A 57,671-nucleotide genomic window follows, 5' to 3' on the forward strand; every position below is an offset into this window, starting at 1 on the left:
CAAACTCGCTTTGCGCCGCCAGAAGCTCAAGCCGGGCGCCGTTCCAGAGCGCTGCCGTGGCCGCAAGGTCGAGGCCGAGCAAGGTTTGATCTACCGCGCCGGCGATCGGCAAGGCGATCTCCTGCGGTTCATCCTCCGCCTGCCACCATGCCATGCCCCGATCGTCGAGCAGGATAGCGCCGGGCGGCAGCATGAGGGGACAATCGGCGATCCAGGGCGCGGCGTCCTGATGGGAAGCATGCGTGGCGAGCGGATCCTTCGCGGTGCCAAAAGCAAAATCGGGCCACGCGCCGGGCGCAACTTCCCCCATGCGCTCCGCCACCAGGGCGCGGAGCGGCATGCGTGATGGATAAAACACCAGTCGGGCATTGAAACGGTCGCCTGGTGCAAAAGCGTTGGACCGGCGCCCGGCCGAAGCCGGGAAAAAGTCGAGCAGCACGGCAAATTGCGGGGTGGCGCTCTTCAAATCGAGCAGCCAGGTCGAATGGCTGACCAGACCATCGCGGCGGCTCTCGATCTTCTCGCCGAGAACTTCCCAGAGGCTTTCAACCTGTCTTGCATCCGGACTGCTGAGAACCTGTTCGCGGGGTTCAGACGTCGATACGAGGCGCTTCAGCTCGGGGTCGTCGGGCGCCGCCCGCCACGCCTTTGCCAGCAGCACGAGCTTGCCGAGCTCGCGGATTGCCGCATCAGACCGTTCCTCGCTGCGCAGCCCCATCAGCCGCGACGGAATCTCGTCGATACGGCCGGCGAGCGCGGCTGCCTTCATATCGACCAGCCGCGCAGCAATCCGCCGGCAACGGTCGCTGCTGGCGTCGACAAACCCGGACAGACCGAGCCGTAACTGGTCGGCAATCCACTGGTCAAGCTCATCGAGCCCAGCCGACACTGCTTCTCGTGTGCTTTCCGCCCGCTTGCGCTGCGCCGCCTCGCGACGCTCCAGCGCCGCGATATCTTCAACGGCGGTGCTCTCGTCTGCTTGTGCGGCTTCGCCGATGCGCTTGGCTTCCGCGCCGGGTACCGGTTGCGCCGGCTGTGGCGTTGTCTTCCTGCGTCGGCCAAGCCAGTCATTCACCCATTCCGGCGTGGTATTGGCAGCGGCAAAACTGGCTGGCGCGGTGGCAGCAATCCACATCAGGGCCAGCGTGTGCTTGCATGGGAATTTGCGCGAGGGACAGGTGCATTTGTAGCCGTGATCGCCCGTGTCGACCACCACTCGATAAGGATTGGAGCCGGAGCCCTGGCATTCGCCCCAGATGAGCGCCTGCTGCTCATGCTTTTCGAGCCGCGGCCAGTTCGTTCGTTTGGTGAGCTTGGAGGCGGCGCTCAGCGACGCCTGATCGGGAGCAAGCGCCTCAATGGTTTTCAGATCGAATTCCAAGCCGCGTTTCTCCCCGCCCCGACGCAGTATAGATAGCGGTTTGTGAAGAATTATTATAGCTCTGGCATGGTGAAGATCGGCATGCCTTGGCCCTGTTTTGACGGGCCAGGACATGCCTCAGACGCAAATGGTGTCGACTGTTATTCGGCAGACAGAACGGGCTTTGATAGCCGGCGGCCTAGGCGGAAGCGTTCAGGCTCTGCCCTTCAGGAACTCGATCACCATTGCCGCGGTCCAGGTGAAGCGGCTGCCGCCGAGCGGCTCGCCGCTAAGGGGATCGTAATATTCGGCAAAACCGCTCTCGGCGATCAGCTCGAGACTGGATTGCGTGATCCGTTGTGCGATTTGGCTGTGGCCGGCGGCAGCAAGGCCGTCGGCGATCATGTAGTTGACCACCAGCCAGACCGGGCCGCGCCAATAGCGCTTGGCATCGAAGCGGGGATCATCGAGCTCATGCGAGGGGACGATGTAACGCGCTTTGCCAGCGATGCGCTCGATCGTTGCAGCGATGGCCGCTGCCCGGCTTTCCGGAATGGCCGAAAACACCGGCAGAATGCCGCCGACCGATGCGCTGTCAACGTGCTTTCCGGCCACTCGGTCGAAACAAATGTACTGGCCATGCGCGTCGCTCCACAGCCGTTCTATTGCTGAAAGCCCCTTTTCGGCACGGGCGCGGTTGGCCTTGGCGATTTCGGTTTCGCCAAGTGCCTCGGCGAGATCGGCAAGATCGGCGGCGGAACGGATCAGGATGGCGTTGAAGCCGGGATCGACGACCTGGAATGGCGAGGCGTCGTGCAGCCGGGCGTTGTCCCAACCAAGCCCGCGGAAATGCTGCAGCAGCCAGATATAGCGGTCATACTGTGCCTCGGTTGGACGATGCGCCGGATCGGCGTGCAGGATGTCGCGGCGGGTGTAGGGCTCGACGCCTTCGGTCGGCACGCGCTCCAACGCCTCGTCCCAGTCGATCGAGTTGTCGCGGCCGGACTCCCATGGGTGGATTATGGCGACCAGCCCTTCGCCATTCGGGTCGCGATGTTCGTAGAACCAGCGGTGCCAGGCATCGATTTTCGGCAACAGCGCACGGGCGCGCTCGGCCGCCAGGGTCTTGTCCTTGGCCCGGTCGAACAGACGGCGCACGGCAAAGCCGGCGACCGCCGGCTGGGTGATGCCCGACGTGGCGGTCGGGCGGTCCGTTCGCCAGACCTCCGGCCCGGGGAAATAGCCATCGCTCCAGACATGGAAGACGATGTGCGGTACCATGCCGTCCGGCCACTGGTGGGCGAACAGCGTGTCGATCTCGGTCCAGGCCCGAGCCTCATCGTAGTGGGCAAGACCGAGCGCGGTCAGGCAGGAATCCCAGTTCCATTGGAACGGGTAGAGGCCCTTGGTCGGTATGGTGTAGGTGCCTTGGTCGTTTTCCCTGAGCACCTCGACGGCGCGGGCGATGGTTTCGTCGACAGCAAGAGATATCATCGGGGCGTTCGTACTTTCAGGATCGAAGGTGGATCAAAGGGCGTTGGTGGTTTCGGGATCGAACCAGCGGATGCGGTCGGGTTTGGGCAAGAGCCGCAGGTGATCGCCGACAGCGACCGTGACATTCGATTCGAGGATGGCGCGGAACAGGCCGCCCTCGACATCGCAGGTGACCAGCGTGTGCGGTCCGAGCGGCTCGACAACGCGCACGGTGGCGTGCAGCCCTTCGGTGCCGGCGTCGACATCCTCGGGGCGAATGGCGAATTCTATCGTCGGCTTGTCGGATTTGGGGCCAGGCAGCGCCAGCCCGGCGACGGTCCAACTGCCGTCTGCCGCCTTGGTCGCCGGGATGAAATTCATCGGCGGGTTGCCGATGAAGGAGCCGACGAAGCGGGCCGCTGGATTGCGGTAGACCTCTACCGGCGAGGCGGCCTGGACGATACGGCCCTGGTGCATGACGGCGATGCGATCGGCGAGGCTCATCGCCTCGACCTGGTCATGGGTAACGTAGATGGTGGTGGTCTTGGACGCAGCGAGCACGCCCTTGAGTTCGGCGCGCATTTCGAGCCGCAGCAGCGCGTCGAGGTTCGACAGCGGCTCGTCCATCAGGATCACGTCAGGTTCCATCGCGAGCGCCCGAGCGACTGCCACGCGCTGGCGCTGGCCGCCGGAAAGCTGGCCCGAATAGCGCTTCAAAAGCTGCTCGATGTGCATGAGCTCCGCGGTGCGGTTGACGCGCCCCTCGACCTCCTGCTGCGGCAGCTTCTTCATCCGCAGGCCGAAGGCGATGTTCTCGAACACGGTCAGGTGCGGAAACACGGCGTAATTCTGGAACACCATGGCGATGCCGCGCTCGCGCGGCGGCAGATGGTCGACGCGACGGCCGCCGATCCAGACCTCGCCCTGGCTTGGCGTTTCCAGCCCGGCGACGATCCTCAGCAGCGTGGTCTTGCCGCAGCCCGAGGCGCCAAGCAGCACCATGAATTCCTGGTCGGCGATGGTCAGGTCGATCGAATGCAGCGCGGTGAAGCCACCGAAACGTTTTGCGACCTGCTTGATGGCGATCTCAGCCATCGGCGTTCTCTTTTGTGCGCGTCATCGGTTGGCGATCCCCCACATGGCGAACAGATATTTGCGAACGGCGAAGATGAAGATCAGCGCCGGGATGACCAGTGCCGCGCCACCGGCGAATTTGAGGTAGAGCGGCGATTCGCCGAGGCTCTGAAGCAGGAAGGCGGTCAGCGTCCGGTTCTCGATGGTGAGCACGGCGGCGGCAAACACCTCGTTCCAGGAGATGGTGAAGGCAAATACCGCCGACGCCGCGATGCCCGGCAGCGCCAGCGGTAGAATGATTTTTCGGAATGCCTGCAATCTCGTGCAGCCGAGCGTCCAGGCCGCTTCCTCCAGCTCAACTGGAATGCCGGAGAAGAGCGAGAAAGTGATCAGCACCGCGAATGGCAGCGCCAGCGTGGTGTGGACCAGCGCCAGCCCGATCGCGGTATCGTCGAGGCCGGTGCGGATGAACATCACCGCCAGCGGTAGCGCCAGCAGCGGCAGCGGGAAGGCGCGGGTCATCAGCACAAGGAAACGGAACGTTTCCTTGCCTGGGAATTCGAACCGCGACAGCGCGTAGCCGGCGGGTGCGCCGAAGCCGATCGAGAGGAGCATCGTCAGCGTGGCGACGAGGACGGAGTTCCACAGCGCCTTGGCGACACCGGCGAAATTGATGAAGAAAGAAAGGCTGCCGAAATCGAATGACGGGAAGAAGCGCTTGGGAAAGGCGGTCACCTCTTCCGGCGACGACAGCGTGTTGACGATCAACAGATAGATCGGCAGCAGCACCCAGACGCAAAGCAGGATGACGGTTGCGACCAGCAACCAGTTGCCCGCTTTGCGGGCCTCAGGCGCGGCGATCGAGAGCTCCGCGACGGTGCTCATATGCGAGCCTCCTTCGGCACACGCAGCACCCGCAGGAAGAACAGCGTGAAGCCGATCGAGATGGCGAGGATGAACAGCGCCATGGCGGCGGCGACATTGTGGTCCTGCAGCGTGAACTGCCAATTGTAGGTCTCGCCCATCAGCACCGGCAGATTGGTGCCGCCGAGTGCTGCAACCACGGCAAAGACCTCAAAGGCAAGGATGACGCGCAGGATGATCGCCGTCTGCAGGCTTGGGCGCAACAGAGGCAGCGTGATCTTGATGAAGCGCTTCCACGGGCTAGCGCCGAAGACCTCGGCTGCCTCGTAATATTCCCGGGGGATCAGCCCCATGCCGGCGACCAGAATGACCATCATGATGGCGGTCGCGCGCCAGATCTCGGCCAGCGCCACGGCAATGAAGATCGTCAGCTTGCTCTGGTAGCCGAGGAACATGACCGGCCTGTCGACGACGCCGAGATTGGAGAGCAAGGTGTTGAGGAAGCCGGACTGGTCGAAGATGGCGAGCCAGATCAGCCCGGCGGCGAGATCGGAGATGCCGAGCGGAATAGCGAAGATGTAAAGCGCGGCGCTGCGCCCGGTTTCAAGCCGCGACACCACCGTTGCCATCAGCAGCGCCATGACCAGCTGGATGGGCACGACGACGGCGCTCAACAGCAGCGTGTTGCGGACCGTGACCGGGAATTTCCAGCTGCCCGCCATGGTGCGGAAATTGTCGAGCGTAAAGCTGCCGTCGCGGGTGAACGCCTCGAAGGCGACCAACACGAACGGGTAGAGGAAAAAGACGCAGAGGAACAGCGTCGCCGGCATCAGCAGCAGATAGGGCAGGGCCTTGCCGTGCATGGAGCGTTCTCTGTTCGGCGTTTGAAAGGGTGGGCGCCCGGCGCGCTAGGTCCGGACGCCCGGGGAGGATTCTTAATCGACCGGGCAGGCGCCTAGCGAGGGTTTGTCGGGCGCCCAGCACGGCGCTTTCGCCTGGTCGATGATCGCCTTCAGCGCCGTCGCCTGTTCGTCGAGCACGCCGTGCACATCCTCGCCGCCGAGCACGATGCGCTCGAAGCTGTCGGTGTAGATCTGATTGAACTTGCCGCCGAGGCCGCCAAGTCCCATTGGCAGCAGCGCCGGCAGCGCATCCGGGGCACCGGTCATGGTGGCGATCACTGGGCTGAAGGCCTTTACCGAGGCCGGCATGTCGTCGGGCAGCTTGACGTCGACGATGGGGAAGAAGTTTGTCGCCTTCAGCGTCGCGATCTGGGTTTCCGGTTTCAGCATATAGGCGACCAGCGCCTTGGCCTCGTCCATGTCAGGCGAGGTCTTCGGGATAGCGACGCCGGCCACCACCGGCATGTAGCCGCGGCCTGCCGGGCCAGCCGGCGCCGGGAAGGCGACGAAGTCATCGGGTTTCTGGTTGAAGGCGTCGGCGAGGCGCGCGACGTGATCGAATGCCACCCAGACTTCGCCGGTTAGCAGCGGCTCCTGCATGAAGGCATAGTTGGTCGAATTCGGGTTGGTGTATTGCCACAATTCCTTGAACTTGTTCCACGCCGTCTCGGCCTCCGCCGAGCGGAACTTGGTCACCATCGAGCCGGTATACGATGGAAGGAGAAAACCCTCGAAGAAACGGTGCTTCAGCCCTTTCGGGCCGGCCGGAAAGCCGAATTTGGGTGAGCCGGTCTTCTCTGCGATGTTTTTCGCCCACTCGATGAGCTGGTCATAGGTGATGGTGTTGAGATCGGCGCCGGCCGGCAGGTATTGCAGCGCCTGCTTGTTGGCCGCCATCAGAAAGGTGGCCTGCATCCATGGCAGGTACTTCTGCTCTCCGGTGCCGAGCATGCCGAGCTTCTTGTAGGTCTCGTTGACCTTGACGCCACCGAGATCGACGCCAGAGAGATCGACAAGGTTCGCGCCGACGGTGGAGAAGTCTCCGTGCAGGCCGCCGAGCACGCCTATGGTGCCGGAGCCGGCCTGCAGTTCGGCCTGAAGGCGGGTGAGCCAGGGCCCGTCCTCGGCGACCTGATAGTCAACCTGGCCGTCAAACCCCTTCAGCACCTCACCGCGCATTTTTTGCGTCTCTTCCACAGGTCGCGCCTGTGTCGACCAGAACAACACCTGCTGGGCTTGTGCTGCGCCGGCAGCGAGCGACAGCGCCAGCACGGCGCCTGCCAATATCCTCAAAGCATTCATCGTCATCTTCCTCCCTGGGTTGCGCCGCGAAGCGGACATCAGTTCTGTCCTGTGGGTACCGAGCCATGGCTTGCTCGCGAGACAAGTGTCGGCCGGACCAGCCGGGTCAGTGGCGCGTCCGGCTTGTTGCGGATGACGGTCAGCAGCATCTCGCCGATCTCGCGCGCGCACTGCCGGATCGAAGCGTCGAAAGTGGTCAACCCCGGCGGGGCATAGGCTGAGGCGGCTATGTTGTCGAAGCCGATCACCGAAAGGTCGCGAGGAACGGCAAGTCCGGCGCGCCCCGCCTCTTCCATCACCGTCAGCGCCAGCTCGTCGAACAGCGCGATAATCGCCGTCGGCCGCTCGGTGGCGTGCAGAAGCCGGTTGATTGCCTGGATGCGGGCACCGCGATCGAAACGCGGCGCCGTCGCCACATAGAGCCTGACGGACGGATCGCCCCGGCGCGCAATCGCGGCAGCGAGCCCGTCCTGTCTGAGATGGCGAAACGTCATCGGCTCGGAAATCGTCACCAGGCCGAAATGGCGGTGTCCGAGATCGTAGAGCATGTCGAAGGCCTCGCCGAAAGCATGTGCGCCATCAGTATCGAGCCAATGGTAGGCAAAGTCGCCGTCGAGCAGCCGGCCATGCGCGACGAACGGGAAATTGCGTCGGCGCAGATAAGCAAGCCGCTCGTCGACCTCGGCGATGCGGGTGACGACGACCCCATCGGCGCGTCCGGATTCGACGACATGGCGAAGCACGGAAAGTTCCGACTGGCCCTGCGCCGCTGCGGCCAGAATCAGGTCGGACCCGTGCGAAACCAACCCTTCGCCGAGCCCGGTGACGAATTCGCCGAGGAAGGAATCGACCAGATTGGGGCCGCGGATCGGCAGCACCATGCCGACAAAACCGCTGCGGCCGGAGACCAGCGTGCGGGCTGCCGTGTTCGGCACATAGCCGGCCTGGCGCGCGGCCTCGGCGACACGTTGGCGCGTTCTCAAGGCGATCTGCTCGTGGCCGGCAAGCGCGCGCGAAACGGTGGTAATCGACAGGTCGAGCTGCGCAGCAAGTTCCTTGAGGGTGGTAACGCGGGTCGGCATCGTTTCCTCCCGAACGAAGTTTGAAACGTTTGTAATCAGTCCAGGTCAAATTGCAAACGTTTTAAATGCGCGCAAGCGGTATTTGATTCTTGCCCGTTGATCCGCTTGGCCCTTGTTCGACCAAGCCAGCAAGCTCCCGGATGGAGATTTAAACGCAGCGGTTGCTTGACTCGGGCGACGCCTTGTGAAAAATTTTGCAACAACTGATAAAAATATCAAAGGGCGGAAATGGTTGGTTTTGGCAACGGCCTGCTGCGCGATGATGAGACCGGGATGGCAGCCCGTGCCGCCTGGCTTCATTATGCTGGCGGCCTGACCCAGTCCGAGGTCGCCAAGCGGCTCGGCCTGACCAGCCTCAAGGCGCATCGCCTCATCACCAAGGCCAATCAGGAAGGCCTGGTCAAAGTCTACATCGACGGCGAAGTCTCCGAATGCGTGGAGCTCGAGGACGAATTGTCCGGCCGGTACGGCCTCGACTATTGCGAGGTGGTTCCGGACTTCGATGCCGAAGACCTGCCGCTCAAGGCGCTCGGCATCGCCGGCGCGCAGTTTCTCAAGCGCGAGATCGAACGCGGCGAAGAGGCGCTGATCGGCGTCGGCCACGGCCGCACGCTTGCCGCCTGCGTGGAATATCTGCCGCGCATATCGGCCGGCAGGATCCGTTTCGTCTCGCTGCTTGGCGGCCTGACGCGCAAGTTCTCGGCCAATCCGCATGACGTCATCCACCGCGTCGCCGAGCGGACTGGTGCGGAGGCCTATGTGATGCCCGTACCGATGTTCGCCAACACGGTCGAGGATCGAACCGTGTTGCTCGGGCAGAAAGGCGTCAGCGATGTCTTCGACCTCGCCAAGTCCGCCGACTTGCTCATCGCCGGCATCGGAACTGCCGAGCGTGAGGCCTCGCTTGTCGCAACCGGCATGATCGAGAAGGGCGAAATGGAGGAAATCCGCAGCAATGGCGGCGTCGGCGAACTGCTCGGCCATTTCTTCGACGATGCCGGAAAGGCTGTTGCGACGACGCTTTCCGACCGGGCGCTGGCACTGGCGCGCGAAGACATCAGCAACCGCAGGATTGTCGCCGTTGCCGGCGGCAAGGTGAAGGTTCGCGCCATCAAGTCAGTGCTGGAGGGCCGCTATCTCAAAGGCCTGATAACCGACGAGCGGACGGCGCGATCGCTCGTGGAACAGACGCCGGTCGGGTAGCCGGCAACCATTTCGTTGAAACTACCCTGTGGAGGAGAAGAGAAATGCATGAGAAAGAGAAAGACCTCATCGACGCGTTCCTGCGTGGACAAGTCGACCGCCGTGGGCTGATCAAGGGCCTCGGTGCAATGGGCCTTGCCGCCAGCACCGCCGGCACCCTGCTCAACCTCGGGCAGACCCGCGCCCTGGCGGCTGATTTCGACTGGCAGGCCCATAAGGGCAAGACCATCAAGCTGCTGCTCAACAAGCATCCCTACGCCGATGCGATGATTGCCGACCTCGACAACTTCAAGCAGCTGACCGGCATGGAAGTCGTCTACGACGTATTTCCGGAAGACGTCTATTTCGACAAGGTCACCGCGGCACTGTCGGCCAGCTCACCCGAATACGATGCCTTCATGACCGGCGCCTACATGACCTGGACCTACGGTCCGGCCGGCTGGATCACCGACCTCAACGAATGGATCAAGGATCCGGCTAAGACCAACCCGAAATATGCCTGGGACGACTTCCTGCCTGGCGTCAGGAGTTCTTGCGCCTGGAACGGGCAGCCCGGCGGCGTGCTCGGGTCGGAAGACGCCAAGCAATGGTGCATTCCGTGGGGCTTCGAGCAGAACAACATCACCTACAACAAGGGCATGTTCGACAAAGTCGGCGTCAGCGTTCCCGGCAATATGGATGAGATGGTAGCTACGGCAGCGAAGCTCACCAAGGACGTCGGTGGCGGTGTCTACGGCATCGGCGTGCGCGGCTCGCGCTCCTGGGCGACGATCCACCCAGGCTTCCTGTCGGCTTACGCCAATTTCGACCAGAAGGACCTGAACGTCTCGGCCGACGGCAAATTGTCGGCCGCGATGAGCACCGCCGAATCCAAGGCTTTCCACAAACAGTGGGTCCAGATGATCCAGGAGAGCGGCCCCAAGGACTGGTCGACCTACACCTGGTACCAAGTCGGTACCGATCTCGGTGCCGGCGCCTCGGCGATGATTTTCGACGCCGATATCCTCGGCTACTTCATGAATGGCGGCGACAACAAAATGGCCGGCAAGCTCGCCTTTTCCGCTTTCAAGGCCAATCCCGCCGCCAAGGCACCGACGCCCAACATCTGGATCTGGTCGCTGTCGATGTCCAATTTCTCGAAGGACAAGGACGCCACCTGGTACTTCATGCAATGGGCATCCGGACCCGAGCACGGTCTGTTCGGTGCGACCAAGATGGACTTCGTCAATCCGGTCCGTCAGTCGGTCTGGAAGGACGAGATGTTCCGCGACAAACTGAACAAGAGCTATCCGGGCTATGTCGAGATGTTCGACGTCTCGGCACCGGGCGCCAGCATCAAGTTCACTCCGCAGCCGCTGTTCTTCGATCTCACCACCGAATGGGCGGCGACGCTGCAGAAGATGGTGGCCAAGGAAGTGCCGGTCGACGAGGGCCTCGACAAGTTGGCCGAGAGCATCAACGGCCAGCTCAAGGAAGCCGGGCTCGGCTAAGCCGCGGCCAGGGCTGGCCCGTCCCGCGGGCCAGCCTTTAGGATGTGACACGTTTGCGAAGCGGTGCCGAGCGGTACCGCCTGCTCGCCCGACCGGCCGCCTTGCTCCCTTGGGCGGCCGGGACGGCGAAGCAACAGGATGACGGAGCAGCAGATGACTGCGGCGACAACACAAAGAAACAGGCCGTCGGGCTTCAGGATCAGCAAGCGGGTGCTGCCCTATCTCCTCAGCTTGCCGGCCCTGCTGGTCTGCATCGGCATCCTGATCCCGTTCTTCACATCGGTGGTCTATTCTTTCCAGCGCTACCGATTGAGCCAGCCTTGGGCGCGGCAGTTCAACTGGGGCGACAACTACATCTCGTTCTTCACTGACCCGAAGTTCTGGAACACGCTGCAGGTGTCGCTGCTCTACGCCGGCATCACCGTCGTGCTCGAGCTGCTTCTCGGTCTCGGCATCGCCATGCTGCTACAAAAGCGCTCGACGCTGAACAACTTTATCTCGATCATGCTGTTGATGCCGCTGATGACCGCGCCGGCGCTCGCCGCGCTGATGTGGAAGCTGATGACCAATCCCGGCTTTGGCGTGCTCAGCTATCTCGCCAGCCTGATCGGGCTGCAGGATTTCCGCTGGGCCTCGTCTCCGTCCACGGCACTGCTCACCGTCGTGCTTGTCGACATCTGGGTCTACACGCCGTTCATCATGATCCTGCTGCTTGCCGGCCTGCGCAGCCTGCCCACGCAGCCATTCGAGGCGGCAGCACTCGACGGCGTGCCGAGGAGCTTCGTTTTCTTCCGCATCACCCTGCCGATGCTGACCCCCTATATCCTGACGGCGACATTGTTCCGCCTGCTCGATTCCATCCAGCAGTTTGACATCATCTATGCCATGACGCAGGGCGGTCCGGGCGATACGCTGACCGTGTTCCAGGTTGAGGCTTATCTCAACTTCTTCCAGTCGACCAATGTCGGCCGCTCGGCGGCGCTGATGATCATTCTGTGGGCGATCACCTATTTCCTCTCGAATATTTTCATCAAGAACTGGCTGCGGCTGCGCGAACGCGCCCGCGGACAGGCATAGGAGGCTGGCATGGAACACACCTCCCTTCTCGAACGCATCCTGCGCGGCATTGCCTTGGCGCTGGTCGTGATCTTCTTCATGTTCCCGATCGTCTGGATCCTGATGATGTCGTTCCAGACCAACGAGACAATCCTGCGGATTCCGCCGCAGCTTGTCTTCGAGCCGACGCTCGCCAACTACACTGCCTTGATCACCGGCAAGCTGATGACGGCAGCCGGCACGCTCGATATCGCCTTCATGCGCAATCTGTGGAATTCCGTCTTTCTGTCGGTCACCTCGGTTGCCGTCGCGTTGCTGCTCGGCGTTCCCGCGGCCTACGCCTTTGCGCGGCACAAATTCCGCGGCTCGGAGGACATTGCCTTCACGCTCCTGTCGTTCCGGTTCGCGCCGGCGCTGCTGGTGCTCCTGCCGCTCACCCTCTATTTCCAGAAGCTCGGGCTGGCCAACACCTATATCGGGCTGATCTGGGTCTACCAGCTGATCTGCCTGCCGTTGATCCTGTGGATCGTGCGCGGTTATTTCGAGGATATCCCCGCCGATATCGAATACGCCTACCGCATTGCCGGACATTCCTGGTTTGCCACCTTTCGCAAGATCGCGCTGCCGCTCGCCGGTCCGGGAATCGCCGCTGCCGGTCTGCTCGCCTTCATCTTTGCCTGGAACAATTTCGTTTTTGCATTGGTGCTCGCCTCGGCCGACAAGCAGCCGGTGACGGTCGGCGCGCTCGCCTTCATCACGTCCTCGGGCATCCAGTACGGCCAGATCTCGGCGGCGATCGTGCTGTCGATCACGCCGACGCTGGCGCTCGCGCTCTATGCGCAACGCTATCTCGTCGAAGGCTTGTCGCTTGGCGCGGTGAAAGGATAGTCCGATGGCAAGCCTCGAACTGCGAAACATCGTCAAGCGCTATAAAAGCCAGACCGTTCTCGACAATCTGTCGTTGACCGTCGCCGACGGCGAAACGCTGGTCCTGTTCGGACCGTCCGGCGCCGGCAAGACCGTGCTGCTGCGGCTGGTCGCCGGCGTCATCGACCCCGACGAGGGAAAGATCCTCATCGGCGGCGAGGACATGACCGATCTCGACGCCGAGTTCCGTGGCGTCGGCATGGCATTCCAGAACTTCGCGCTGTTCCCGCATATGACGGCGTTCGATAACATCGCGACGCCGCTGCAGGCGAAGCACTCATCGCAGGGCACGATCAAGGCCGGCGTCGAGAGCGTCGCCAAGTTGTTGAAAATCGGCCATGTGCTCAGCCACAAGCCGCGGGCGCTGTCCAACGGCCAGAAGCAACGCACCGCGCTTGCCCGCGCGCTGGTCGGCTCGCCGCCGCTTCTCCTGCTCGACGATCCCTTGCGCAACGTCGATGCCAAATTGCGCTTCGAAATGCGCCTCGAACTGCCAAGGCTGCTCGCCGATCGCGGCGCGACCGTCATCTACGTCACCCAGGACTACAAGGAAGCGATGGCGCTCGGCGACCGCATCGCGGTGATGTCGCAGGGCGTCGTCAAACAGCTCGGCACGCCCGAGCAGATCTATCGCGAGCCGGCCAATGTCGAGATTGCCCGGCTGTTCGGCGACCCGACGATCAACCTTCTGGACGTCAAGCCGTCGCGGGACGCCAAGGGCATCTATGTCGGCCTGTCCAACGTCCAGGTCCATCTTGCCGGCGCTCATGAGGCGGTGGTCGGCCGCGACTGCGTGATCGGTTTGCGGCCGGAGGCACTGGCCTTTGTCGATGAAGGCACGCCCGGCGCCATCCCGGTGACGGTCGAGGCTGAGACGCCGCTCAACGAGAAGATCGTCACGCTGGTGCGAACCGTGCGCGGCCGTGAAATCCTGGTCTCGCGTCCGTCCGGGACGCCGGGCCAATCCGAAGGCCGGGCGCATATCGCCGTCGATAGCAAAAGCGCCGTGCTGTTCGATCGGGCAAGCGGCGAGCGTATCGGCTCGAAGAATGTCGTCAATTTGCGCAGTGGAGAAGCGGCATGAGCCCGACCGCAATCACCATTTCGGGCGTCGACAAGTTCTACGGTCCGATCGACCGCGGCGTACACGCCGTCAAGAACCTGACGATGGAAATCGCCAAGGGCGAGATCGTGGCGCTGCTCGGCTCGTCCGGCTGCGGCAAGACCTCGACATTGCGCATGATCGCAGGCTTCGAAGAGGTCTCGCGCGGCACCATCGCGGTTGCCGGCCGCAAAGTGCACACGTTGCCGCCGGTCAGGCGCAACGTCGCAATGGCCTTCGAGGGCTATTCGCTCTACCCGCCGCTGACCGTGCGTGAGAACATCGCCTTCGCCCTCAAGGCCGCCAGGCTGGCGAAGAGTGCGGTCGATGCAAAGGTTGCCAACATCGCCAAGCTTCTCGAGATCGAGGACATTCTCGAGCGCTATCCGAGCTCGATCTCCGGCGGCCAGCAGCAGCGCGCCAGCCTCGGCCGGGCGCTGATCCGCGAGGCCGACCTGCATCTGCTGGACGAGCCGATGGGCCAGCTCGAGCCGCAGCTTCGCGCCGTGCTGCGCGGCCGCATCAAGCATTTCATCAAGGAGCGCGGCCTGACCGCGATCCTGGTCACGCACGACCAGACTGAGGCCAACGCGCTTGCCGACCGCATCGCCGTCATGGAGGGCGGCGTGCTGCAGCAGTTCGACACGCCTGACAGGCTCAAGGAGCGGCCGGCAAACCTGTTTACCGGCACATTCGTCGGCGAGCCGCCGATGAATGTCTTCGAGGCCTATGTCGGCACAGCTGACGGCAAGATCAATCTCAAGCTGCCCGACGGGCTTTCGCTCGACTACGACAAGGATGCGTTCAGCGGCCCGGTTCGCGACGAATTGCTCAACCGGCAGCGCGTCGTCATCGGCGTCAGGCCCTATGCGGTCCGCCGCTCGAAGGATGGTGTGCCGGCGACGGTTTCGGCCAATCAATGGCTCGGCGACCAGACCCATATCGCCGCCGATTTCGCCGGCGGTTCGCTGGTCCTGGTCGAACATGACCGAACCCGCTTGGAGCTTGGCGCGCCGATCAAGATCAGCATCGATCCGAAAAACCTTCACGTCTTCGATCAGGCGAGCGGCAATGCCATTTCGCACGGCACGGAGCTTGCTTGATGCAGGATGTGCTGATCGGCATCGACGCCGGCACGTCTGTCATAAAATCCGTCGCCTTCGACACGGCGGGCAGGCAGATCGCGTCCGCCGCGCTGCCCAATAAATACGAGACACTGCCGGGCGGCGGCGCCGAGCAGGACCTGACGCGCACCTGGGCCGATACCGCGACGACCTTGCGCCAGCTCGCCGACAAGGTGCCGAACCTAGCCAGCCGGACCATTGCCGTTGCCGTGACCGGCCAAGGCGACGGCACCTGGCTGATCGACAAGGATGGTGAGCCGGTAGCCAAGGGCTGGCTGTGGCTCGACGCGCGCGCTGCTGCGGTCGTCGAGGAGATCCGCGCGCGGCCAGAGGACCGGCTGCGCTTCGAAAAGACCGGCAGCGGGCTCGCTGCCTGCCAGCAGGGATCGCAGTTCGTCTTCATGAAGCGCCACATGCCCGCGATGCTTGCCAATGCAGCGACGGCCTTCCACTGCAAGGACTGGCTCTATTTCAAGTTGACCGGTCACCGTGCCACCGACCCGTCCGAGGGCACCTTTACCTTCGGCGACTTCCGCACGCGCGGCTATTCAGATGATGTGCTCGAGGTACTCGGCGTCACCGATCTCAGGCATCTACTGCCGCCCATCGTCGATGGCACCAGGCAAAGCACCTCGCTGTCGGTAGCAGCAGCCGATGCGACCGGCCTGCTCGCCGGCACACCGGTCGTTCTGGCCTATGTCGATGTCGCCTGCACGGCGCTCGGCGCCGGCCTGTTCGATCGCGAGCGCAAGCCGGGATGCTCGATCATCGGCTCTACCGGAATGCATATGCGGCTTGCCGAAACGCCGGACGAGGTTCTGCTCAACGAGGCTGCAACCGGCTACACGATGACGATGCCGGCACCGGGCGTCTTTGCGCAGATGCAGTCGAACATGGCGGCAACGCTCAATATCGACTGGGTCCTTGGCCTCGCCTCCGGCATTCTCGCCTCGCAAGGTATCACGCGGACCAATGGCGAGATGATCGCGCTGGTCGACCAGTGGATATCGTCGTCCGAGCCAGGCTCGCTGCTCTACCAGCCCTATGTCTCGGAGGCCGGCGAGCGCGGGCCGTTCGTCGATGCCAATGCCAGGGCCGGCTTCGTTGGCATTTCGTCCAGGCACGGCTATGCCGACATGGTCCGCGCGGTGTTCGAGGGGCTGGCTTTCGCGGCACGCGATTGCTACGCCGCGATGGGGCCGCTGCCCAAGGAAATCCGCCTGACCGGCGGAGCGGCCAGGAGCCCGGCTCTGCGCAAGATCCTGGGTGCTGCGGTCGGCGCGGACATTCGCACCAGCGAGCGCGAGGAGGCCGGCGCTGCGGGCGCTGCAATGATTGCTGCGGTCTGCGTCGGCCAGTACGTATCGATGGACGATTGCGTCAGTGAATGGGTCACGCCTTTGCTCCGTGCGGCCGAGCCCAGCGACCGGAAACTTGCCGCCGCCTATGAGGCGATTGCTCCGTCCTACGCATTGGCGCATGAGGCGCTGCGGCCGGTCTGGCGTTCGATGGCCGCATCCAGACAAACTGACGTGAATTGAGAAGAGCATGCGCAAAAAAATTGCGATCATCGGTGACCGCTTCATGCTTCCGGACGTGTTTCGCGAGAAAATCGAGGCGGCCTGCGGCGATAATCTCGACATCCGCACCATTGAGACTGCATGGCCCGACGAGCCGATGGAATTCGGCAATGCTGCGCTCGGCCTCGACAAGGTCAAGGAGTATTTCGGTGATCCTGACGAGGTGGTCGATTTTATCGGCGATGCCGAAATTTTTGTTACCCAGCTTGCGCCGCTCTCCGAAGCCATGATGCAGCGCCTGCCGACGCTGAAGCTGGTTGCGGTATCGCGCGGCGGGCCGATCAACATCGACATGGCGGCCGCCAAGGCCCATGGCATCACGGTGGTCAATGTGCCCGGTCGCAATGCCAGCGCCGTGGCCGAGTTCACCATCGGCGCCATTCTCGCCGAGACGCGGCTGATCCGCGTCGGCCACGAAGCCTTGCGCAAGGGCGAGTGGCGCGGCGATCTCTACCGCGCCGACCGCACCGGCCGCGAGCTCAACGAAATGACCGTCGGCGTCATCGGCTACGGCAATATCGGCACCAGGCTGGTTCGGCTGCTGCGCGCGTTCGGCTGCCGCATCCTGGTTTGCGATCCCTATGTGCAATTGAGCGCCGAGGACCGCAATACCGGCGTCGAGCTGGTTGCGCTGGACGATCTGCTGTCGCGCTCCGATGTGGTCACGCTGCACTCCCGGGTCACCGAAGAGACGCGCGGTCTGATCGGCAAGGACGCCATTGCCCGGATGAAGCCGGGCGTGATCTTCGTCAACACCGCGCGCGGACCGCTGGTCGACTACGATGCGCTTTATGAGGCGCTCGTCTCGGGGCACATCGGCAGCGCCATGCTGGAAACGTTCGCCGTCGAGCCGGTGCCTGCCGACTGGCCCTTGCTGCAGCTGCCGAACGTGACACTGACGCCGCATATCGCCGGCGCGTCGGTGCGCACGGTGACTTATGCGGCCGAGCAGGCGGCCGAGGAAGTGCGCCGCTTCATCGCCGGTCTGCCTCCGGTCAATCCATGCTGACGACAGGGCATAGAGCGAGATGAGCGGTGAAACCGAAATCGTCGACCTCTTCGTCATCGGCGGCGGCGTCAATGGCGCCGGGATCGCGCGCGATGCGGCAGGCCGGGGCCTGTCGGTCATTCTTTGCGAAAAAGACGATCTCGCCGAGGGCACCAGTTCGCGATCGGGAAAGCTCGTTCATGGCGGTTTGCGTTATCTCGAATATTACGAGTTCCGCCTGGTGCGCGAGGCGCTGATCGAGCGCGAGGTGCTGCTCGAATCCGCGCCGCACATCATCTGGCCGATGCGCTTCGTGCTGCCACACAGCCCCGATGACCGGCCGGCCTGGCTGGTCCGGCTCGGCCTGTTCCTCTACGACCATCTTGGCGGCCGCAAGCGGCTGCCGGCCACGCGCACGCTCGACCTGCGCACCGCGCCAGAAGGCGCGCCGATCAAGGACGCCTTCAAGCGCGGCTTCGAATATTCCGACTGCTGGGTCGACGACGCCCGCCTGGTCGTCATCAACGCGCTCGACGCCGCCGAGCGCGGAGCCAGGATATTCACCCGCACCGCCTGCATTGCCGCCCGTCGCGAAAACGGCCTGTGGTCGGTGGAGATGCGCGACGGTCGAACCGGCGTCAGGACCACAGTCCGGGCACGGGCGCTGATCAATGCCGCCGGTCCCTGGGTCAATGACGTCATCAACCGCGTGGCTGGCCAGAACTCCAAGCGGAACGTGCGCCTGGTCAAGGGCAGCCACATCGTCGTGCCAAAATTCTGGGAAGGGCGACAGGCCTATCTCGTCCAAAACAGCGACAAGCGCGTGATCTTCATCAATCCCTATCAAAACGATCTCGCGCTGATCGGTACCACCGATATTCCCTATGACGGGCGGCCGGAGGACGTGACCGCGGATGCCGGCGAGATCGATTATCTGATCAAGGTGGTCAACCGCTACTTCAAGCGCCAGCTTGCGCGCAGCGACGTCGTTCGTTCGTTTTCCGGCGTCAGGCCGCTCTATGACGACAATGCCGACAATCCGAGCGCGGTGACCCGCGATTATATTTTCGAACTCGACGCTTCGGCAGGGCAGGCGCCGCTGCTTTCCGTCTTCGGCGGCAAGATCACCACCTTCCGTAAATTGGCCGAGCACGCGCTGGACCGCATCGCCCCGTTCTTTCCGAAGATGGGCAAGCCGTGGACCTCGAAAGGGCATCTGCCGGGCGGCGATATCGCCAATGCCGATTTCGAGCAGTTCCTCGGTGACCTCGGCCACGAATATCCCTGGATGCCGGCATCGCTGGTCAAGCATTATGGCCGACTCTACGGCACAAGGACGCGTGATCTGGTCGGCACGGCTGGTTCGCTCGCCGAACTGGGCCGGCGCTTCGGCAAGGATTTTTTCGAGCGCGAAGCCAACTACCTGTTCGAGCACGAATGGGCCGAGACCGCGGCCGATATTCTCGAACGACGCACCAAGCATGGCCTGCATCTGTCCGGCGCGGAAAGAGAAGCGTTCGAAGACTGGTGTTCGAGTCGGCTGGCGAAGGCCGGCTGATGGCTTTTGCGCTATCCCTCAACACCAATCCGCTGGTCAACCGTTTTGCCGAGCCGGACGACCTGATCGATACGATCGCCTACGCGATCGGCATCCGAGACGTTCAGCTCACGCATGAGTTCGTCAATCCCGGCTGGCCGGCGGCGACGATCGCCAAATTCATCCGCCTGTTCCGCTCCGCTCTCACCCGCACCGGTGTGCGCGTAACATCGGCGATGACCGGCCCCTACGGCAGGCTCAATCATTTCGGCCATCCCGACGCCGACGTGCGGCGCTATTATGTCGACTGGTTCAAGACTTTTGCCGAAATTTCGGCCGAACTCGGCGCTGCCGGCATGGGCACGCAATTCGCGATCTTCACCCATCGTGACTACGACGATCCTGAGCGTCGCGCGCGGCTTTTCGACATCGCGCTGGAATGCTGGCGTGAGGTTGCCGAGCATGCCCGGGCCGCCGGCTTGACCTACCTGTTCTGGGAGCCGATGTCGGTCGGCCGCGAATTCGGCCACACGATCGAGAGCTGCCGCGCGCTGCAGCGCGAAATCAATGCGACCGGCACGGCGATCCCGCTCAAGATGATGGTCGACATCGACCATGGCGACGTGACGTCGAGCAATCCGGACGACATCGACCCTTATGCCTGGGCCGAAGCTTTTCCAAAGGAATCGCCGATCATCCACATCAAGCAATCGTCGATGAACAAGGGTGGCCATTGGCCGTTCATTGCCGCCCACAACAAGGACGGCCGCATCACGCCGGAAAAGCTGCTGGAGACGATTCGCCGGGGCGGCGGCATCGGCAACGAGATCTGCCTCGAATTGTCGTTCCGCGAACGCGAGCCGGTCGACCATCAGGTCGTCGCCATGATCCGCGAGTCGGTCGACTACTGGGCGCCCTTCATCGAGACCGGCAGGGCCGATCTGTTGCCGCGAGCATGATGGGATGAGCAGGAGCCGAGGCGGCTCCTGCTCAGAACCGGAATATGTCAGCCAAATTTCGGATCGAGGCTTCCGGACTTGTAGCGTTTGGCCATTTCCGGCAGCGGCAGCGGCTTGATCTTGGAAGCGTTGCCGGCGGTGCCGAATTGCTCGAAGCGCTCCTTGCACAGCTTCCGCATGGCTGCCATTGCCGGCGTCAGATATTTGCGCGGATCGAATTCGCTCGGATTCTCGGTCAGCACCTTGCGGATCGCGCCGGTCAGCGCCATGCGGTTGTCGGTATCGATATTGATCTTGCGCACGCCATGCTTGATGCCGCGCTGAATCTCCTCGACCGGCACGCCCCATGTCGGCTTCATCTGGCCGCCATATTTGTTGATGATCTCCTGCAACTCCTCCGGCACCGAGGACGAGCCGTGCATGACGAGATGCATGTTAGGCAAGCGGCGGTGGATTTCCTCGATGACGTTCATGGCCAGTACAGCGCCGTCCGGCTTGCGGCTGAACTTGTAGGCGCCGTGGCTGGTGCCCATGGCGACTGCCAGCGCATCGACATGGGTGTCGCGCACGAACTGTTCGGCCTGTACCGGATCGGTCAGCAACTGGTCGTGGCTGATGACGCCCTCGACGCCATGGCCGTCTTCCTGTTCGCCGCCGCCCATCTCAAGCGATCCAAGAACGCCGATCTCGCCTTCCACCGACACGCCGCCCCAATGCGCCATGTCGACGACGCGGCGGGTGATGCCGGAATTATAGGCGTAGTCGGCGGGTGTCTTGCCGTCCTCCTTTAGCGATCCGTCCATCATCACCGAAGTGAAGCCGTGCTGGATCGCGGTGACGCAAGTGGCTTCGTTGTTGCCATGGTCGAGATGCATGCAGACCGGGATATCGGGATGGATTTCGACCAGCGCATCGATCAGTTTGGCAAGCACGACGTCGTTGGCGTAGGCCCGCGCGCCGCGGCTCGCCTGCAGGATGACCGGCGATTTGGTCTCCTCGGCGGCCTCCATGATAGCGAGGCCCTGTTCCATATTGTTCATGTTGAAGGCAGGCACGCCATAGCCGTATTCGGCGGCATGATCGAGCAATTGTCTCAGTGTGATGCGAGCCACTCAGTAGTCTCCCGTATCCGGTTTCGAGCCAGTGTTTGCGGGCTGTTCGGTTGTCGTCGAGCCCCTGATGCTTCTGGCCGCATTTCCGCGGCACCGCAACCGCTGGGCGCTCGGCCGGCAGCAATTCTTGTTACAGCACGCGACCAGAAGCGTCATGATATCTCATAGAGACATAACATTATCACAAAAAATTTGGTGGCTGTGCGACGTTTCCTGTTATATCTCGGAACGTGCGTTCGGGTTGCACGAGGAATCCGCGGAAATGAAGAGCGACGGCCGCCGGCAAGGCATCATGGATTTTCTGATGGACACCGGCACCGCCAGTGTCGACGATCTTGCCTCGCGCTTCGGCGTCTCCAAGATGACCGTCCACCGTGATCTCGACGAGCTCGAGGAAAGCGGTTTTCTGCGCAAGGTGCGCGGCGGCGCCTCGATCCAGCCGAGCAGCCTTTTCGAGAGCGATTTCCGTTACCGCCAGCGGCTGGCCGGCGATGAAAAGCAGCGCATCGCCGCCGCCGCCGTGACGATGATCGAACCGGGCCAGACGGTGATTATCGACGATGGCTCAACCGCGGGCGGCGTTGCTCGGCACCTTGCCGATCTGCGTCCGCTGACGGTGATCTCGAACAACCTGGCTGTCATCCAGGATTTGGCGGGCGTTGCCGGGATTAACCTGATTGCGCTCGGCGGCCAGTACAGCAAGAAGTTCCACGGCTTCTTCGGCCTGCTCGCCGAGGACACGCTGAAATCATTGCGCGCCGATGTCGCTTTCCTGTCGTCATCGGCCATACATGGTGCCTCTGCCTTTCACCAAGATCAGGAAGTGGTCCAGACCAAACGGCTGATGATGGCCGCAGCCGCGCGCAAATATCTGCTGGTCGATCATGGGAAATTCGGCCGCACCGCCTTGCATTTCCTGACCGATCTCAAGGCTTTCGATACCGTCTTCACCGGCCGCGAGCCGCAGCCGCAGATGCGCGCGGCGCTGGATGGTGCTGGCGTTTCGCTGACAGTGATCGCAGAGTAGGAGAGCACGCATGGTTTACTGGGTCGGCACCAGCTGGAAAATGAACAAGACGCTCGCCGAGGCGATGGCTTTCGCCGATGCATTGGCCGAGTTCGTCCCCGGTTTCGACGAGCGCATTCAGCCCTTCGTCATCCCGCCCTTCACGGCGATACGCGAGGTCAAGAAAGCGCTGTCGCCGGCGCGCATCAAGGTCGGCGCGCAGAACATGCATTGGGCTGACGCTGGCGCCTGGACCGGCGAGATCTCGCCGATAATGCTGAAAGACTGCGAACTTGATATGGTAGAGTTGGGCCACAGCGAACGGCGCGAGCATTTCGGCGAGACCGACAAGGCTGTCGGGCTGAAGACTGCGGCGGCGGTGAAGCACGGTCTCGTGCCACTGATCTGCGTCGGCGAGACCTTGGCTCAACGCGACAGCGGCCAGGCCGATGCGGTGCTGGCCTTGCAGGTGCACGGCGCGCTGCAGTTTCTCGAAGGCGCGGCCAAGGCGGCGACTATCCTGTTCGCCTATGAGCCGGTCTGGGCGATCGGTGACAAGGGTGTGCCGGCAAGCTCGGACTATGCCGGCCGACAGCAGGCGCTGATCAAGAAAATCGCCGGCGACCTCCTGCCGGCCATACCGCCGGTGCTTTATGGCGGCAGCGTCAATCCGCAAAATGCCGCCGAACTGATCGGACAGTCTCATATCGACGGCTTGTTCATCGGCCGTTCCGCCTGGCAGGCGGAAGGCTATATAGACATCCTCAAACGCGCCTCGGCGGCGATCTAAGCATCGAACAGGAAGGAAACCGAACATGAAAATAGCCATTGGAGCCGACAGCGCCGGCAAGCCGCTGCTCGACGTCATTGCCTCTCACCTCGCCACCAAGCCCGGCCTCACGGTCAATGACCTCAGCCAGGCGGGCTACTATGCCGACCTGTCGCAGAAGCTCGCCCAGACCATCCTGGACGGCGAGAACGATCGCGGCATCCTGTTTTGCGGCACCGGGATCGGCGTATCCATTTCCGCCAACAAGGTGCCCGGCATTCGCGCCGCACTCACCCACGACACCTATTCGGCAGAGCGCGCCGCAAAATCCAACAACGCCCAGATCATTACCATGGGCGCCCGCGTCATTGGCCCGGAACTGGCCAAGTCGATCGTCGACGCATGGCTCGCATCGGAATTCGATGAGAAGGGACCATCGGCAGGCAATGTCCAGGCCATCGACAGGCTCGACGCGGCGAAGCGGGGTTAGACCAGACTGTTCCGCATCGCATTGATGATCGTCACGGCCGACGCGGCGCCGGGATCCATGTGCCCGAGCGACCGCTCGCCGAGCCGCGACGAGCGGCCCTTCGCGGCGATCATGTCCTTGGTCGCCTCGGCGCCGCGCTCAGCCGCGGCGAACGCAGCGTCAAGACTTTCGGCCAGCGTCTTGCCGGCGCCTTGGGCTGCGGCGGCCGCTTGCGCCGCCGGCAGCCAGGCGTCGACCATGGTCTTTTCGCCGAGCTCGGCCTTGCCGCGATCCTGGATGCCTTGCGCCATCGCCCGGAGCATGGCGATGACGTCAGCGTCCTCCAGAATTGCCTTGCCTTTGACGGCGACGGCACCGCGCATGAAGGCCGTCGCATAGAGCGGGCCTGACGAGGCGCCGACGGCGTTGAGGAACGACTTTGCCGCGGTGTTGAGCAATGCCGTCGGCTCGGTCGACGCATCGATCTGGTCCAGCGCGTCGCGCACAGCGCCAAAGCCGAGCGCCATCGCAATGCCGTGGTCGGCATCGCCGATGACGCCGTCGAGCCGGCAGAGCCGGTCCTTGTCGGCATCGATCGCCGCGGCGATCGCATTGAACATTCTTTTCAAGCCGGCTGTGTCGATCGAGGTCATGATGCCCTCTCAGCCGGCACGGAACATGGCGCAGTCGCAGGGATGGTCGAGCATCTCCTGCAACTCGCCGTCGAGATGCATCAGCGTCACCGAGGCGCCGGCCATTTCGAGCGAGGTGCAATAATTGCCGACCCAGGTCGCATGGACAGCGACACCGATGTCATCGAGCCTGTGCTTGACCCGTCGGTTCATGACGTAAAGTTCCATCAGCGGCGTCGAGCCGAGCGAATTGACGAGCACAGCGACCTTGTCGCCTCGCGCCGGCGCCATCTCGTCGAGGATATTGTCCACCATCTCCTCGGTGATATCCTCTGCCGTCTACAGATTTACAAACTCAAACAGGGGCTCGCCATGGATGCCCATGCCGATCTCCATCTCGTCCAGTCCGATCTCGAAATTGGGCCGGCGGGTCTGCGGCAGCGAGCAGGGCGACAGCGCCACGCCCATGGTGAAGGTGTAATCGTTGGCCTTCCTGGCGATGCGCTCGCATTCGTCGAATGACAGCATCCGGTCGCAGGCGGCACCGGCGGCCTTGAAGATGAAGAAATTGCCGGCGACGCCGCGTCGCTTCTGCCTCTGGTCGCGTGGCGCCGAGGCGACGTCGTCGGTGGTCAGCACGGTGCGCACTTCGATGTCGTCCATTGCCGCCATTTCGGCGGCCATGTCGAAATTCATCACGTCGCCGGCATAGTTGCCATACATGAACAGCACGCCAGCACCGCCGCTGGCCGCCTTGGCGCATTCAAGGATCGGGTCCGGCGGCGGCGAGGCGAAGACATTGCCGATGGCCGCGGCGTCGGCCAGCCCCTTGCCGACGAAGCCGAGGAAGGTCGGCTCGTGGCCCGAGCCGCCGCCGATGACGAGGCCGACCTTGCCGGGGCGTGGGCCGTCGCGGGCGATGATGGAGCGGGGGCTTCCGTCCGCGCTTTTAAGCTGGCGGGGATGCGCGGCCAGGATGCCTTCCAGCATCTCGTCGACCGTGCGGTTGCCGTCATTGATGATCTTCTTGGTCTGCACCTGCATCCTCCCGATTTCGGTATTTTCGCAGATAGTACAGCGTGTTACCGGGATTTCCACCCGGGGACGGACATTTCACGCGGCGATGCGTTCCAGCGCGGCCAGGATCTGCACGCAGGCATTGGCTGCCTCTTTGCCCTTGACCTGGAAGTGTTCGAAGAAGAAGCGGTGATGGTCCGCGCTGTCATGGTAGTTGTGCGGCGTCAGCACCGCCGAAAGCACCGGCACGCCAGTCGACAATTGCACGGTCATCATACCGTCGATGACCGCACTTGCCACGAATTCATGCCGGTAGATGCCGCTATTGACGACGAACGCGGCGCCGAGGATAGCGGCATAGCGGCCGGTCTCGGCAAGCGTTTTTGCATGCAGGGGAATCTCATAGGCGCCTGGCACATCGAAGACATCGACGGCAAAGCGTTTCTCTCCGAGAACCGCCAGTTCCGCCTCGAATGCTTCAACGCATTGGTCGACGATATCGGCGTGCCAGCGCGCCCGAATGACGGCAAAGCGGATCGTTTCATAGTCGTTGTGGGAATGCTGATTCATGGGTCCATCTTTCCGTTTCGATCCAGAATCAGGACGCACGATACGGAATCCGAACCGCGAAAGCGGACCGTCTTCCGTTCGTTCTCTTCCATCCGGACTGTGACCGTCGGCTCCGGAATCACACCGGATCTGCTGACCCTTCCGGCTAACCGGAAAGCGCTCGCGGGCTTGGGCCGAGACCCTTACCGCCGGTGGGGACTTTCACCCCGCCCTGAGAACATTGACGGCGTTTGTATGGAAGGCCGCATTACCGATGTCAATCGACGCCGTGGCTGGAGCTGTAATCTCCCCCCTTGAGGGGGAGATGGCCGGCAGGCCAGAGGGGGTCGTCTCACGTAGAGCGCCAACATCTTCTCGGCCTAGAAGGCGCGGGCGCTCCACACGCTGCGACCCCTCTGTCGCCTCCGGCGACATCTCCCCTCAAGAGGGAGATCATCCGCGCTCGGGAAACATCGCCCTCAGGCCTTCGCGTGAGGCCGTAGCGACACCGCGTTCCGTGATCAAGCCGGTGACCAGCCGCGCCGGCGTCACGTCGAAGGCCGGATTGGCCGCCGGCGTGGCTTCCGGCGATACGCGGACCTGGGCGATCTCGCCGGAAGCCGTCTTGCCCCAGACCAGCGAGACCTCGTCGGGCGAGCGCTGTTCGATCGGGATTTCGGCCAGCCCGTCGCCCACGGTCCAGTCGATTGTCGGCGACGGCAGCGCTACATAGAACGGCACGTCGTTGTCGTCGGCGGCGAGCGCCTTGAGATAGGTACCGATCTTGTTGCAGACATCACCGTTGGCGGTGGTCCTGTCGGTGCCGACGACGACCATGTCGATCTGGCCGCGCTGCATCAGATGGCCGCCGGCATTGTCGACGATCAACGTATGCGGCACGCCGTGGCCGGCCATCTCCCAGGCGGTCAATTGGGCACCCTGGTTGCGGGGTCGCGTTTCGTCGACATAGACATGGACTGGAATGCCGGCTTCCGTCGCCAGATAGATCGGCGCAGTGGCGGTGCCGTAGTCGACGGTGGCCAGCCAGCCGGCATTGCAGTGGGTCAGGATATTGACTGGTTCGCCCGGCTGCTTGCGCGCCGCGATCGCCTTGATGATTTCGAGCCCATGGGCGCCGATGGCGCGGTTGAGGCCGACATCCTCGTCGGCGATCTCGCCGGCACGTCGATACGCAGCCGCGGCACGTTCTGCCAGGGGAAGCGTCAGCAGGAAGCGCTGCATTTCGTTCAGCGCCCAGCGCAAATTGATCGCCGTCGGGCGCGTTTCGTGCAAGGTTGCCCAGACCGCGTCGAGCGCCGCATCCGACGGATCGTCGGCCATCTGCATGGCTACGCCATAGGCGGCGGTGACGCCGATCAGTGGCGCCCCGCGCACCCACATGTCGCGGATTGCCGTGGCGATGCCGGCGACGGTATCGATCTTTTCGATGCGGAAATCATGCGGCAGCCAGCGCTGGTCGATGATCTCCACCGAACGCCCGTCGTCGCTCGGCCAGATGGTACGGTAGTGGCGGTCGCCGACGTTCAAATCCTGCTCTCCCGTTCGATCAGCGCGGCCAATTGATTGACCTCGTCGATGCTGTGGATCTGGCGCCGGTTGACGGCGAGGTGACGGCCGAATTTCAGCGCCCTTGCTTCACATCTGGCGCGCAGATCCGGATCGGCAATGGTCTCGAAATCAGCATTATGGGCAAGGCCGAGAATGCGCCGGTGAACCTCGACGCCGGCAAAGCCGAGCAGATCGGTCCAGATCGAATGCAGCATGTGGTCGAGCGCCTGCTCGGCGCCAAGCCTGTCGCCCTGATCTTCGAACAGGCTCTTCTGGTAGAGCATGCCGGTACGCTCGGTTCGCCACAGATGCGAGAACTCGCTGCGGAACACCGACCATGTCTCGACCGTAACGCCGAGCAGATAGTCGCGCATGGCGTCGCGGCTTCCGCCCTGTTCATGGCCGCGCTGCGAGAAGAACGCCATCCAGAAATTGGCGAGCAGCATGCCGACGTCGAAGGCGATCGGGCCGTAGAAGGCGAATTCGGGATCGATCATCCGCGTTTCGGTGTCGGTGACCATGATCGAGCCGGAATGCAGGTCGCCATGCAGCAGCGTCTCCGCATTGGCGGCGAAGATGTGCTTCATGCGCTGCGCCTCGACCTTGAGGTCGCGGTCGGCGCGCAGCTCGGCGACAATGCCATCGAGCTGCGGGCTGGTGTGCCGGTTCATCTTGGCATCGAAATACGGATCCGAGAAAACCAGGTTCTCGGTGATGTCGCAGAGTTCGACATTGTCGGCGAACAGCGCCAGATCGGCCTTGCGGGCCTTGGTCGCCATATGCAGGTCGGAGCCGCGAAACAACGTGCGGGCCATGAACAGGCCGATGTCTTTCGCGATGTTGGGCAGTTGCCGGCCCTCGATCAGCGCCCGCCGCAAGATAATGTGCGGCGACAGATACTCCATGATGATCAGCGCCTGGCCTTCATCGAAGTGGTAGATATCCGGCACCGAACCCGGCGCCCGTGCCTGTTGCCGCGTCAGCGCATGATATTCGAAGAAGGAGCGTTTTAGCGGCAGCGGCCAGCTGTCGCCGACCAGCCGGACATAGGGCAGGGCCTGCTTGACGACGGCCGCACCCTCAGCGCCTTCGACAATGAACACCAGGTTCAGATTGCCGTCGCCGACTTCACGAACCTTCCACTGGCTCGTGTCCTTGCCGATCTGCGAACGCAGGGCCTCGTTGGCACGGAGACGGCCCGCCAATGTCTCGACCGACAGTGCTTCGAACGGCGATTTCCCAGTCATCCTCACCTCCCGCTCATGTGCTCCGATGATAGCGGAGCCAACGCGGTCGGGCCAAGCTAGGAAGCCTGCTGGCAATTGTCAATCGTGTTGACAATTGCCGATATAGCCCATAGCGTCACGGTCAGGGAGGAACGAATGGGCAATGATGCCGTGTTCCGCGTCGACGGCCTGAGGAAATCCTTTGGCCATATCGAGGTGCTTGGCGGCGTCTCGCTCGAATTGCATGCCGGCGAAGTGACCGTGCTGATGGGCGCCAATGGCGCCGGCAAATCCACCCTCGTCAAGATCATCAGCGGTGTTTACGACCATGGCGGCGGCTCGATGTCGCTTGCCGGTCAGGATTTCGCCCCGAAAACGCCGGCGGAGGCGATCCGCGCCGGCGTCGTTACCGTCCACCAGAACATCAATGACGGTGTCGTCGCCGACCTCGACGTCGCCACCAATCTTACCCTCGACAGGTTGAGCGGCAGCGGCGTGCCGATGCTGTTCAATCCAGGCCGGGTGCGTCGCGAGGCCAAGGCGGTTGCCGACCGCATGGGACTGGTCATCGACCTCAAGGCCCGGATCAGCGATCTCTCTCTTGCCGACCGCCAGATGGTGGCGATCGCCCGCGCCATGGCACACCGGCCGAAAGTTCTGATCCTCGACGAGCCGACCTCCTCGCTGTCCAGTGCCGAGGCCGACCGGCTGTTCGCATTGCTCGACCGGCTCCGCCAGCAAGGCGTGGCCATTCTCTACATTTCGCACCGTATGTCTGACATCAGGCGGCTTGCCGATCGCATCATTTCGATGCGCGATGGGGTTATCTCAGGCATCTTCGACAAGAAGCCGCTGGATTACGAAGGTGCGGTCAACGCCATGCTCGGCCGCAAGATCCAGCTCGAGCGGATCGTCGCCAGGAATTCGGCCAAAGCAATTTTTGCCACGGACGGGTTGCGGATTGCAGAAGGCGCCCGGCCGATTTCGCTGACGCTCGGCGACGGCGAGGTCGTTGCCATCACCGGCCTTGTCGGCGTCGGCAAGACCGCGCTCGCCGAGACGCTGTTCGGCCTGCGCCAGCCGCTGGCCGGGACCATGATGCTGAACGGGAAACCCTATGCGCCGGAGTCGACGGGGGAAGCGATTGCCGCCGGTGTGTTTCTCGTCGCCAAGGACCGGGGCGAAAACGGCATCGTCGGCGACTTCAACATCCAGGAGAATATCAGCCTGCCGTTCCACAGGCGCATGTCGCGTCTCGGCGTCCTCAAGCGCCGCATCGAACGCGCCGTTGCCCGCCAGCAGATCCAGGAACTGGGCATCGTCTGCCGCTCGGAAAAGGACGAGATGTCCACCCTTTCGGGCGGCAATCAGCAGAAGGTGATGGTCGCCCGCTGGATGTCGCAGGGCGCAAGGCTTTTCATCCTCGACGAGCCGTTTCAGGGCGTCGACATTTCGGCCAGGCGCGATATCGCCGCCAAGCTGCGGGCCAGCGCCAGCGGCCGCGCGACGCTGCTGTTCGTCACCGAACTCGACGAGGCCCTGGAGACGGCCGATCGCATTCTGGTGCTGTCGGAGCAGACGATCGTCGGCGAGCACCGCAATACCGATGTCGATCTCGAGCGTCTGCTGGCCGAAGTAGCGGGCGGGCCGTTGCACAGCGCAGCCTGACGGCGGGAAGACAAAGAGAATTGGAATGGAGAGGGCATGAGTTCGGGTTGGATAAAGACGGCGTCAGCGTGCGGGAGCGCCGAATGATCCTGCGCGACAATGCTATTCGCTACGGCTTCATCGTTCTGTTGTTCGGGTTGATCGCCTATTTCGCCATCGCCGCCGACGGCTTCGTCTCGCCGCAAAGTGCTGTCTTCATCTTCCAGTCGGTCGCCATCACCGGCGTTCTGGCGCTCGGCGTCACCGCCACGCTGGTCGTCGGCGGCTTCGACCTGTCGATCGGCTCCGTCGCCACCAGCGCCATGATGGCGGCTGCCTATGTCATGGTGGTGCTGGAACAGAACGCCGTCGTGGCGGTCGTCGTCTGTCTCGTGATCGGCGCCGTCGTCGGCCTGATCAATGGCTGGCTGATCGTCTATATGCGGGTGCCGGACCTCTTAGCGACACTCGGCATGATGTTCCTGCTTGTCGGTCTGCAACGCATCCCGACCGAAGGCCGCTCGATCGCCACCGGCATGACCATGCCGGACGGCTCGGTCGCCAACGGCAGCTTCGGCGCCGCCTTTCTGGCGCTTGGCCGCCATCGCTTCGATTTCTTCATCCCGAACCTCATTCCGGTGTCGGTCGTCGTCCTGCTCGTGCTGGCGGTACTGATCTGGTTCTTTCTCGAATACACCCGTTTCGGGCGCATGATGTACGCGGTCGGCAGCAACGAACGCGCTGCCGAACTCGCCGGCGCGCCTGTCAAGGCATACAAAATCTGGGCCTACGTTATTTCGGGAGTATTTGCCTCGATCGGCGGCATTTTGCTCGCCGCCCGGCTTGGACGCGGCGACATCGCCTCGGGTAATAATCTGTTGCTCGACGCGGTGGCTGCTGCACTCATCGGTTACGCGGTTCTCGGCGCCGCCAAGCCAAACGCCTTCGGCACGGCCGTCGGCGCGGTGTTTGTCGGCGTGCTGCTGCAGGGCCTGACGATGATGAACGCGCCTTACTACACGCAGGATTTCGTCAAGGGCGTGGTTCTCGTGGTCGCCCTTGTCTTTACCTTCGCCCTGTCCGGCAGGGGCAGGAGATAGGGTTCGACCGGGTCACATTTTGGGTTCAACAAGTGGAGGAAGCGACGTGAACATCACAAGAAGACTTTTGGGGAAGGCAGCGCTCGGGCTTGCCGGCGCAACATTGCTGATGCAGATGCCGGCGATGGCGCAGGACAGGCCGGCGCCGTTCGACAAGCCGGGTGCCGTCAAGATCGCGCTGGTCCGCTATCTCTCGACCGGCGACTTCTTCCAGGCGTATTTGTCCGGTGTCGAAGCGCAGGCCAAGGCGCTCGGCGTCGACCTGCGCGTGCTCGACAGCCGCCAGGACGCGGCGCTTCAGGCGGACATGGTCGACCAGGCCATCGCGCTCGGCGTCCAGGGCATCATCATCCAGCACGGCTTGACGGAATCGATGAAGGACGCCGCCCAGCGCGCGGTCGACGCCGGCATCAAGGTCGTCGCCTTCGACGTCAATGTCGAAAACCCCAAGATCCCGCAGATCGAGCAATCCGACCGCGACCTCGCGCGCCTCGCACTCGAACAGGCGGTCAAGGACAATGGCGAGAGCTGGAAGGCCGGCTATGTCTATGTCGCCGGCATCGCGCCGCTCGACCGCCGCAACGAGACCTGGGTCGAATTCAAGAAGAAGTATGCAGGCATCGACGAAGTTGCCATGTTCGGCACGCTCGACAACCCGATCGCCAATTCGGTCGCCAACCAGGCCCGCTCGGTGTTGTCGGCCCACCCCGACATCAAGGTGATGTTCGCGCCCTATGACGAATTCGCCAAGGGCGTGAAGATCGCCGTCGACGAGGCCGGGCTGAACAAGGACATCAAGATCTATTCGGCCGACATCTCGACCTCGGACATCGCCGCGATGCGCGAGCCCGACAGCGCCTGGGCGGCAACCGCCGCTACCAACCCGGCCGTCGTCGGTCAGGTATCCGTGCGTGCGCTGGCGCAGCTTCTGGCCGGCGAAGATCCCGGCCACAACGTCATCGTGCCGCCGACGCTGATCACCCAGAAGGACCTGCTCGACAAGGACATCAAGAACATGGAGGATCTCTCGGCCAAGCTGCCGCAGTTCGCCCATGCCGATGTCGCAATGCCGGCCTGGATGCCGAACCCGAACGCGAAGTAGTCTTTCGCTATCGGCAAAGAAAAAGAGCGGCTCGCGGGCCGCTCTTTTTGTTGGTCCGGTGTTTAGATCTACCTCAACGCCGCTGCGATGTTGCCGCCGTCGACCGTCGTCACATCGGCGGTGGTCCGCTCGGCCAGCGCTTGATGCAGAAAGGCCTGGGCGACGTCTTCGGCCGTCACTTCCTGCCCGAGCAGGTTGCCGGACATGTACTCCTTCTCCGACACGCCGCGCGCGCCCGAGCGGCTGGCGATCATGGCTTCGGTCAACAGCCCCGAACGGATGCGGTCGGCGTTGACGGCATTGGAGCGGATGCCATTCGCGCCGTAGTCGAGCGCATATTGCCTGGACAAAAACAGCGTTGCCGCCTTGGGAATTCCATAAGCGCCGAACTTCGGCCCCGGATTGACCGCCTGCTTGGAGGTGTTGAACAACAGCACGCCGCCGGTGCCCTGTTCCAGCATGATGCGCACGGCATTCTGCGCCGCCGACTGGTGGGCGAAGAAATTGAGTTCGAAGCTCTTGCGCAAGGTTGCGTCGTCGAGCTCGCCGATCCGGCCCTCCCCGGCAGCACCGGCATTGGAGACGAGAATGTCGAGGCCGCCGTAGACGGCGACCGCTTTGTCGAACGCAGCGCGCATCTGCGCCGGATCGGTGATGTCGGCGCCAATGCCGATCGAACCGTTGCCAGCTTTTTTTGCCGCCTCGGCAGCCCTTGACGCATCGAGATCGACGACGACGGTATGGGCACCGTTGTCGGCGAATAGCTTTGCCGTGGCCGCACCGATCGCGCCGGCGCCGCCAGTGACCAGCACCACCTGGCCGGTCAGCGGCTTCGGCTTGTTGGCGGCGAGCTTGGCCTGTTCCAGCGACCAGTATTCGAGCGGGAACAGGTCGGCTTTGGAGAGCGGGCGGAAATCGCCGACGGCTTCGGCGCCGCGCACTGCCTCGATCCACATTTCGCCGACGTCGGAGGCGATCTTCGCGTCCTTGAGCGTGCGGCCGTGGCCGAACATGCCAAGGCCGGGCACCAGCGTCAGCCGCGGCATCGGGTCGAGCATGGTGCGCTTCACATCGTCGAGCGCATCATTGGTCTCGAAATAGGCGCGATAGTCCTTGGCGAATTTCTCGACATGCTCGCGGATGACGGATTTGTAGTCGCCGACCTTGTCAGCGTCGGGCGCCGGCAGTGCCATCGGTCCGGTCTTGATGCGGATCGACAGGTCGGGTGTCGAGACGCCGCGCCCGGCATAGTCGGCAATTTTTGCCGAATTGATGAAGTCGACGATCGCATCCGAGGTCCGGAAATCGCTGATCATCCGGTCGAAGCGGCCTTCGCCGCGCGCCACCGCCGCCGCGCCGCGCAGCATCGGCGCAATCTCCGCGGGCTTCGCAAGCCTGGCCGGCAGGGCCACTTTTTCGGTGCGCGGCTTGCCGTGGCTGGCGATGAAATCCTCGGCGACGTTCACGTAATGGATCATCCGGTCATAGGCCTGCTTGGCATCGTCGCCGAAGGTGAAAATGCCATGCTTGTCGAGGATCAGGCCTTCGACCGTCGGATCGGCGTCGAAAACATCAGCGGACGCCTTCGCCAGATCGAAGCCCGGCATGATGTAGGGCACAAAGCCCATCTTTTCGCCGAACACCTTCCGGCTCAGCGCCTCGCTGTCCTCCTGGTCGACGATGGCGAGGATTGCGGTCGAATGCGTGTGGTCGACGAATTTGTGCGGCAGGAAGGCGTGCAGCAGCGTCTCGACGGAGGGATTGGGCGAGGACGGATCGATGAGGTTCGCCCGCTGCAGCGCGACCATGTCCTCATCGGAGAGCTTCTTCAGCGACCGCGCCTTCAACAGCGCGCCGAGCTTGACCGCCGGCAGGCCCTGCGGCTCGATGACGCCCATGTCCCAGCCGCTGCCCTTGACGCAGAGCACGTCCCATTCGTCGCCGACAAGATCGGTGGCCCTGGTCTTGCACGAGGTGTTGCCGCCGCCATGCAGGACGAGCCGCGGCTCGCCGCCCAGCAGCCTGGTCGTGTAGACGCGCAGCGCCAGATCGCGGGCCACACCCTTCTTTGCATAGTCGGCGACCAGCTTCTCCGCCTCGTCGTCATTCCACAGGTTCTTCATGTCAGCTTCGTCCGATTTCTCTTTGTTGTGAACAGGAATGCCGCGACAAATTGATGACAACGCGCCGGCGGCTGGAAATGTACTGTCTAGGCGACCTTTTCTGCTGCCGCTCCGGCATGGTCGAGCAGCCGTCGCGCCATCCGTGCGTCGACGACGAGATGAGTGCATAGCCCGCCGGCGATCGCCGCGACGAGCGGTTCGAACTTGCTCTCCTCCTGCACCACCACAAGGCGCTTTTCGATGCTGCGCAACGATGACAGCTCTGCCGAAATCAGCCGGCGGTTGTAGCTGCAGTCGAGCGCCTGGCCTTGGGCGTCGATGATCTGCCCGGCAATGACGCCGGCCGCACCCGCTTTGCGCAATACAGCCATTTCGCTTGGCGTCAGCGCGCCGCATTTGACCAGATGGCTGTCGGTGTCCACCGAGCCTACCGAATACAGCGCCAGGTCGCATTCGCCGATGCCCGACAACTGCTCGCGGATCACCGGCTCGGCGCGCAGGCCGCGTGCCAGTTCTTCCGTCGTCAGCACCAGCGGCGCGTAAAAATTCAGCCCCTTGGCATTGAGCCGGCGTGCGATTTCCATCGTACATTGGTCCGGCCGGTACGAATAGGGGGCGCCCAGATTGCCGCAGAGCTGCACCACGGTGACGTCCTGCAGATCGGCATAGGACATGATGTCGGCGATGGTGTAGATCGTCCGTCCCCAGGCGACGCCGATGCGGTCGCCCTTCCTGATCAGCTCGAGAAAGACGCTTGCCGCCAGCACCGCGATATCGGTCGAGGGGTCGGCGACATAGCCGTTTTCCGGCGCGATCCAGACCGCGTCGAGCCTCAGCGCGTCTTCCAGCTTGCGTGCCAGCACGTCGTCGGTGAAAAGCTGGGTCGAGGTCGAGATGTTGACGATGCCGGTCTCGCGCGCCTTGCGCAGATACATCGCCACCGAGGCACGGGAAATCTTGAGCTGGCTGGCCACCTGGTCCTGGCGCAGGCCGTGTGCGTAGTAAAGCCAGGCGGCCTTGTGGATAAGCTGTTCTGCCGGTCGGATCGCCATGCCATCTCCTCGCTGACATTATTCACGGCTCTCGACAAAAGTCAAATTAAGAGAGGAGGCATGATATGGCATTGGAGCATTGCCGATGTCAGTAATTGCACATTTATTGTTATTGCGGTACCATTTGATCAGACAGGAGATCCGAGAATGAATGTATCATTGGGAGAGCGATGGGAAACCTTCGTGTCCAATATTGTCAAACGCGGCCGCTACGGCTCTGCCAGCGAAGTCGTGCGTGAGGGCCTGCGCCTGGTCGAAGAGCGCGAGGAAAAGTTGAAGGCGCTGCGTGCCATGGTGGACAAGTCGTTTGCCGAAGGCGGCGAAGCCTCGGAGCAAGATATTGACGCGGCCTTGGAAGCCAAGGCCAAGCAGCTCGCAAAGGAAGGTTTTTAGGAGTGCCGCGGCTGCGCATGCTGCCGTCGGTACAGACAGATTTGGTCGATATCCTTGAATACATCACCGGCCAAAGCGGCAGCCTATTGATCGGCCGGCGCTTTGTGGATGCGTTGCGTCAGAAATGCCGCGATCTGGCGAGCTTGCCTGCGACGATCGGTCGTGCTCGTCCCGAACTCCGGCCTGACGTCCGAAGTTTCGCTTTCAGGGGGTACGTGATTTTCTTCCGTTACTATGGCGATTTCTTCGAGGTGGCGAACATTGTGGAAGGACATCGGGACATCGATGCTTTGTGGCCAGAGGGTGAAGGCGAGTAGGGGCGCCCAGGTGGATAGGCGAAGCCGCATATCGTTGAGGTGGCTTCGATGAGATATTCACCAACGGCGGGCACTTGCATCGCGAAAAGACGGTCGCAACAGACCGGCGATGCACAAATCCTACACCGTGTTCAAAGCCTGGTGGTAAGAAGGCCTAATAACACATTGCGGAGGACGGGATGGGCAATCCTTACGAACAGGACCTCGACAGGAACCCGGCCAACCACCAGCCGCTGACGCCGCTGACCTATTTCGAGCGGGCGGCAAAAACCTTTCCCGACCAGACCGCCATTATCCATGGCCGCCAGCGCACGACCTATCGCGATTTCTGGAAGCGCTCGCTGAGGCTTGCCTCGGCGCTGGCGAAGCGCGGTATCGGCAAGGGCGACACCGTCACCGTTATGCTGTCCAACACACCGCCGATGCTGGAAGCGCATTTCGGCGTGCCGATGACCAGGGCGGTGCTGCATTCGCTCAACACCCGCCTCGACGCTGCGGTCATTGCCTTCCAGCTCGACCACGCCGAAAGCAAGGTGCTGATCGTCGACCGCGAATTCGCCGGCGTGGTTCGGCAAGCGCTGGCGCTGGCCAAGGTCAAGCCGCTGCTGATCGATTACGACGATCCCGACTATGCCGCCGATGCGCCCTATCCCAAGGGGGAACGGATCGGCACGCTGGACTATGAGGCGTTTGTCGCCGACGGCGACGAGGATTTCGCCTGGTCGATGCCGGACGATGAATGGGATGCTATCTCGCTCAACTACACCTCTGGCACGACCGGCAATCCGAAGGGCGTCGTCTGTCACCATCGCGGTGCGGCACTCATGGCCTATGCCAACACCATCCATGCCGGAATGGGCAAGCACCCGGTTTATCTGTGGACGTTGCCGATGTTCCACTGCAACGGCTGGTGCTTTCCCTGGACGCTTGCCGTGCAGGCCGGCACGCATGTCTGCCTGCGCTGGGTGCGGCCGAAGCCGATCTACGACGCCATAGCCGATCACGGCGTCACCCATCTGTGCGGTGCACCGATCGTCATGTCGGTGCTGATCAACGCCAGGGACGAGGACAAGCGGCAGTTCCCGCAGACCGTCAGCTTCAACACCGCCGCAGCGCCGCCGCCTGAGGCGGTGCTGTCGGGCATGGCCGATGCGGGCTTTGCCGTCACGCATCTCTACGGCCTGACCGAAACCTATGGCCCGGCCGTCGTCAACGAATGGCACGGCGAGTGGGACCGGCTGGAGAAGGGGGCGAGGGCGGCGAAGAAGGCCAGGCAAGGCGTACGCTACGCCGCGCTCGAAGGCCTGATGGTGATGGACCCGCAGACGATGCAAGAGACGCCGGCCGACGGCGAGACTATCGGCGAGGTAATGTTCCGCGGCAACATCGTCATGAAAGGCTATCTCAAGAACCGCAAGGCGAGCGACGAGGCCTTTGCCGGCGGCTGGTTCCATTCGGGCGACCTCGGCGTCATGCATCCTGACGGCTACATCCAGCTCAAGGACCGTTCCAAGGACATCATCATCTCCGGCGGCGAAAACATCTCCTCGATCGAGGTCGAGGAGGCACTGTACAAACATCCCGCCGTCGGCTCCTGCGGCGTTGTCGCCCGATCCGACGACAAATGGGGCGAGGTGCCGGTCGCCTATGTCGAGCTGAAGCCGGGCAAGGCGGCGACCGAGGCCGAAATCATCGAGCACTGCCGCGCGCTGCTCGCCCGCTTCAAGGTGCCGAAAGCGGTGATCTTCGCGGAAATCCCGAAGACTTCGACGGGCAAGATCCAGAAGTTCCGGCTGCGGGAGATGACGAAGCAGCCTTAACGCCTGATCTGAAAACATCAATTCAAAATCCTTTGCGTCGAACAGACGGGGCGGCGTTGCAGGCGCGCCCGGCGGGACCCACATGCTTTTCATGGTCCAACTCCGTCCAGAGATGTCACCATCTGTCATCAGCGGCCAAAATCGGCCTTGACAGGTGATGGTTTTCAATTTACGAGTGACGAAATTCTAAATTCGTCAGTCGTAAATTTGGCAAACAAGATGCTTGAAACTCTAGACACCACCGCCGATTCCGCCCGCCAGGAAAATGTCACACGCATCCTGGATTGCGCGGAGCGATTGTTCCGCCACTACGGCTACGGCAAGACCAACGTCGCCGACATAGCGCGCGAACTCGGCATGTCGACCGCCAATATCTACCGCTTCTTCGCCTCCAAGGTGGAAATCCACCAGGCGGTTTGCGGCCGTATGCTCGAGACCTGCTACCGGTTGACCTACGAAGCCTGCCATAGTCCCGGCACCGCCAGCGAAAAGCTCCGCCGCTACGTGCATACGCACTATCAGTGGACGCTCGAGACCATGATCGACCAGGAGAAGGTGCACGAGATGGTCATCGTCGCCATCGAGCGCGACTGGCATGTCATCGAAAAGCACATCGACAGCATCCACGAACTGGTTGCGGAAGTGATCCGCGAGGGCATCGCCACCGGCGAGTTCGTCGATCAGGATCCGGTGATCGCGTCCCGGTGTTTCGGTGCTGCTATTATCAGCCTCTGTCATCCGCAGATGATGGCCCAGTGCCTCGCCAAGAAGAACCGGGCGACACCGGACGAGCTTACCGAGTTTGCCATCAGAGCCTTGAAGAAATGACCGTTGCCGCCCGTCGGGCGGTGATGTCGGCAATTCATCCCCACAGTTCGGGAGTACGAAAAGTGTCTTTGTCCAAGTCCATCACCTACAGGCGACCGGCCGCCGGCCTGGCACTGATTATCGTTGCCGCTCTCGGCCTCGCCGGCTGCTCGCAGGAGAAAGCCGAGGTCACCGAGATCATCCGCCCGGTCAAGGTGGTCGAGATCGCTAAGGCGAGCGATACCCGTCAGCTCTCCTATTCCGGATCGGTGCGTGCTCGGACCGAGATGAATCTCGGTTTTCGCATCAACGGCAAGATCACCGAGCGCCTTGTCGACATCGGTGACCGCGTCAAGCCCGGCGACGTTCTCGCCCGCATCGATCCCACCGACTACGAGCTTTCGGTGAGAAGCGCTCAGGCCAGCCTCGATGCTGCCGACCGTCAGGTCGAGACAGTCGAGCTTACGCGCAAGCGCGCCGAACAGCTCTACGCCAAGAATTTCGCGCCGAAGTCGCAGCTCGAGCAGGCAACGCTCGCCTATAATCAGGCGGTCGCCACGCGAGACTCCGCCCGCTCACAGCTTGCCCAGGCACAGAACCAGGTCCGCTATACCGATCTCAAGGCGGACAAGAACGGCATCGTCACCGCCGTTGCCGCCGATGTCGGCCAGGTCGTCGGCTCCGGTACGCCGGTGGTGACCGTTGCCATCGACGGCGAGAAGGAAGTGCTGATCGCTGTTCCGGAAACCGATATCGCCGAATTCAAGCCGGGCAAGACCGTCAAGGCGGGCTTCTGGTCCGATGAGGCGCTGACGCTCGACGGCAAGGTCCGCGAAGTCGCCGGCAGCGCCGATCCGCAGTCGCGCACCTTTGCCGTCCGCGTCAGCCTGCCCAACGATCCGCGCGTGCTGCTAGGCATGACCGCCTCCATCGAAGCCGCGGCGGATAACCGGCAGCAGCTGGTGTCGATCCCGCTGGCCGCGTTGGCGCAAAAGGACAGCCAATCGATCGTCTGGACAGTCGACCGCAATGGCGGGACCGTCCATGCGCATCCGGTCAAGGTCGCCGCCTTCACCCCCGACGGCGTCAGCGTCGCCGATGGGCTGAAGCCGGGCGACGTGGTCGTCGCCGCCGGCACGCAGTTCATGACCGAGAATCTGAAAGTCAAGCTGACCGGTGATGCAGCGCAACAGTCGGCGTCGGCCGATGACGACGCCGCAAGGCGCTTGCGCTGACGGCCAGGCAATCCACAGTTTCCGGGCGGCAGGCGGCCCCCCGATTTTCGAGATCTCAGGTCGATGTAACCCCCACGTCGATCCTCGCGTCCCACCGCGATGTAGATCTCTCAACTCGGAAAGCCTCGCCGCCCGGAAGCCCACATCGGAAGTTCCTTGGGCATGCGAAAGCGCGTGCTCTGTTGATCAAATTGAAACGGACTGACGCCGATGACCACCGACACCAATGAAAAGCGATCTTTCAATCTTTCGCGCTGGGCAATCGGCCATCCGAGCATTGCCCGCTTCCTGTTCGGGCTGATCATCGTCGCCGGTGCGCTCGGCCTGATGCGCATGGGCCAGAAGGAAGACCCCGATTTCACCTTCCGCGTCATGGTCGTCCAGGCGATCTGGCCTGGCTCCTCGATCAAGGAGATGGAGGACCAGGTCGTCAACAAGATCGAGCGCAAGCTGCAGGAAACGCCGCATCTCGATTTCGTCCGCTCCTACACCCGCGCCGGCAGCGCCATCATCACATTGCAGGTCAAGGGCGACACCAATCCCGCGCAGGTCGCGGATGCGTTCTATCAGGTGCGCAAGAAGGTCGGCGATATCTCGAATGAACTGCCGCAGGGCTCGCTCGGGCCCTACTTCAACGACGAATTCGGCGACACATTCATCACCCTGCATTCGATCAGCGGCGACGGCTACAGCTATCCCGAGCTGAAGAAATTCGCCATCCAGGCACGCGACATGCTGCTGACGACGCCCGGCGTCGAGAAAGCCGTGATCATCGGCGACCAGCCGGAAAAGCTCTACATCGACGTTTCATCCAAGGTACTTGCCGAACGCGGCCTGACGTTGACCGACCTGCAGAATGCGATCAGGGGCCAAAACAATGTCGACCCGGCGGGCTCGGTCGACACCGGCCAGCGTTCCGTGCGCATCTCGGTCGAAGGCGACGTCACCAGGGCGGCCGACATCCGCGAGCTTCGCCTGCGCGCCGGCAACCAGGTGACGCGCCTCGGCGACATCGCCACGGTGACCTCCGGCCTCGAGGATCCCTATCAGCGCAAATACCGTATCAACGGTCACGACAGCGTCCAGCTTGGCGTCGTCATGGCAAAGGGCTTCAACGTCACCGACGTTGGCAAGGACGTCGAAGCGACCTACAAGCGCTTCGAGGAGGCGCTGCCCTATGGCGTCTCGGTCAATCAGATTTCCGATCAGCCGGGCGTCGTCAAGGATGCGGTGGCCGAGTTCATGGAAGCGCTCGGTGAAGCGCTGCTGATCGTGCTTGTCGTCTCGTTCCTGTCGATCGGCTGGCGTTCGGGCCTGGTGATCGCCATCGTCATTCCGCTGGTCCTGGCAGCCACCTTCGCCATCATGTACGAACTCGGCATCGACCTGCAGCGCATCTCGCTCGGCGCGCTGATCATCGCGCTTGGGCTCTTGGTCGACGACGCGATGATCGTCGTCGAAATGATGGAGCGAAAGCTCGAGGAAGGCTTGGTCAAGGTCGAGGCGGCGAGCTTCGCCTATTCCTCGACCGCTTTCCCGATGCTGACCGGCACGCTGATCACCACAGCCGGCTTCATCCCCGTCGGTTTCGCAGCTTCGACGGCCGGCGAATATGTGCGCACCCTGTTTTACGTCGTCGGCATCGCGCTGGTCGTGTCCTGGTTCGCTGCGGTCTATTTCACGCCATGGCTCGGCCACATGATCCTGAAGCAGCGCAAGCACGCCGGCAGCCATCACGATGTCTTCGACACGGGTTTTTACCGCCGTCTTCGCTCGACCGTGTCATGGGCGGTGCGCCATCGCATCATCGTCCTGGTGATGACGCTGATGACCTTTGCCACCAGCCTGTGGGCGTTCCAGTTCATCCCGCAGAATTTCTTCCCGCAATCGTCGCGTCCGGAAATCCTCGTCGATCTCTGGCTGCCGGAAGGCATCAGCATCAAGGAAGTCGAGACGCAGGCCAAGGCGCTCGAAGCCAGGATGATGGACGACAAGGACAAGCGCTTCATCGCCACCTATATCGGCGAAGGCGCGCCGCGCTTCTTCCTGCCGCTCGACCAGCAGCTTCGCAACCCGAACTTCGCCCAGCTTCTGGTCATGGCCAATGACGAACCGGCCCGCGAGCGGCTGATCGTCAAGCTGCGCACCGTCCTGGCCGAGGATTTCCCATCGATCCGCGCCAAGGTTGATCGCCTGTTCCTCGGTCCGCCGACTGGTTGGCCGGTGCAGATGCGCGTCATGGGTCCGGATCGCCAGGAAGTGCGCCGCATCGCCGACGAGGTGAAGGCGAAGTTCCAGGCAAATCCGTTGCTCGGCGCCATCCACGACGACTGGCTGGAGCCGGTGCCGGCGATGAAGCTGGTGATCGACCAGGATCGTGCCCGTGCGCTCGGCGTCACCTCGCAGCGCATCCGCCAGATGCTGCAGGCGACCATGTCGGGAGCGCCGCTCGATGATTTCCGCGACGGCGAGGAGACGGTTTCGATCGTCGCCCGCGAACCGGAGGCAAGCCGTCACCTGCTGTCGGCGGTCGATTCCGTCTATATCCCGACGGATTTCGGTGGCTCCGTGCCGCTGTCGCAGGTCGCCAAGATCGTTCCGGTGCTGGAGCAAGGCGTCGAATGGCGGCGCGACCGCTTGCCGACGATCAGCGTACGCGCCACGCTGCCGGACGGCGTGCAGCCGAACGATGTCGCCATGAAAATGTACAGCGACATGCAGGGCCTGCGCGCCAGCCTCGCACCCGGCTACAAGATCGAGATCCAGGGTGGCGCCGAGGATGCGGCCGAAAGCCAGGCCTCGATTGCAGCGAAAGCGCCGATCATGCTGGCCGTCATCGTCGTGTTGCTGATGATCCAGCTGCAGCATTTCGGCAAAGCCATGCTGGTGCTGGCGACCGGTCCGCTTGGCATCATCGGCGCGGCGGCGGCACTCTTGATCAGCGGCGCCCCGTTCGGCTTCGTCGCCATCCTCGGTGTCATCGCCCTGCTCGGCATCATCATGCGCAACTCGATCATCCTGGTCGATCAGATCGATCAGGACATCGCCGCCGGTGTGGAGCGCTCCGAGGCCATCATCGGCTCGGCGGTCCGCCGGTTCCGGCCGATCGTGCTGACGGCGTTGACTGCGGTGCTGGCGCTGATCCCGATCTCGCGCGGCGTCTTCTGGGGGCCGCTCGCCTACGCCATGATGGGCGGCATTCTCGTCGCCACGGTGCTGACCATCCTTGTCCTGCCGGCAGCCTACGCGCTGTTCTTCGGCAGGGAGCCCAAGAAGGTGGTGGAGCAGGCGGCCGAGACGGAAGAAAAGAACGAAAGGCCGCAACTGGCCCTGGCGGCCGAATAGAGCTGTTGGCAAATGTGACCTCCGGCGGTTTAATCCGCCCACCAGGCGTAGGCGCCGGAGGAGGACCGTCATGACCATAGCTCAGACAAAGGCACCGCTGCGGCTGCCGATCGACGGGCGCCATCGCCAGATGTTCATCGGCGGTGGCTGGGTCGATGCCCGCTCCGGCCGGACCATGGAGAGCCGCAATCCCGCCACCGGCGCGGTCATCGCCACGGTTCCCCGCGGCGACCGCCAGGACATCGACTTGGCGGTGACTGCTGCGCGCAAGGCGTTCGAGGGCCCGTGGAGCCGGTTCAAGCCTTATGAGCGGCAGGTGCTGCTGCTGAGGATCGCCGACCTCTTCGAAAAGCACTGGGAAGAGATCAGCCGCTCCGACACCACCGACATGGGCATGCCGATCGTGCGCACCCGCGCCAACCGCAACCGCGTCATCGGCATGCTGCGTTACTATGCCGGCATGGCGACGGCGCTGCACGGCGAGACCATCGAGAATTCGCTGTCCGGCGAAATCGTCTCCTTCACCCGCAAGGAGCCGGTCGGTGTCGTCGGCGCCATCATCCCGTGGAACGCACCGACGGCAGCGTCGATCTGGAAGATCGGCCCGGCGCTGGCGACCGGCTGTACTATCGTGCTGAAACCATCGGAAGAGGCGCCGCTGACGCCGCTTTTGATCGCCGACATCATGAACGAAGCCGGCGTCCCGCAAGGCGTCGTCAACATCGTCACCGGCACCGGCACCGAGGCGGGCGCGGCACTCGCCGAGCACATGGGTGTCGACAAGATCGTCTTCACCGGCTCGACGGCGACCGGCCAGTCGATCGTGCGGGCCTCGGCCGGCAACCTCAAGCGCGTCTCCTTGGAACTCGGCGGCAAGTCGCCGGTCATCGTCTGCGCCGATGCCGATCTCGACAAAGCGGTGCCGGTGGCGGCAATGTCGGTCTTCGCCAATTCCGGCCAGATCTGCATTGCCGGCTCGCGCCTGTTTGTCGAACGCGCCGTCCATGACGAGTTCGTCGAGCGACTGGCGGCATATGCCAAGGGTCTCAGGGTCGGCGACGGCATCGACCCCGCGACCGAGATCGGTCCGCTCGTCTCCGAAAAGCAGTTGCAACGGGTCACCGGTTACCTCGAGGCCGGCACTGCGGAAGGGGCGAAACTCGTCACCGGCGGCGAACGGCTTGTGGAAGGCGCGCTTGCCGCCGGCAATTTCGTCGCGCCGACGGTCTTTGCCGGTGTCTCGGACGACATGAAGATCGCCCGTGAGGAGATCTTCGGGCCGGTGATTTCAGCCTTGCCGTTCGATACGCTGGACGAGGCGGTCGAGCGGGCCAACAACACGCCTTACGGCTTGGCTGCAGGGGTCTTCACCCAAAATCTCGCCACCGCCCATCAGCTGTCGCGCAAGATCCGCTCCGGCTCGGTCTGGGTCAACACCTATCACGCCATCGATCCGGCCGTGCCCTTCGGCGGCTACAAGATGAGCGGCTACGGCCGCGAGGGCGGCGCCGAACACCTTGACGAATATCTTAACACCAAGGGCGTGTTCATCAAGATCGATTGAGCCCGCTAATGCATGTCGCGCAAAAGTGTGCAGCGGTTTTGCGATAACGACATGCATAAAAACAAGAATCTAAGGCGCGTCGCATGAGGCCGATCGAACGCGACGCGCTTTTAGCCCAGAAACGAAAAACCCGCCTCAGCGGCGGGTCTCGGGGCGAATCAGCACCATAGCGAAATTAATAGCATAGCTGCCGGCACAAAGCAAGAACAAAATGCAGGGACCGGGCGCATCGCGCGCCCGATCCCTCAAGGCAAGCCTCAGATGACGAACAGCCAGTTGGCGAGCAGCATCACCGCGACGCCAGCGACCAGCGTCAGATAGGGCAGCATCCCGGCCTTTCGCACTGCGAGGTCGGACGAGTTCATGCCGAGATCGGCCAGCATGTGGTCGGGGAACTTGCCCTTGTCCTGGATGTAATGCCGGAAGCAGAACACCGGGATGATCAAGGCTGCAGTGATCAGCCCGGCCCACAATGCCATCGGGTTCCAGACCTTGGCGCCGGCGCCCATGAAGACCGCGTTGACATAGGCAAAGATCGCGCCGAGGCCGAGCAGCCAGCTCGGCGCCTTCCATGGCCGCGCGATGTGGCCATTGTCGATGCGGTGGATCCAGCCGGCATTGAGGTTGAGGAAGTTGAAGATGATGTAGCCGCAATTCGACACCGCGAGGATGAAGAAGAAGCTCGTCGCGTCGGCCGAAGCGATGGCCAGCACAATCAGGTTGAAGATCAGGTCGGTCCACATCGCCCGCGTCGGCGCACCGTGCTCGTTGACGTGGCTGAGGTAGCGCGGCAGCCAGCCGTCGACCGAACCCTGGTAGAGCGTGCGCGAAGAGCCGGCCATCGCCGTCATGATGCAGAGCACCAGCGCCAGGATCATCAGCATGACCAGCAGGCTGTGGATCAGCTGGCCGCCGCCGACCATGCCGGCCAGCGCATCGGCAACGCCGGAGCCGTCGACGATCGGCGTCGCCAGCATGCCGTTCAAGCCGAGCACGCCCTGGAAGGTGAACGGCACCAGGATGAACAGCAGCATACAAAGCAGGCCGGAGTAGAAGATCGCCTTGAAGGTATCGGTGCCGGGGTTCTTGAATTCGGAGGTGTAGCAGACGGCGGTCTCGAAACCGTAGGTCGACCATGCCGCGATGAACATGCCGCCGAGCACCAGCGTCCAGCCGGCGATGTTCCATGCGCCGGGCTCCGGCGCATAGGCTGCCGCCAGCGGCACCAGCGGCGAGAAGTTTGCCCAGTTGATCTGGCCGGTGACGATCGGCACCACGCCGACGATGAGCATCGGGATGATGACCAGCAGGCCGATATATTTCTGCACATTGGCCGTGCCCAGGATGCCGCGATGCTGGATCGAGAAGATGATCAGCATCAGCACCGCGCCGATGAAGAAGGTGGCGTTGAAGGTGAAGGAAACCGGGCCAAGCGTGTGACCGTAGAGCGTCCAGTTGCGGATCGCCGGCGTCGCCGCCGCGGTGACCGCGGTGATGGCATCGGCGGCGCTGGTTCCGGCATGGGCTGCGATATAGGCGGCGACTTCCGGCGAAGTGTGGGTGAACAGCGGCACCGGCGCCAGTGCGTTGAGGATATAGGCGGCGGCGATCGAGCAGCCGAGCGACAGCACCGGCGACCAGGCGAACCAGTTGCACCACACAGAAAGCGGCGCGATGAATTTCGAATAGCGCAGCCAGGCGGTGGCGCCGTAGATCGAGGCGCCGCCGGACTTGTTCGGGAACAGGCCGGCGATTTCCGCATAGGTGAAGGACTGCAGGAAGCCCATGATCATGGATACTGTCCAGATCAGGAAGGCCAGCGTTCCGGTGGTGCCGGCAATGCCGCCGATCGAAAACAGGACAAGGGCCGGAACGCCGCTTGCGACCCAGAAGGCGCCGCGCCAATCGATGTTCCGGTGCAGCTGCCCTTCGGCAGGCGGCACCAAGGTGGTGACTATCGTGCTCATGTACGTGGATTCCCCATTTTTGATGTTCCCCATCGGCAACAGCCGCAATCTCGCGAGGCGTCATCGACGCTCACGTTGAACGGCCCAGGCGTTTTCCGCTCAGTAGTATTTTATTCTTAGCAGTGAAGATTGACCCAACGCGCTTTCACGTCAAGCGCTTTGTGACGCTGTGCACATTGCTGTGAAAGACAGGACAAGCAGCCGCATCGCCGAAAGGCCGGACTAAGCCTCCCGTGGGGGCGATCGATCAGGAGCGCGGCCTGGTCTTTTGCGGATCGTAATGGGCGAAGGCGACGACGCGCGCCGGCAGCCGCTTGCTGTGGCCGTCGAGCTTGCCGATCTCCACCTCGGTGCCGATCGCCGAATGCGCGACCTCGAGCCTGGCCAGCGCGATGGTCTTGTTCAGCACCGGCGAGCGCATGCCGGAGGTGACGATGCCGATCTGGGCGCGGCCGACATGCACGCAATCGCCATGGCCTACCGCGACATTGGCGTCGATGTCGAGGCCGACCAGCTTCCTCTGCGGGTTTTCCTTGCGCCGGATCAGCGCCTCGCGGCCGATGAAATCGTCGCTCTTGGTCTTCAGCGGCACGGTGAAGCCGATGCCGGCCTCGAACGGATCTGCCTGGTCGGAGAACTCGTAGCCGGCAAAGATCAGCCCGGCCTCGATGCGCACCATGTCGAGCGCCTGTAGCCCCATCGGCTTCAGGCCGTGCGGCTGGCCGGCCTGCCAGATCGCGTCGAACACCTTTTCGGCGTCGCGCGGATGGCACCAGATCTCGTAGCCGAGCTCGCCGGTGTAACCGGTGCGCGAAACCACGACGGGAATGCCGTTGCCGCCACCGATGCGGGCGACCGCGAAACGGAACCATTCAAGCTCGTCGATCGACGGCTGCAGCGGCGAGGTCCAGATGATCTGCCGCAGGATGTCACGGCTTTTCGGTCCCTGCACGGCGACGTTGTGCATCTGGTCGGTCGATGAGCGCACCAACACGGTGAGGCCGAGTTTTTGCGCCGTCTCGCGCAGCCATTCGCCGGATAGATCGTCGCCGCCGACCCAGCGGAAATTATCCTTGCCGAGCCTGAGCAGCGTGCCGTCGTCGATCATGCCGCCATGCTCGTAGCACATAGCGGAGTAGACCACCTGACCGACGCCGAGTTTCTTGATGTCGCGGGTCAGCGTGTATTGCAGCAGCGCTTCCGAATCCGGGCCGGTGACCTCGAACTTGCGCAGCGGCGACAGGTCCATGATCACGGCGTCCTGCCGGCAGGCCCAGTATTCATCGATCGGGCCTTGCCTGGCGAAGGAATTGGCCAGCCAATAGCCCTTGTACTCGACGAAGTTGCGGGTGTGCTTGGCAAAGCTCGAATGAAAGGCGGTCTCGCGGGTCATTTTCGGTTCCGAATCGGGCGTCATGCGTCTGGCGATCGCTCGCGAGAATTTATGCTGGCCGGAATAGGTTCGCACATGGATGTCGGTCAGGTTCCAGCCATTGGCCGGCGTCGTGTCGTCGGGGCAGGCGGACGAGACGCAGACGATGTCGGTCAGCGCCCGCAGCAGCACATAGTCGCCCGGCCGCGACCACGGCTCGTCAGAAACCACGATGCCATGCGCGTCGATTGACGTGTTGAAGAAGAAGTTGATCGCCATCCAGCCGGCGCGGGGCGTGACGCCCTTATCGGCGAGCGCCCGGTTGAAATTCTCCGAGCAGTTGGGATGGCCGGGATAACCGATGTCGTCGTAATATTTGGCGGCGCAGGCGAGCGCGAATGCATCGTGGCGGCCGCAAGTGTCCTGGATAACCTCGACCAGCGGCTCCATGTCCTGGTCGTAGTATTTCGAATGCAGGCCGGGCATCGGATAGCTCGAGCCCATCAGTGTGCGGGTCGTGGTCACGTCGAGCGGATGATCGCGCCCCCTGTCCAGCTTGCGCGCCGAAAAGCACTGGAAGTCGGTGCATTGGCGCCCGTCGACATCGATGATCTGCAGATAGTCGCCCGCCTTGACGAAATAGGCTTCCGCCGTCGCCGAATGGACGCGCAGGTCTAGCACGGGATCGGCCAGCGGGTCGGCAAGTTGCGACTCCGCCGCCGGGCGGATGGTGGCGCGGCGGACGATGACGCTAAGCGGCGTCGCCGTATCGTGGCCGTCGACCAGCATCGGACCACCGGGCGCCGCAATCAGCATCGACCCATCGCGGGCGACGGTAAAAACTTGTTGGGTACCGGCAGGGGTGGTGCCGCCGAAAACGCGAACCGCCTTTGCCTGGTCGAGCTGCACCTGGCGCCGCTCGATCCCCCGGCGCAAGGAAGCGAGGCTGTCGTCGCCTTCGGCCAGCAGCGCCTTGATGCCGGCGGCATTGCTGTTCGATTTCTCGCCGAGAATGCCGGGATCGGTCGCGCCGCTGCTGTCCCATGCCAGCAGCTCGCAGGCCTGCCCGCCTTCCACATCGCGCACGGTGATCGTATCGCCGGCCTCGACCTCGATCAGCACCGCGCCATTGCCCTGAACCGGATAGCGCTCCATCCCGGCCGGCAGCGCGATCTGGCCTGGCCGCAGGATCAGGCTTGGCCGGGGCGGTCCGGCGGCGACGGCGGGGTAGGGCGACTGGCTCATCTCAACCCTGGTTTCGAGAAACAAGTTTGCCTGTGTGTGAAATTATTTTAGCGGGAAGAATAGGGCAGAAGAGCCGGAGTTGGCAAGTGAAGGTGGAGCAGCTCGGCCTTATCCTTCCGATTGTCGGCGCTGCCCCTCATTGCCCTGCCGGGCATTTCTCCCCGTATAGTGACGGCGAGAAAGATCCTGTCACCAACGATTTCGCCAATTATCGGCGTTGCAGGAAAGGCGCAGCCGTCGCGGCAGGCCCCCTTCTCCCCGTCACTATACGGGGAGAAGATGCCGGCAGGCAGATGAGGGGCGGCGCCGACGCAGACAGTTTACCCCAATTCCTCGGAATGCCCGATATCGACGCCATACTCCGCGGCGGCATCGAGCATCGTATGCCACAGGCTTTCGGCAAACGTCGCAAATACCAGAAGATTGAACACCGCCTGTCCGTCCGGCCGGTCATTGCCGCGCCAGAGATTGATGCTGGTGTGATCGACCGAGGTCGCGGCAGCGGTGCCGGCCGGGAACGCCGCCGGGTGCAGGTCTAGCGACGACAGTTTGGCCAGCATCGCGCGTGCCTTTTCTCCCGAAACGCTGATCAGCACGCGGGCATGCGACTGGTCGGACAGCGAGGCGGATTGCGCAAACGCCTGGCTCAGCGGTTCGCTCGCGTGCTTGCCGCCATTGGACAGGACGAGGAACTGATCCGGTCCCGACCAGATCAGCGTAGCGTCGGGAGCTCGGACCGCCTTGGGCGTTTCCGGGGCGGCCATGCCAAAACGCGCTTTGGCAGCCTTTGCCAGTTCGGCCCATTTGCCGCGCCGCGCCATCACCTGGATCAGGTCGAAATTGCGGATCTCGGTGAGCGATACGCTGGCCGCCGTGCGGCGCGCGCCATAGGCGCCGACGACAAGCGTTTTCTCCAGCGGACTGCGGGCAATCCAGGAAAACTCAGCCACGCTGGCGCCCTCCATCCGGATCGTAGAAAACCGGGCTGCACAGCTCGACATCGTAGTCTTCGCCGCGCAGTGGGTCATGCGCATGGACGATCTCGCCGATGCGCTCGCGCCCTCGTTCGACCAGGCCAAGCCCGATCCATTGGCCGAGCACCGGCGAGAAGCAGACCGAGGTGACATAGCCCTGGTCGTTATCGGGATCGGGTGTCTTGTCCTTCGGGATGATATGCGCGCCGGAGCGCAGGCGGCGTGTCTTGTCGACCGGCTTGATGCCGACCACGACCTGCCGGTCCGGCGCAATCAGCGCCTCGCGCCTCGCCATGACGCGGCCGATGAAGTCTTTCTTGGTCGACATCATCTTGCCGAGGCCGAGGTCGGCGGCGGTCGTCGTGCCGTTCAGCTCCGGGCCGGCGACGTGCCCCTTTTCGATGCGCATGACGCCGAGTGCCTCGGTGCCGTAGGGCGTCACGCCGAATGACTTGCCGGCCAGCATCAAATTGCGCACCAGCGCGTCGCCATAGCGGGTGGGGACCGAGATCTCGAACGCCATCTCGCCGGAGAACGAGATGCGGAACAGCCGCGCCTTGATGCCGCCGCGAAGCGCGACTTCCCGCGCCCCCATGAACGGAAAACCTTCATTCGACAGATCCTCGGCCGGATCGACGATTTCGCGAAGCAGGTCCCGCGTCTTCGGCCCTGCGATCGAGAATTGCGCCCACTGGTCGGAGACGGAGGTCAGCTGCACGTCGAATTCGGGGACCAGCACCTGCCGGCAGAATTCGAGATGCTGCATCACCAGCCCGGCCTTGGCGGTGGTGGTGGTCAGGAAATAGTGATCCTCGGCCAGCCGCGAGGTGGTGCCGTCGTCATAAACGATGCCGTCCTCGCGCAGCATCAGCCCGTAGCGGGCTTTGCCGACAGCAAGATTGGAGAAGGTGTTGATGTAGACACGGTCGAGGAAGGCGCCGGCATCCGGGCCGTGCACGTCGATCTTGCCGAGCGTCGAGACGTCGCAGAAGCCGACGCCGGAGCGCACCGCCCTGACCTCGCGCGTCACCGAGTCCAGCCAGTCCTTTTCGCCGGCGCGCGGATACCATTGCGCCCGCTTCCACAAGCCGGTGTCGACGAACACCGCGCCCTGTTCGGCTGCCCAGTGATGCGACGGCGTCAGTCGTGTCGCATGGAAGTTCTCGTCGCGATGATGGCCGGCGAAGGCGCCGATGGCGACCGGCACATAGGGCGGCCGGTAGATCGTCGTGCCGGTCTCGGGAATGGACTTGCCTGACACAGCTGCCATGATGGCGAGGCCGGCGACATTCGAGGTCTTCCCCTGGTCGGTCGCCATGCCGAGCGTCGTATAGCGCTTGAGATGCTCGACCGACTCGAAGCCTTCGCGCTGCGCCAGTTCGATGTCGGACGCTGTCACGTCATGCTGGTAATCGACGAAGGCTTTCCCTTTGCCGGCCACATGCCAGAGCGGCGTTAGCGAAAACGCCTCGCTGTCGGCGACCGGCGATGTGCCGGCATTGCCGCTGCGTCCAGCGTTCTGCGCTGCCGCAGCACCCGCGGCAAAGCCCTGGCGCAGGCACTCGGCAAGTCCGAAGGCGCCGTTGGCGGCGCCGGCGGCCACCATGCCCGGAGGCGGGCAATCGGGCACGAAAGCGGCGATATCGTCCTGCCATTTCGGCCGGCCGCGATGATAGGAGGTCAACCCGACCGCCGGATTCCAACCGCCGGAGACGGCAAGCCCGTCGGCCTCGACCTCGGCCCGTGCGCCGCCGGTGAGCGCCACCGCGATTTTCCGAACGCCGTCCTTGCCGCCCTCGACTCCGCTGACGGAACCGTTAAGCACGGCAAAGCCGCCCTTGGCGGAGAGCGCGCGATGCGCGGCGGACACGTCCGGGCGCGCATCGATGACCGCCGCGATTTGCAACCCGGCGGCAAGTGCGGTCTCGACGGTGCGCCAGCCGTCCTCATTGTTGGTGAACAGCGCGATCCGCTTTGCCGGCGTCGCCGCGTAACGCGCGACATAGGTCCGCATAGCCGAAGCCATCATCACGCCGGGCGTGTCGTTGCCGGCAAAGACGATCGGCCGCTCGATGGCGCCGGCGGCAACGACGCAGCGCTTGGCCACGATCCGCCACAGCCGCTGGCGCACCTGGTGCTCGGGCGGCGAGGGCAGGTGGTCGTTGACCCGCTCGATGGCGCCATAGGTGCCGCCATCATAGACGCCGAACAGTGTCGTGCGGTTCATGATGCGGACATCGGGGAGCGCTGCGAGTTCCCCCAGCGTGCGTGAAATCCATTCGGCTGCCGGCTCGCCGTCGATCATGCCGCCGTCGGCGAGCAGGCGACCGCCAAACGCAAAATCTTCCTCGCACAAGATGACACGGGCGCCGCTGCGCCCGGCCGCCAATGCCGCCGCGAGCCCGGCGGGGCCGGAACCGGCGATCAGCACGTCGCAATGCGCCCACGCCTTGTCGTAATGGTCGGGATCAGCAACGCCAGCAGCGCGTCCGAGGCCGGCGGCGCGGCGGATCGCCGGCTCGTAGACCGCTTCCCAGAATTTCGCCGGCCACATGAAGGTCTTGTAGTAGAAGCCGGCGACGAAGATCGGCGCAAACAGCTGGTTGACCGCCATCAGATCGTGGCGCAGCGATGGCCAGCGGTTTTGGCTCGCGGCTTCGAGCCCGTCATAAAGCTCGGCCGTGGTCGCCTTGGTGTTCGGCTCGCGCCGCGCTCCCGTGCGCAACTCAACCAGTGCGTTGGGCTCTTCGGATCCAGCGGTCAGGATGCCGCGCGGCCGATGGTATTTGAACGAGCGGCCGACCAGCTTGATGCCATTGGCGATCAGCGCCGAGGCGAGCGTGTCGCCTTGGAAGCCGGCAAAGCTCTTGCCGTCGAAGCGGAAGCCCAGCGGCGCGGCGCGATCGATGAGACCGCCGCTCGCCAGCCGGTGTGTCTGCGCGGGGCCAACCATCAGGCCCCAACCTCGGCGGCACCAACGCCTGCAGCCGGTTCGACCGCCGAAATCTCGTGCGTCAGCGTGTTGCGGGCGACCTTCAGCCAGGCCCGGCAGCCGCCGCCATGATACCAGAATTCGCTCATCGGCCCGGCGACATTGTCGCGCAGATAGACGTAGTCGAAGACCTCGTCTTCGGAGGCCTCGGCTGCCGGGCGCGCCGGCTTGCCGTCGCCGAGATAGGTGAACTCGCCGAGTTCGCGTTCGCCGCAGAAGGGACAGACAATACGCATGCTTCTTCAGCCAGCCATCAATGCAGGTTCGGTTGGGCGCCTTGGCCCTTTTCGTCGATCATCGCACCTCGCCGGAAGCGGTCGAGGCGGAAGCGGGTGGCTTCGTTGTGCGGCTCGTCGCGCGCCAGAAGGTGGGCAAAGACCAGGCCGGAGCCGGGTGTTGCCTTGAAGCCGCCATAACACCAGCCGGCGTTGAGATAGAGCCCGTCGACCGGCGTCTTGTCGATGATCGGCGAGCCGTCCATCGACATGTCCATGATGCCGCCCCACTGGCGCAGAAGCCGTATCCGGCCGATCATCGGCATCAGCGCCATGCCGCCCTCGCAGACGTCTTCCATCACAGGCAGATTGCCGCGCTGGGCGTAGGAATTGTAGCCGTCGATGTCGCCGCCGAAGACCAGCCCGCCCTTGTCGGATTGGCTGACGTAGAAATGGCCCGCGCCGAAGGTCATGACATTGGGGATCAGCGGCTTGATCGCCTCCGAGACGAAGGCCTGCAGCACATGACTTTCGATCGGCAGCCGCATGCCGGCCATCGCCGCAACGCGCGACGAGGAGCCGGCGACGGCCATGCCGACCTTGGCGGCACCGATCCTGCCGCGGCTCGTCTCGACGCCCGTCACTTTGCCGTTGGCCTCGCGGACAAAGCCGGTCACTTCGCAGTTCTGGATGATGTCGACGCCGAGCGCGCTCCCCGCATGCGCATAGCCCCAGACCACGGCGTCGTGGCGCGCCGTGCCGCCGCGTCGCTGCAAAAGCCCGCCCTGCACCGGAAAGCGCGCATTGTCGAAGTTCAGGAACGGCATCATCTTCCTGACCGCCGCCAGATCGAGCAGTTCGGCATCGATGCCGTTGATGCGCATGGTGTTGCCGCGCCGCGCATAGGCGTCACGCTGCGCGTCGGAATGGTAGAGATTGATGACGCCGCGCTGGCTGACCATGGTGTTGTAGTTGAGGTCCTGCTCCATGCGCTCCCAGAGCTTCATCGAAAGCTCGTAGAAACCGGTATTGCCGGGCAGCCCGTAATTGGAGCGGATGATGGTGGTGTTACGGCCGGCATTGCCGGAGCCGATCCAGCCCTTTTCCAGCACCGCGACATTCCTGATGCCGTATTCGCTGGCGAGGAACCATGCCGTCGCCAGGCCATGGCCGCCGCCGCCGATGATCACCACGTCGTAGTGGCTCTTCGGGCTGGCGTCGCGCCAGGTGCGCTGCCAGTTCCTGTGGCCGGAAAATGCCGCCCGGGCGAGGGAGAAGATCGAGTATTTCATGAACCTGTTTCGCGCCGGGCGTGCAACAATTCCGGATCAGATGTCGAGCGTGTGGTCGCGCTCCCACTGGGTGAAGTGGGAAGCATAGGAATTCCATTCCTGCTGCTTGAGCTTTAGATAGGCCGACGAGAATTCCTCACCCAGCGCCGCCTTGAGCGATTTGTCGTTGTCAAACTCGCGCAATGCGTCGAGCAGGTTGAGCGGCAGCTTCGGCGCGCCCTCCACCGTATGGCCGAACTGGTACATGTCGATGTCGTAGCGCCTGCCGGGATCGGCCTTCGAGCGGACACCGTCAAGGCCGGCGGCGATGATGACGGCCTGCAGCAGATAGGGGTTTGCCGCCCCGTCCGGCAGGCGCAGCTCGAAGCGGCCGGGGCCGGGCACACGCACCATATGGGTGCGGTTGTTGCCGGTCCAGGTCACCGTGTTCGGCGCCCAGGTGGCGCCGGAGATGGTGCGCGGTGCGTTGATGCGCTTGTAGGAATTGACCGTCGGGTTGGTGATGGCGGCAAGCGCGGAAGCATGTTTCATGATGCCGCCAAGGAAATTCCTGCCCTTGGCCGACAGGCCGAGCTCCATCGCATTGTCGGCAAAGACATTGGTCTTGCCGTCCCTGTCCCACACCGAGATGTGGGCATGGCAGCCATTGCCGGTCAGGCCCTGGAAGGGTTTCGGCATGAAGGTGGCGCGCAGGCCGTGCTTTTCGGCAACCGACTTCACCATGAATTTGAAGAAGGAATGCTTGTCGGCGGTCGCCAGCGCATCGTCGAAGGCCCAGTTCATCTCGAACTGGCCGTTGGCGTCCTCGTGGTCGTTCTGATAGGCGCCCCAGCCGAGCGCCAGCATGTGGTCGCAGATCTCGGCGATGACGTCATAGCGGCGCATCACCGCCTGCTGGTCGTAGCAGGGCTTCGACGCCGTGTCGTATTCGTCCGAAATCGTCTTGCCGTCCGGCGAGATCAGGAAGAACTCGGCCTCGACGCCGGTCTTGATGTGCATGCCGTCGCCGGCCGCCTCGGCAATCAGCCGCTTCAGCGTGTTGCGCGGCGCCTGCTCGACCGATTTGTCGTCCATGATGCAGTTGGCGGCGACCCAGGCGACTTCGGGCTTCCACGGCAACTGGATCACCGAATCAGGATCCGGCACCGCCAGCATGTCGGGATGCGCCGGCGTCAGGTCGAGCCAGGTGGCAAAGCCGGCAAAGCCGGCACCGTCCCGCTGCATGTCGGCGATCGCCTGCGCCGGCACCAGCTTGGCACGCTGCCCACCGAACAGGTCGGTGTAGGATATCATGAAATATTTGACGCCCTTCTCCTTGGCGAAGGCGGCGAGATCGTTCCCCATTATAATTCCTCGCTTACTGGCATTTTTGGTTTGTCTTAGAAGCCGTTCTTGCCCGGTATCCAGTTGGTGCCGGCCAGCGGCACGCCGGCCATGGCGGCGGCTTCGATCGTCAAGGCCACAAGATCCTCGGGCTCGAGATTGTGCAGGCTGTTCTTGCCGCAGGCGCGGGCGATTGTCTGAGCCTCAAGTGTCATCACCTTGAGATAATTCGCCAGCCGTCGTCCGGCCGCAATCGGATCGACCCGTTTCATTAGCTCGGGATCCTGCGTGGTGATGCCGGCCGGGTCGCGTCCCTCATGCCAGTCGTCATAAGCGCCGGCGGTGGTGCCGAGCTCGTTGTATTCCGCTTCCCAGCGCGGGTCGTTGTCGCCGAGCGCGACAAGCGCTGCCGTGCCGATCGACACCGCGTCGACGCCGAGCGCCAGCGCCTTGGCGACGTCGGCGCCGTTGCGGATGCCGCCGGAGACGATCAGCTGCACCTTGCGGTGCATGCCGAGATCCTGCAGCGCCTGCACCGCCGGCCTGATGCAGGCAAGCGTCGGCTGGCCGACATTTTCGATGAACACTTCCTGGGTTGCGGCGGTGCCGCCCTGCATGCCGTCGACGACGACGACATCGGCGCCCGATTTCACCGCAAGCGCGGTATCGTAATAGGGCCGCGCGCCGCCGACCTTGACGTAGATCGGCTTTTCCCAGTCGGTAATCTCGCGCAGTTCGAGGATCTTGATCTCGAGGTCGTCCGGCCCGGTCCAATCGGGGTGGCGCGAGGCCGAGCGCTGGTCGATGCCTTTCGGCAGCGTGCGCATTTCGGCGACGCGGTCGGAGATTTTCTGGCCAAGCAGCATGCCGCCGCCGCCGGGCTTGGCGCCCTGGCCAACGACGACTTCGATCGCATCGGCGCGGCGCAGATCGCGCGGGTTCATGCCGTAGCGCGACGGCAGATACTGGTAGACCAGCGTCTTCGAATGGCCGCGCTCTTCCTCGGTCATGCCGCCGTCGCCGGTGGTGGTCGAGGTGCCCGACAGCGTCGCGCCACGGCCGAGCGCTTCCTTCGCCGGGCCGGACAGCGAGCCGAAGCTCATGCCGGCAATGGTGATCGGGATTTTCAATTCGATCGGTTTTTTCGCATAGCGCGAACCGAGCACGACGCTGGTGTCGCAGCGCTCGCGATAGCCTTCGAGCGGGTAGCGCGAGATCGAGGCGCCGAGGAACAGAAGGTCGTCGAAATGCGGCAGCTTGCGCTTGGCGCCGGCGCCGCGGATGTCATAGATGCCGGTCGCCGCGGCGCGGCGGATCTCGGAAAGCGTGTAGTCGTCGAAGGTCGCGGATTTGCGCGGCGTCGTCGGCGGGTTGCGATAGGTCATTGAGCCTCAATACGCGTCGGCGTTGTCGA

The 57,671-nt window shown here is 63.3% G+C and carries 46 protein-coding genes, 1 pseudogene and 1 riboswitch (2 of these 48 only partly in view); of the genes and pseudogenes, 23 read left to right on the forward strand and 24 right to left on the reverse strand.

Annotation, left to right across the window (positions count from 1 at the left end):
• From NKI95_RS15760 to NKI95_RS15790, 7 genes are all read right to left on the reverse strand, one after another.
• Positions 1 to 1,381, reverse strand: partial view of an SWIM zinc finger family protein gene (locus NKI95_RS15760; RefSeq protein WP_352717850.1) — the 5' portion only. It extends 20 nt beyond the left edge of the window; the window shows 1,381 of its 1,401 coding nt (coding positions 1-1,381); it begins with the start codon at positions 1,379 to 1,381; its stop codon lies off the left edge, out of view.
• A 192-nt stretch (positions 1,382 to 1,573) separates the two neighbouring features.
• Positions 1,574 to 2,854 carry an amylo-alpha-1,6-glucosidase gene (locus tag NKI95_RS15765; RefSeq protein WP_352717851.1) on the reverse strand — a complete coding sequence of 427 codons (1,281 nt, stop codon included), beginning with the start codon at positions 2,852 to 2,854 and terminating at the stop codon, positions 1,574 to 1,576.
• Positions 2,855 to 2,887: 33 nt separating this feature from the next.
• On the reverse strand, positions 2,888 to 3,928 hold the full coding sequence (locus tag NKI95_RS15770) for an ABC transporter ATP-binding protein (RefSeq protein WP_352717852.1): 1,041 nt from the start codon (positions 3,926 to 3,928) through the stop codon (positions 2,888 to 2,890).
• A 21-nt stretch (positions 3,929 to 3,949) separates the two neighbouring features.
• Positions 3,950 to 4,792: a carbohydrate ABC transporter permease gene (locus NKI95_RS15775; RefSeq protein WP_352717854.1), complete on the reverse strand. Its 843-nt coding sequence runs from the start codon at positions 4,790 to 4,792 to the stop codon at positions 3,950 to 3,952.
• Entirely contained in the window at positions 4,789 to 5,634 is an 846-nt protein-coding gene (locus tag NKI95_RS15780) for a carbohydrate ABC transporter permease (RefSeq protein WP_352717855.1), read from the reverse strand. Before NKI95_RS15780 ends, NKI95_RS15775 begins: the two co-directional genes overlap by 4 nt.
• A 72-nt stretch (positions 5,635 to 5,706) precedes the next feature.
• Entirely contained in the window at positions 5,707 to 6,975 is a 1,269-nt protein-coding gene (locus tag NKI95_RS15785; RefSeq protein WP_352717857.1) for an ABC transporter substrate-binding protein, read from the reverse strand.
• Between the two features lie 38 nt (positions 6,976 to 7,013).
• Positions 7,014 to 8,057 (reverse strand): substrate-binding domain-containing protein, encoded by a 1,044-nt coding sequence (locus NKI95_RS15790; RefSeq protein ID WP_352717858.1) that lies wholly within the window; start codon positions 8,055 to 8,057, stop codon positions 7,014 to 7,016.
• Positions 8,058 to 8,285: 228 nt separating this feature from the next.
• Between NKI95_RS15790 and NKI95_RS15795 the strand changes: the two genes are divergently transcribed.
• The 10 genes from NKI95_RS15795 (at position 8,286) to NKI95_RS15840 (ending at position 20,023) form a co-directional block, all read left to right on the forward strand.
• On the forward strand, positions 8,286 to 9,260 hold the full coding sequence (locus NKI95_RS15795) for a sugar-binding transcriptional regulator (RefSeq protein ID WP_352717860.1): 975 nt from the start codon (positions 8,286 to 8,288) through the stop codon (positions 9,258 to 9,260).
• A gap of 44 nt (positions 9,261 to 9,304) precedes the next feature.
• Positions 9,305 to 10,750 carry an ABC transporter substrate-binding protein gene (locus NKI95_RS15800; RefSeq protein ID WP_352717862.1) on the forward strand — a complete coding sequence of 482 codons (1,446 nt, stop codon included), beginning with the start codon at positions 9,305 to 9,307 and terminating at the stop codon, positions 10,748 to 10,750.
• A 153-nt stretch (positions 10,751 to 10,903) separates the two neighbouring features.
• Positions 10,904 to 11,827 carry a carbohydrate ABC transporter permease gene (locus NKI95_RS15805; protein WP_352717864.1) on the forward strand — a complete coding sequence of 308 codons (924 nt, stop codon included), beginning with the start codon at positions 10,904 to 10,906 and terminating at the stop codon, positions 11,825 to 11,827.
• A 9-nt stretch (positions 11,828 to 11,836) separates the two neighbouring features.
• Positions 11,837 to 12,694, forward strand: coding sequence for a carbohydrate ABC transporter permease (locus NKI95_RS15810; RefSeq protein WP_023676025.1), 858 nt, complete (start codon positions 11,837 to 11,839; stop codon positions 12,692 to 12,694).
• A gap of 4 nt (positions 12,695 to 12,698) precedes the next feature.
• Positions 12,699 to 13,817, forward strand: a complete 1,119-nt coding sequence (locus NKI95_RS15815; protein WP_352717866.1) for an ABC transporter ATP-binding protein — start codon at positions 12,699 to 12,701, stop codon at positions 13,815 to 13,817.
• On the forward strand, positions 13,814 to 14,938 hold the full coding sequence (locus NKI95_RS15820) for an ABC transporter ATP-binding protein (protein WP_352717867.1): 1,125 nt from the start codon (positions 13,814 to 13,816) through the stop codon (positions 14,936 to 14,938). The genes NKI95_RS15815 and NKI95_RS15820 overlap by 4 nt, the downstream gene beginning before the upstream one ends.
• Positions 14,938 to 16,500, forward strand: coding sequence for an FGGY-family carbohydrate kinase (locus NKI95_RS15825; RefSeq protein WP_352717869.1), 1,563 nt, complete (start codon positions 14,938 to 14,940; stop codon positions 16,498 to 16,500). Before NKI95_RS15820 ends, NKI95_RS15825 begins: the two co-directional genes overlap by 1 nt.
• Before the next feature lie 7 nt (positions 16,501 to 16,507).
• A complete protein-coding gene (locus tag NKI95_RS15830) occupies positions 16,508 to 17,548 on the forward strand; it encodes a 2-hydroxyacid dehydrogenase (protein ID WP_352717871.1) in 1,041 nt (346 codons plus the stop codon).
• Between the two features lie 19 nt (positions 17,549 to 17,567).
• Positions 17,568 to 19,085, forward strand: coding sequence for a glycerol-3-phosphate dehydrogenase (locus tag NKI95_RS15835; protein WP_352717872.1), 1,518 nt, complete (start codon positions 17,568 to 17,570; stop codon positions 19,083 to 19,085).
• Complete coding sequence (locus tag NKI95_RS15840) at positions 19,085 to 20,023, forward strand: sugar phosphate isomerase/epimerase family protein (protein ID WP_352718003.1); 939 nt, start codon at positions 19,085 to 19,087, stop codon at positions 20,021 to 20,023. The genes NKI95_RS15835 and NKI95_RS15840 overlap by 1 nt, the downstream gene beginning before the upstream one ends.
• A 47-nt stretch (positions 20,024 to 20,070) precedes the next feature.
• Here NKI95_RS15840 and fba read toward each other — a convergent pair whose 3' ends face one another.
• Positions 20,071 to 21,135 (reverse strand): class II fructose-bisphosphate aldolase, encoded by a 1,065-nt coding sequence (gene fba / locus NKI95_RS15845; protein WP_352717873.1) that lies wholly within the window; start codon positions 21,133 to 21,135, stop codon positions 20,071 to 20,073.
• A 262-nt stretch (positions 21,136 to 21,397) separates the two neighbouring features.
• On the opposite strand from fba, the gene NKI95_RS15850 reads away from it, so the two are divergent.
• Genes NKI95_RS15850 through derI form a run of 3 tightly spaced genes read left to right on the forward strand, consistent with a single transcriptional unit; the run spans position 21,398 to position 23,400 of the window.
• A complete protein-coding gene (locus NKI95_RS15850; RefSeq protein WP_292653840.1) occupies positions 21,398 to 22,162 on the forward strand; it encodes a DeoR/GlpR family DNA-binding transcription regulator in 765 nt (254 codons plus the stop codon).
• A gap of 10 nt (positions 22,163 to 22,172) precedes the next feature.
• Positions 22,173 to 22,931: a triose-phosphate isomerase gene (locus NKI95_RS15855; RefSeq protein WP_352717874.1), complete on the forward strand. Its 759-nt coding sequence runs from the start codon at positions 22,173 to 22,175 to the stop codon at positions 22,929 to 22,931.
• Between the two features lie 25 nt (positions 22,932 to 22,956).
• Positions 22,957 to 23,400: a D-erythrulose-4-phosphate isomerase gene (gene derI, locus NKI95_RS15860; RefSeq protein ID WP_352717875.1), complete on the forward strand. Its 444-nt coding sequence runs from the start codon at positions 22,957 to 22,959 to the stop codon at positions 23,398 to 23,400.
• Here the strand turns inward: derI and dhaL are convergent.
• The 5 genes and pseudogenes from dhaL to mtnK all read right to left on the reverse strand — a co-directional run bounded on the left by dhaL (position 23,397) and on the right by mtnK (position 28,393).
• Positions 23,397 to 24,032 carry a dihydroxyacetone kinase subunit DhaL gene (gene dhaL, locus NKI95_RS15865; protein ID WP_352717876.1) on the reverse strand — a complete coding sequence of 212 codons (636 nt, stop codon included), beginning with the start codon at positions 24,030 to 24,032 and terminating at the stop codon, positions 23,397 to 23,399. The two genes, derI and dhaL, sit on opposite strands and share 4 nt — an antisense overlap.
• Positions 24,033 to 24,041: 9 nt before the next feature.
• A pseudogene (locus NKI95_RS15870) lies at positions 24,042 to 25,049 on the reverse strand (dihydroxyacetone kinase subunit DhaK).
• A gap of 75 nt (positions 25,050 to 25,124) precedes the next feature.
• Positions 25,125 to 25,598, reverse strand: coding sequence for a 6,7-dimethyl-8-ribityllumazine synthase (locus tag NKI95_RS15875; protein ID WP_352717878.1), 474 nt, complete (start codon positions 25,596 to 25,598; stop codon positions 25,125 to 25,127).
• Between the two features lie 76 nt (positions 25,599 to 25,674).
• A riboswitch (FMN riboswitch) is annotated at positions 25,675 to 25,821 on the reverse strand.
• 209 nt (positions 25,822 to 26,030) lie between these two features.
• Entirely contained in the window at positions 26,031 to 27,125 is a 1,095-nt protein-coding gene (gene mtnA, locus NKI95_RS15880) for an S-methyl-5-thioribose-1-phosphate isomerase (protein WP_352717879.1), read from the reverse strand.
• Positions 27,122 to 28,393 carry an S-methyl-5-thioribose kinase gene (gene mtnK / locus NKI95_RS15885; protein ID WP_352717881.1) on the reverse strand — a complete coding sequence of 424 codons (1,272 nt, stop codon included), beginning with the start codon at positions 28,391 to 28,393 and terminating at the stop codon, positions 27,122 to 27,124. The genes mtnA and mtnK overlap by 4 nt, the downstream gene beginning before the upstream one ends.
• Before the next feature lie 135 nt (positions 28,394 to 28,528).
• On the opposite strand from mtnK, the gene NKI95_RS15890 reads away from it, so the two are divergent.
• The 3 genes from NKI95_RS15890 (at position 28,529) to NKI95_RS15900 (ending at position 32,221) form a co-directional block, all read left to right on the forward strand.
• Positions 28,529 to 30,040: a sugar ABC transporter ATP-binding protein gene (locus tag NKI95_RS15890; protein WP_352717882.1), complete on the forward strand. Its 1,512-nt coding sequence runs from the start codon at positions 28,529 to 28,531 to the stop codon at positions 30,038 to 30,040.
• An 83-nt stretch (positions 30,041 to 30,123) separates the two neighbouring features.
• On the forward strand, positions 30,124 to 31,119 hold the full coding sequence (locus tag NKI95_RS15895) for an ABC transporter permease (RefSeq protein WP_292653853.1): 996 nt from the start codon (positions 30,124 to 30,126) through the stop codon (positions 31,117 to 31,119).
• Between the two features lie 46 nt (positions 31,120 to 31,165).
• Positions 31,166 to 32,221: a substrate-binding domain-containing protein gene (locus tag NKI95_RS15900; protein WP_352717884.1), complete on the forward strand. Its 1,056-nt coding sequence runs from the start codon at positions 31,166 to 31,168 to the stop codon at positions 32,219 to 32,221.
• A gap of 68 nt (positions 32,222 to 32,289) precedes the next feature.
• Here NKI95_RS15900 and NKI95_RS15905 read toward each other — a convergent pair whose 3' ends face one another.
• Together NKI95_RS15905 and NKI95_RS15910 are read right to left on the reverse strand one after the other, a co-directional pair.
• Positions 32,290 to 34,344 (reverse strand): bifunctional aldolase/short-chain dehydrogenase, encoded by a 2,055-nt coding sequence (locus NKI95_RS15905; RefSeq protein WP_352717886.1) that lies wholly within the window; start codon positions 34,342 to 34,344, stop codon positions 32,290 to 32,292.
• An 86-nt stretch (positions 34,345 to 34,430) separates the two neighbouring features.
• Entirely contained in the window at positions 34,431 to 35,396 is a 966-nt protein-coding gene (locus NKI95_RS15910) for a sugar-binding transcriptional regulator (protein WP_352717887.1), read from the reverse strand.
• A gap of 147 nt (positions 35,397 to 35,543) precedes the next feature.
• Between NKI95_RS15910 and NKI95_RS34440 the strand changes: the two genes are divergently transcribed.
• The 7 genes from NKI95_RS34440 to NKI95_RS15945 all read left to right on the forward strand — a co-directional run bounded on the left by NKI95_RS34440 (position 35,544) and on the right by NKI95_RS15945 (position 44,877).
• Positions 35,544 to 35,789 carry a type II toxin-antitoxin system ParD family antitoxin gene (locus NKI95_RS34440; protein ID WP_352977862.1) on the forward strand — a complete coding sequence of 82 codons (246 nt, stop codon included), beginning with the start codon at positions 35,544 to 35,546 and terminating at the stop codon, positions 35,787 to 35,789.
• 2 nt (positions 35,790 to 35,791) lie between these two features.
• A complete protein-coding gene (locus NKI95_RS15920) occupies positions 35,792 to 36,106 on the forward strand; it encodes a type II toxin-antitoxin system RelE/ParE family toxin (protein ID WP_352717889.1) in 315 nt (104 codons plus the stop codon).
• A gap of 179 nt (positions 36,107 to 36,285) precedes the next feature.
• Entirely contained in the window at positions 36,286 to 37,926 is a 1,641-nt protein-coding gene (locus NKI95_RS15925) for an acyl-CoA synthetase (protein WP_352717890.1), read from the forward strand.
• Between the two features lie 219 nt (positions 37,927 to 38,145).
• On the forward strand, positions 38,146 to 38,754 hold the full coding sequence (locus NKI95_RS15930) for a TetR/AcrR family transcriptional regulator (RefSeq protein WP_352466058.1): 609 nt from the start codon (positions 38,146 to 38,148) through the stop codon (positions 38,752 to 38,754).
• Positions 38,755 to 38,816: 62 nt separating this feature from the next.
• Complete coding sequence (locus tag NKI95_RS15935; protein ID WP_352466059.1) at positions 38,817 to 39,968, forward strand: efflux RND transporter periplasmic adaptor subunit; 1,152 nt, start codon at positions 38,817 to 38,819, stop codon at positions 39,966 to 39,968.
• A gap of 210 nt (positions 39,969 to 40,178) precedes the next feature.
• A complete protein-coding gene (locus NKI95_RS15940; RefSeq protein ID WP_352717892.1) occupies positions 40,179 to 43,313 on the forward strand; it encodes an efflux RND transporter permease subunit in 3,135 nt (1,044 codons plus the stop codon).
• 70 nt (positions 43,314 to 43,383) lie between these two features.
• Positions 43,384 to 44,877 carry an aldehyde dehydrogenase family protein gene (locus NKI95_RS15945; protein ID WP_352717894.1) on the forward strand — a complete coding sequence of 498 codons (1,494 nt, stop codon included), beginning with the start codon at positions 43,384 to 43,386 and terminating at the stop codon, positions 44,875 to 44,877.
• A gap of 257 nt (positions 44,878 to 45,134) precedes the next feature.
• Here NKI95_RS15945 and NKI95_RS15950 read toward each other — a convergent pair whose 3' ends face one another.
• The 9 genes from NKI95_RS15950 to NKI95_RS15990 form a co-directional block, all read right to left on the reverse strand.
• Positions 45,135 to 46,844, reverse strand: coding sequence for a trimethylamine N-oxide permease (locus NKI95_RS15950; protein ID WP_352717896.1), 1,710 nt, complete (start codon positions 46,842 to 46,844; stop codon positions 45,135 to 45,137).
• Between the two features lie 247 nt (positions 46,845 to 47,091).
• On the reverse strand, positions 47,092 to 49,461 hold the full coding sequence (locus tag NKI95_RS15955) for a trimethylamine N-oxide demethylase (protein ID WP_352717898.1): 2,370 nt from the start codon (positions 49,459 to 49,461) through the stop codon (positions 47,092 to 47,094).
• A gap of 320 nt (positions 49,462 to 49,781) precedes the next feature.
• Complete coding sequence (locus NKI95_RS15960) at positions 49,782 to 50,411, reverse strand: sarcosine oxidase subunit gamma (RefSeq protein ID WP_352717899.1); 630 nt, start codon at positions 50,409 to 50,411, stop codon at positions 49,782 to 49,784.
• The gene (locus NKI95_RS15965; RefSeq protein WP_352717901.1) at positions 50,404 to 53,388 is read right to left on the reverse strand and encodes a sarcosine oxidase subunit alpha; all 2,985 of its coding nucleotides are present in this window, start codon (positions 53,386 to 53,388) and stop codon (positions 50,404 to 50,406) included. The genes NKI95_RS15960 and NKI95_RS15965 overlap by 8 nt, the downstream gene beginning before the upstream one ends.
• Entirely contained in the window at positions 53,388 to 53,663 is a 276-nt protein-coding gene (locus NKI95_RS15970) for a sarcosine oxidase subunit delta (RefSeq protein WP_352717903.1), read from the reverse strand. Before NKI95_RS15970 ends, NKI95_RS15965 begins: the two co-directional genes overlap by 1 nt.
• 17 nt (positions 53,664 to 53,680) lie before the next feature.
• Complete coding sequence (locus NKI95_RS15975) at positions 53,681 to 54,934, reverse strand: sarcosine oxidase subunit beta family protein (RefSeq protein WP_352717905.1); 1,254 nt, start codon at positions 54,932 to 54,934, stop codon at positions 53,681 to 53,683.
• 36 nt (positions 54,935 to 54,970) lie between these two features.
• A complete protein-coding gene (gene glnT, locus NKI95_RS15980) occupies positions 54,971 to 56,278 on the reverse strand; it encodes a type III glutamate--ammonia ligase (protein WP_292653869.1) in 1,308 nt (435 codons plus the stop codon).
• Between the two features lie 35 nt (positions 56,279 to 56,313).
• Positions 56,314 to 57,642, reverse strand: a complete 1,329-nt coding sequence (locus NKI95_RS15985; protein ID WP_023673984.1) for an FMN-binding glutamate synthase family protein — start codon at positions 57,640 to 57,642, stop codon at positions 56,314 to 56,316.
• Positions 57,643 to 57,648: 6 nt separating this feature from the next.
• Positions 57,649 to 57,671, reverse strand: the final stretch of a protein-coding gene (locus NKI95_RS15990) for a GltB/FmdC/FwdC-like GXGXG domain-containing protein (protein ID WP_352717908.1). 712 nt of this gene lie beyond the right edge of the window; 23 of the gene's 735 nt are visible here — the last part of the coding sequence; its start codon lies beyond the right edge, outside the window; the stop codon is at positions 57,649 to 57,651.

Origin of the sequence: Mesorhizobium sp. M0306 (assembly GCF_040321655.1) — a bacterium.
GTDB lineage: Bacteria > Pseudomonadota > Alphaproteobacteria > Rhizobiales > Rhizobiaceae > Mesorhizobium.

Coding starts and splice junctions, on each gene's coding strand:
- NKI95_RS15815 (WP_352717866.1), top strand. CDS start 12,699: ATGGCAAGCCTCGAACTGCGAAACATCGTCAAGCGCTATAAAAGCCAG.
- NKI95_RS15765 (WP_352717851.1), bottom strand. CDS start 2,854: ATGATATCTCTTGCTGTCGACGAAACCATCGCCCGCGCCGTCGAGGTG.
- derI (WP_352717875.1), top strand. CDS start 22,957: ATGAAAATAGCCATTGGAGCCGACAGCGCCGGCAAGCCGCTGCTCGAC.
- NKI95_RS15970 (WP_352717903.1), bottom strand. CDS start 53,663: ATGCGTATTGTCTGTCCCTTCTGCGGCGAACGCGAACTCGGCGAGTTC.
- NKI95_RS15840 (WP_352718003.1), top strand. CDS start 19,085: ATGGCTTTTGCGCTATCCCTCAACACCAATCCGCTGGTCAACCGTTTT.
- NKI95_RS15905 (WP_352717886.1), bottom strand. CDS start 34,344: ATGAAGAACCTGTGGAATGACGACGAGGCGGAGAAGCTGGTCGCCGAC.
- NKI95_RS15955 (WP_352717898.1), bottom strand. CDS start 49,461: ATGAGCCAGTCGCCCTACCCCGCCGTCGCCGCCGGACCGCCCCGGCCA.
- NKI95_RS15785 (WP_352717857.1), bottom strand. CDS start 6,975: ATGAATGCTTTGAGGATATTGGCAGGCGCCGTGCTGGCGCTGTCGCTC.
- NKI95_RS15820 (WP_352717867.1), top strand. CDS start 13,814: ATGAGCCCGACCGCAATCACCATTTCGGGCGTCGACAAGTTCTACGGT.
- NKI95_RS15775 (WP_352717854.1), bottom strand. CDS start 4,792: ATGAGCACCGTCGCGGAGCTCTCGATCGCCGCGCCTGAGGCCCGCAAA.
- mtnK (WP_352717881.1), bottom strand. CDS start 28,393: ATGACTGGGAAATCGCCGTTCGAAGCACTGTCGGTCGAGACATTGGCG.
- NKI95_RS15930 (WP_352466058.1), top strand. CDS start 38,146: ATGCTTGAAACTCTAGACACCACCGCCGATTCCGCCCGCCAGGAAAAT.
- NKI95_RS15850 (WP_292653840.1), top strand. CDS start 21,398: ATGAAGAGCGACGGCCGCCGGCAAGGCATCATGGATTTTCTGATGGAC.
- NKI95_RS15830 (WP_352717871.1), top strand. CDS start 16,508: ATGCGCAAAAAAATTGCGATCATCGGTGACCGCTTCATGCTTCCGGAC.
- NKI95_RS15985 (WP_023673984.1), bottom strand. CDS start 57,642: ATGACCTATCGCAACCCGCCGACGACGCCGCGCAAATCCGCGACCTTC.
- NKI95_RS15790 (WP_352717858.1), bottom strand. CDS start 8,057: ATGCCGACCCGCGTTACCACCCTCAAGGAACTTGCTGCGCAGCTCGAC.
- NKI95_RS15855 (WP_352717874.1), top strand. CDS start 22,173: ATGGTTTACTGGGTCGGCACCAGCTGGAAAATGAACAAGACGCTCGCC.
- NKI95_RS15805 (WP_352717864.1), top strand. CDS start 10,904: ATGACTGCGGCGACAACACAAAGAAACAGGCCGTCGGGCTTCAGGATC.
- NKI95_RS15875 (WP_352717878.1), bottom strand. CDS start 25,598: ATGAATCAGCATTCCCACAACGACTATGAAACGATCCGCTTTGCCGTC.
- NKI95_RS15965 (WP_352717901.1), bottom strand. CDS start 53,388: ATGGTTGGCCCCGCGCAGACACACCGGCTGGCGAGCGGCGGTCTCATC.
- NKI95_RS34440 (WP_352977862.1), top strand. CDS start 35,544: ATGAATGTATCATTGGGAGAGCGATGGGAAACCTTCGTGTCCAATATT.
- NKI95_RS15825 (WP_352717869.1), top strand. CDS start 14,938: ATGCAGGATGTGCTGATCGGCATCGACGCCGGCACGTCTGTCATAAAA.
- NKI95_RS15800 (WP_352717862.1), top strand. CDS start 9,305: ATGCATGAGAAAGAGAAAGACCTCATCGACGCGTTCCTGCGTGGACAA.
- NKI95_RS15940 (WP_352717892.1), top strand. CDS start 40,179: ATGACCACCGACACCAATGAAAAGCGATCTTTCAATCTTTCGCGCTGG.
- NKI95_RS15975 (WP_352717905.1), bottom strand. CDS start 54,934: ATGAAATACTCGATCTTCTCCCTCGCCCGGGCGGCATTTTCCGGCCAC.
- NKI95_RS15910 (WP_352717887.1), bottom strand. CDS start 35,396: ATGGCGATCCGACCGGCAGAACAGCTTATCCACAAGGCCGCCTGGCTT.
- NKI95_RS15770 (WP_352717852.1), bottom strand. CDS start 3,928: ATGGCTGAGATCGCCATCAAGCAGGTCGCAAAACGTTTCGGTGGCTTC.
- dhaL (WP_352717876.1), bottom strand. CDS start 24,032: ATGACCTCGATCGACACAGCCGGCTTGAAAAGAATGTTCAATGCGATC.
- glnT (WP_292653869.1), bottom strand. CDS start 56,278: ATGGGGAACGATCTCGCCGCCTTCGCCAAGGAGAAGGGCGTCAAATAT.
- NKI95_RS15810 (WP_023676025.1), top strand. CDS start 11,837: ATGGAACACACCTCCCTTCTCGAACGCATCCTGCGCGGCATTGCCTTG.
- NKI95_RS15795 (WP_352717860.1), top strand. CDS start 8,286: ATGGTTGGTTTTGGCAACGGCCTGCTGCGCGATGATGAGACCGGGATG.
- NKI95_RS15780 (WP_352717855.1), bottom strand. CDS start 5,634: ATGCACGGCAAGGCCCTGCCCTATCTGCTGCTGATGCCGGCGACGCTG.
- NKI95_RS15950 (WP_352717896.1), bottom strand. CDS start 46,844: ATGAGCACGATAGTCACCACCTTGGTGCCGCCTGCCGAAGGGCAGCTG.
- NKI95_RS15895 (WP_292653853.1), top strand. CDS start 30,124: ATGATCCTGCGCGACAATGCTATTCGCTACGGCTTCATCGTTCTGTTG.
- NKI95_RS15925 (WP_352717890.1), top strand. CDS start 36,286: ATGGGCAATCCTTACGAACAGGACCTCGACAGGAACCCGGCCAACCAC.
- NKI95_RS15835 (WP_352717872.1), top strand. CDS start 17,568: ATGAGCGGTGAAACCGAAATCGTCGACCTCTTCGTCATCGGCGGCGGC.
- NKI95_RS15945 (WP_352717894.1), top strand. CDS start 43,384: ATGACCATAGCTCAGACAAAGGCACCGCTGCGGCTGCCGATCGACGGG.
- NKI95_RS15890 (WP_352717882.1), top strand. CDS start 28,529: ATGGGCAATGATGCCGTGTTCCGCGTCGACGGCCTGAGGAAATCCTTT.